The following is a 56,772-nucleotide window of genomic DNA, read 5'->3' as shown; positions in this document are numbered from 1 at the left end:
TCACCGGCCTCGGGCAGTTGGCCCGAGCCGCGCAGGCCGTCGGCCAGCTCCGCCGCCCGGCGCCAGTTCGCGGGCTGGCCGGCCAGTTCCGTCTGGACAAACGTCACGTCGGCTCTCCACTCTCGATCTCCGCAACAGAAATGCTTGTTCATGCATGCTAGGTGAGACTTTCAAGCACCTTCAAGCAAACTCTTCCCGGCATGAAGGTGCTTGAATGATCCGAAGCGTGACGAAGGAGGTGCGGTGCGGTGAACCGGTACGAACGGCACAACACCCTGCTCGAACTGCTCGCGGAGCGGGGCCGGCTGGATGTCGACGTCGTGGCCGCCGAGCTGTCCGTGTCGGCGGCGACCGTACGCAGGGATCTCGACCATCTCGCCGAGCAGCAGTTACTCACCCGGACCAGGGGCGGGGCGGTGGCGCACTCCGTCTCGTACGGGCTGCCGCCCCGCTACAAGTCGGTGGGACGGTCGGCGGAGAAACAGCGCATCGGCCGGGCCGCCGCCGCGCTGGTGTACCGGGGCATGGTCGTCGGGCTCAACGGCGGGACGACGACGGCCGAGGTCGCGCGGGCCATCGCCACGCGCGGCGATCTGGCCGACATGTCGAACCGCGGCGGCGAGCCGGCCGTCACCCTGGTGACCAACGCGCTGAACATCGCGCACGAGCTGGCCGTACGCCCGCACATCAAGATCGTGACCACGGGCGGGGTGGCGATGCCGCAGTCGTACGAGCTGGTGGGGCCGCTGGCCCGGCACATCCTCGGTGAGGTGAGTCTGGACATCGCCTTCATCGGCGCGGACGCGGTGGACGTGACGGCGGGGGCCGGCGCGCGCAGCGAGCACGAGGCGAGCATCAACGCACTCCTGGCCGAGCGGGCGCGCCGGCTCGTGGTGGTGGCGGACAGCTCGAAGCTGGGCACGCCGGCCTTCGCCCGGATCTGCCCGACGGGCGCCATCAGCACACTGATCACGGACGCGGGCGCCCCCGAACAGGCGAAGCTGTTCGAGGAGCGTGGCGTGAAGGTGGTCCAGGTCTGAGACTCCCTCACCGCGCGCCCGACGCGGGGGACTCGCGTGGGCGCGGGGGACTCGTCGGGCGCCGGGGACTCGTCGTTACGGCGCGTTCCGCGTGACGGAGCGCCACCACGGTGCGCCGGGGACGCTCTCCACCGGTGTCGGCTCGTACCACTCACCGGGATACGGCGGCGTGCTCCGCGCGCCCGGATCGGGTCCGGCGGTGACGAGGAGGCTGCCGCCCGGCAGCAGGGCGTGCAGATGGTCGAGCGAGGCGACCTGGGGCAGGAGCAGGGTCCAGAACCGGGTGAGCCACTGCCGCGGCGGACCCTGGACGCCGGACCGCTGACCCGACGGCGGCACCGGCCCGTTGCCCCGGACCAGCACCTGCATGCCGGTGGTCATGGCCAGCGCGAGCGCGGCGACAGCCGGGGTGTCCGCTCCGGGGGCGATGCTCCGGTCCGCCCGGTCGCGCTGGAGCGCCTGGCACATCGCGTCCAGCCAGATCCGGGAGCAGTCCAACGCGGGGTCGGTGTCGCCGCGTTCCCCGGACAGCCGCAGACCCGCCCGGACGGTCGCGCTGCTGCGCAGCTGCTCGGTGAGCGCGTGCGTGATGTCGATCAGGGTCTGAACGGCAGGCGTATCACGCCTGTTCAGGGCCTCGAAGGCGGTCCGCGAACGCGCGCAGGCCAACTCCTGCACCGCGCGGGCGAGTTCCTCCTTGTGCGCGAAATGGAACGACAGGGCTCCCTTGGTCACCCCCGCGGTCTCGCTGATCGTCGTGAGATTCGCGCGTTCGTAACCGGCCCGGTCGAAGACTTCGGCAGCTGCCCGCACCAGGGCGTTCCGGGTCCGCTCGCCCCTTGCCTGCTTCGCCACGAGTCACACCTCAACGTCTCTAGGGGAGATGGCGGCTCTCCGTATCCCCCGGCCGCTTCGATTCACCACAATAAACCGTCGTGCTGGTTTTGTGTACCCATCACGCATTCCACTTCCTGGCTTCAGCCATGCCTTCTCAGCCATTTTGTCTAGAAGTTGACTCCCCACCCCGACAGATCCAGGTCAATAACGACCGACAGGCGACTCCATCCATCTTGACAAACAGACGGTCAGGTTTGTTATGGTCATCTTCCAGGCTGAGGTTGACGAATACGGAGATCAAGTCGTGCGTGTACTCGTGATCGAAAACGACGCCGCCGCCGCGGAGACCCTCGTTCGCGGCCTGCGGCGGCACGGTAACGACGCGACGAGCGTCGGCACCGGGGCCTCCGCCCTGAAGACCCATCGGCAGGCCGAATTCGTGCTGCTCGACCTGGAGTTGCCGGACATCGACGGCCTACAGGTCTGCCGCACCATCCGCGACTCCACCGACACCCCGATCATCGCCGTCACCGCGCGGGGCACCGAGCTGGACCGTGTCCTCGGATTACAGGCCGGCGCGGACGACTACCTCGTCAAGCCCTACGGATTCCGGGAGCTGCTGGCGCGTATGGACGCCGTCATGCGACGGGCCTCCCCGCAGACGCCCGTCGCCCAGGAGGTCAGTTACGGTCCGCTGCACATCGACGCGGGCGCCCGCGAGGTCCGGCTGGAGAAGGAACTGGTGAAGGTGACCCGCAAGGAGTTCGACCTCCTGCACATGCTGGTCTCCCGGCCCGACCATGTGGTCTCCCGTCAGCAGCTCATGTCGCAGGTGTGGGAGGAGACGTGGACCAAGTCGGGCCGGACCATCGACACCCATGTGAGCAGTCTGCGCAGCAAGCTCGGGGCCAGTACGTGGATCACCACCGTGCGAGGGGTCGGATTCCGTATCGGACACGGCTGAGCCGGCCGGGCCGGTGCGGCCCCGGAGCCGTACCGAAGGACGTGAAGGAGCCCCGTACTCGACCGAGCACGGGGCTCCCACACGTCGCGTACCGAGAGTCCCCGAACGGCCTTGACCTTGAGTGGACTTGAGGTTCTACGTTGGTCACAACGGCAACAAACCGCAGGTGGACCCGGAGGTGACCACAGTGAGCGCTGACACCGCACTGGCCGCGCAGCCCATCGGCTACTGGAGTGGAGCCGCGAACAGAGCGATCATCACGCACATCCGTCAGGCGATGGCACGCCTCCATGTGTCCCAGCCTCAGTGGTGGGTGCTCAACCAGCTCGCGGGAGCGCCGACGGCCATGAGCCAGGTCGAACTGGCCCGCCGGCTGCGGGACTACCTGGACCCGGGAACCACACTCGGCCCCGACATCGAGACCCTGCTGGCGCGCGGCTGGATCACCACCGGCGCCGACGGCCGGCTGTCGCTCACCGGGGCCGGGGAGGCCGGCCGGGCACGGATCAAGGAGCTGGTGCTCGAACTGCGCGCGCAGATCCACGACGGCATCGACGACGCGGAGTACGTACGGGCGCTGGGAGTGCTGCGCCGCATGATCAGCAACGTCGGAGGCGACCCCGACTTTCCCTGATCCGGCGAGACGATGCCATGGCCCGTACCGAGTGTTCGGTACGGGCCATCGGCGTCGTCGCCGCGGTCGCGCCCGGTGATCGCGGGTCAGCGGGCGGTCGCGCCACGACCCGCGCGGTCGAGCGTCCGGCGTACATCCGAGTCGTGGTAGTAGGTGCGCCCGGCGCGGGTGCTGCGGCGCCAGCGGCGCTCGCTCGCGTGACGGTAGACGCTGCCCGGCGCGATGCCCCACAGCCGGGCTATGTCGGCCGCGCTGACCCAGCGGGTGTCCGACGGGGATTCGGCCGGCGGTTCCGGGCTCGCGTCCTGCCGTGCGTCCCCGGCTGACCGGCCGTTCACCGATCGGCCCGTCGTCGACGTCGATGCCTTCGCACGGCGGGAGTTGATGCGGTGGCTGAGCTGTAGCCACTCGTGGCCGAGCCAGCGGTGTGCCGGGTCGGCGTCGCAGATGATCTCGGCGGGGACCTGCGGCTTCCGCGGATCGACGCGGGCGGCCAGCGCGCCGGCGCAGGACTCCTCGACGCAGCCGCCGATCGGCACCCGGCGGGCCTCCGAGGGATCGATCACCCGGCGGGCACGGCGTACGACCCGCGCGAGCTCCTCGGAGAGATCACCGGCGGCGTCATGCGTGCCCAGCCAGTCGGCGTGCCGCGTGAGGAACTCCGCGAGCGCGTCGACCGAGCGGGGCGGGGCGCTGAGACGCCGCTCCTCGACGACCAGGCCGACCCATGTCCAGAGGGTCGAGGCGAACGCCGAACGGGCCTCGGCCGCCGCCATGTTGAACGGCATGCCCGGCAGCGGCCCGCCGCTCGTCTTCTCGCGCGGCTGGTCGGAGCCGCCGAGCAGCCGCCCGCACTCCTCGTACAGCCCCGCCACCGCCCTCAGCTCGGCGAGCAGCCGTCTCTCGCACCCCGGGCACAGCCGGCGCCCGGCCTCGGCACGTCGGCGGACCAGCCCCGATGCCTCCCGGGCCGCGCAGCCGGCTCCCCCGCACACTGTTGTCGCCGCGGCGGCGCGAATCGTGTGGTTACGCATAGCAGACTCCCCCTTTGTCGAATTGTCGCCACGCTAGTTCGGGAGTTCGATACGGGCAACCAAGCCACGTGGACTTGCAGGACACTTGACACCGATTTCGCAGGCACTTTCCATCTGCCACGGCTCTGACGTGATTTGACATTTCCCTGTAGGGCGGGATCTTGACCAGGACCGTACGAGCGAAGAGAGTCGTGGCTAACGTCCTTCGAACTGTGCCCGGTCGACGGAGAGTTCACGGCTCCCCCGACAGCACACTGTTCTGACGTTGAATTCACACAGCTCTGAAAGTGGACCGCTTGACGCGGGCTGCCGCCCCGAAGAGGCTATTGAATACCGTCCGCCGACCTGTGCGGAATCCCGGGTGAATGACGCTCGCCGCGCTCGCCGCACCACAGCGACTTGTCCGCGCCTCTTCCGGTCGGTGACCGACGACCGACCAACGAAACCATTCGGAGGAGCCGCTGATGGCTACGCAGGAAGCAACGATCCAGGTACCGCACGCGGGGCCGGCCCATGAGCGCCGGGCCATCGCGCGCAGCGCGCTCCGCGTCTTCGCCCGTGAGGGCTGGCAGCGCTCCGACGCCGAGGCCGTGGCGGCCGAGGCCGGAGTCGACGCGAGCACGGTACGCCGGTACTACAAGGACAAGGAGCAGCTCTTCCTCGGCGTCCTGCTGGAGAGCACCGCGTCGGTGTCGGCGGCGCTCACCGCGATCGCCGAGCAGCACCTCACCCGGATCACGGATCTCGAACCCGACCTGATCGCCTTCGGTCTCGCCTGGCAGTCGCCGATCGCCGACTATCCGGATCACTTCGCCCTGGTACGGCGGATCTCGGCGGAGGTTTCGGTCCTCCCGCAGATCGTCATGGAGATCTGGCAGAACGCCGGACCGCGGCCGGCCCGGCGCGAGCTGGCCCGGCATCTGCAGCGGCTGTCCGAGCAGGGAGTGCTCGCCATCGAGGACGGCGACGCGGACCTGGCGGCGGGCCGTTTCATCCTGCTGACCTCCACCGGGATCGTCCAACGGACGTTCCACGGGACCGTGCCGCTCAGCGACCGGCAGATCGAGGAGCACATCACCGACGGTGTGCGGGACTTCCTCAGCCTCTACCGGCCGGTCGCCCGGCGCTGACGGCTGTCCCGTAATCCCCGGTGGATCAGCGCGCGGCGTCAGATGCGGTGCATCGCGAGGCGGAGGGTCGTCCTCGTACCGGGCGTGTTCGGGCGATCCGACAACACGGCGAGGTGCCGTAGCTGTCGTCGTGCGCCCGCCGGGGATTACGGGACAGCCCTGAGACGCGGGCGTGTCAATCGGAACGGTCCCTATCCGAAGGAGAGATGAGTGATGCACAGCACGCTGATCGTGGCTCGGATGGATGTTGATTCGAGCGTGGACGTCGCCCGTCTGTTCGGGGATTTCGACGCCACAGAAATGCCGCACCGGATGGGTACACGGCGGCGCCAGCTCTTCGCGTACAGGGGGCTGTATTTCCACCTCCAGGATTTCGAAGAGGACAACGGCGGGCGGCTGATCGAGGAGGCGAAGTCGGATTCTCGCTTCATACGGATCAGTGACGAACTGAAGCCCTGTATCGAGGCTTACGACCCGGCTACCTGGCGGTCCCCGAAGGACGCCATGGCCAGGCGTTTCTACAACTGGGAGGCGAAGGCGTGACACATCGTCGAGTGGTGATCACGGGAATAGGTGTCACCGCCCCGGGTGGAATAGGCCGCAAGAACTTCTGGTCCCTGCTGAGCGAGGGCCGCACGGCCACCCGCGGAATCACGTTCTTCGACCCGTCGCAGTTCCGTTCGCAGGTGGCGGCGGAGATCGACTTCGATCCGGAGGCCCATGGGTTCTCGCCGCACGAGATCCGGCGGATGGACCGGGCCGCGCTGCTCGCGGTGCTCTCCGCGCGCGAGGCGGTCGCCGACAGCGGGCTGGACTTCGCGGGCGTCGACCCGCATCGGATGGGGGTGACCATCGGCAGCGCGGTCGGCGCGACGATGGGCCTGGACCAGGAGTACCGGGTGGTCAGCGACGGCGGCCGACTCGACCTGGTCGACCACCACTACGCCGTCCCGCACCTCTACAACCACTTCGTACCGAGCTCCTTCGCGGCCGAGGTCGCCTGGGAGGTGGGGGCCGAGGGCCCGGCCACCGTGGTCTCCACCGGCTGTACGTCGGGCATCGACTCGGTGGGCCACGCGGTCGACGTGATCCGCGAGGGCACGGCCGATGTGATGGTCACGGGTGCCTCGGACGCGCCGATCTCGCCGATCACCATGGCCTGCTTCGACGCGATCAAGGCCACCACGGCGCGCAACGACGACGCGGAGCACGCCTCCCGGCCGTTCGACGGCACGCGCAACGGCTTTGTGCTGGGCGAGGGTTCGGCCGTCTTCGTCCTGGAGGAGCTGGAGTCCGCGCGGCGGCGGGGGGCGCACATCTACGCGGAGATCGCGGGTTACGCCTCACGCTGCAACGCCTTCCACATGACCGGTCTGCGGCCCGACGGCAACGAGATGGCCGAGGCCATCCGGGTGGCGCTGGGTGAGGCCCGGCTGCCGGCCGATTCGGTCGACTACATCAACGCGCACGGCTCCGGTACGAAGCAGAACGACCGCCACGAGACGGCCGCGTTCAAGAAGAGCCTGGGCGATCACGCGTACCGGACCCCTGTGAGCTCCATCAAGTCCATGGTGGGCCACTCCCTGGGGGCGATCGGCTCGATCGAGATCGCCGCCTCCGCGCTGGCGATGGAGCACCACGTGGTGCCGCCCACCGCCAATCTGCACACGCCGGACCCCGAATGCGACCTGGACTACGTGCCGTTGACGGCGCGGGAGCACCGCACGGACGCGGTGCTCTCCGTCGGCAGCGGTTTCGGCGGATTCCAGAGCGCCATGGTGCTGGCTCGTCCCGACAGGAGCGTGGCATGACGAGGGTAGTCATCACCGGCCTCGGCGTCGCGGCCCCCAACGGGACCGGTGCCGAGGAGTACTGGGCCGCCACCCGCGGCGGCAAGACCGGCATCGGCCGGATCACCCGCTTCGACCCCTCGCGGTATCCCTCACAACTCGCGGGTCAGATCAAGGGGTTCGACGCGGAGAAGCATCTGCCGGGCAGGCTGCTGCCGCAGACCGACCGGATGACCCAGATCGCGCTCGCCGCCACCGACTGGGCCCTCGCCGACGCGGGGGTACGGCCGGGCGATATGAGCGACTACGACATGGGCGTCGTGACGGCGAGTTCGTCGGGTGGCTTCGAGTTCGGCCAGAACGAACTCCGCAAGCTGTGGAGCCTGGGCAGCAAGCACGTCAGCGCGTACCAGTCCTTCGCCTGGTTCTACGCGGTGAACAGCGGTCAGATCTCGATCCGGCACGGTATGAAGGGCCCCAGCGGTGTGGTCGTGAGCGACCAGGCCGGTGGTCTGGACGCGCTCGCGCACGCCCGGCGGCAGATCTGCAAGGGCACCCGGCTCATCGTCACGGGCTCCATCGACGCCTCGATCTGCCCGTGGGGCTGGGTGGCGCAGATCGCCGGTGGGCGGCTGAGCACGAACGACCACCCCGACCGGGCCTATCTGCCCTTCGACGCGGAAGCCGGCGGTCATGTGCCGGGCGAGGGCGGCGCGATCCTCATCATGGAGAACGCGGACAGCGCCCGCGACCGGGGCGCCCGGGTCTACGGCGAGTTCGCCGGTTACGGGACGACCTTCGACCCGAGGCCCGGCAGCGCCCGGCCGCCCGGTCTGCGCAAGGCCATCGAACTGGCCCTGGCGGACGCGGACGCCGAACCGGGCGACATCGACGTGGTGTTCGCCGACGCCGCCGCCGTACCGGAGCTGGACCGTACCGAGGCCGAGGCGATCACCGCGGTCTTCGGCCCGCGCGGCGTCCCGGTCACCGCGCCCAAGACGATGACCGGCCGGCTCTACTCCGGCGCGGCGCCGCTCGACGTGGCCGCCGCCCTGCTCGCCATCGAGGAGGGGCTGATCCCGCCGACCACCAACGTCGAGCAGTCGGCCGAGTACGACCTGGACCTGGTGACCGGCCGGCCGCGTACCGCCGCGGTGCGCGCCGTGCTCGTACTCGCCCGCGGTGAGGGCGGTTTCAACTCCGCCGCCGTGATCCGCGACGCGCGCTGAGGCCGCGTCGCACCGTATGCCACCGGCCGCCCCCTCGGCGGCCGGCCGGTGCGCCCCGCCGTGTCGCGGGCGCACCAGTTCCACCCATCACCCACGAACGACAGTCCGAAGGGACAGCCATGGCCACGAACACCTTCACCATCGAGGACCTCAAGCGCATTCTCCTGGAGGGCGCGGGCGAGGAAGAGGGTGTCGACCTGAACGGCGACATCCTCGACACCGACTTCGAGGAGCTCGGTTACGAGTCCCTGGCTCTGCTGGAGACCGGCGGCCGGATAGAGCGCGAGTACGGCATCACGCTCGACGACGAGGCGCTGACCGACAACCGGACGCCGCGGGCGCTGATCGCGGCCGTCAACACCCACCTTGAGATCCCCGCCGCGGCCTGACCGTGCCGAAGCGGCAGCCGTGGCCGCCCGGGGCTCCCTCCCCCAGGGCCCGGACGGTCACGGGCCGCTGCCCCGCCGCGCCTTTCCACCCGCGGCGACACGTCAACAACCCTCATCACGCATCAATGTCGTTTGGAGAAGTGAAGTCATGTCGCAGCAGGAGAAGCGTGTTGCTCTGGTTTCGGGTGCCACGAGCGGGATCGGGCTCGCCGTCGCCCGGCTGCTCGCCTCCCAGAACCACCAGGTGTTCATCGGCGCGCGCAACGCCGAGAACATCACCTCGACCGTCAAGGAACTGCGCGAGGAGGGCCTCGACGTCGACGGAACCGTCCTCGACGTGCGCGACAGCGCCTCCGTCAGCGCGTTCGTCCAGGCGGCCGTGGCCCGTTACGGACCCGTCGACGTCCTCGTCAACAACGCCGGACGCAGCGGCGGCGGCATCACCGCCGACCTCACCGACGAACTGTGGGACGACGTCATCGACACCAACCTCAACAGCGTCTTCCGCCTCACCCGCGAAGTCCTCAACACCGGCCGCATGCGCCACAACAACCGCGGCCGCATCATCAACATCGCCTCCACCGCCGGAAAGCAGGGCGTCGTCCTCGGCGCCCCCTACTCCGCCTCCAAGCACGGCGTCGTCGGCTTCACCAAAGCACTCGGCAACGAACTCGCCCCCACCGGCATCACCGTCAACGCCGTCTGCCCCGGCTATGTCGAAACCCCCATGGCCCAACGCGTCCGCCAGGGCTACGCCAGCGCCTACGACACCACCGAGGACGCCATCCTCACCAAGTTCCAGTCCAAGATCCCCCTCGGCCGCTACTCCACCCCCGAGGAAGTCGCCGGCCTCGTCGGCTACCTCGCCACCGACACCGCCGCCTCCATCACCGCACAAGCCCTCAACGTCTGCGGCGGCCTCGGCAACTTCTGACCCGCCCACACCGGCCCCACCACCACAAAGGGAGTACGCGCATGTCCCAGACCGGCCCCGGCCCGCGCGAAGTCGAACACGAGATCACCGTCTCCGCCCCCGCCGCCACCGTCTACCAGCTCATCGCCGACGTCGAGAACTGGCCCCGCATCTTCCCCCCGACCATCCACGTGGACCACGTCGAACAGGGCGCGGCGCACGAACGCATCCGCATCTGGGCCACCGCCAACGGCGAGCCCAAGAACTGGACTTCACGCCGCACCCTGGACCCCGACACCCTGCGCATCACCTTCCGCCAGGAGATCTCCACACCCCCCGTCGCGACAATGGGCGGCACCTGGATCATCGAGCCGGTCACCGCGACCGAGTCCAGGATCCGGCTTCTCCACGACTACACCGCCATCGACGACAACCCCACCGACCTGGCGTGGATCGACGAGGCGGTCGACCGGAACTCGCGCTCCGAACTCGCCGCTCTCAAGACCAACGTCGAGGCCGCGCACCAGGCGGACGAACTCACCTTCTCCTTCGAAGACACCGTCCACATCAACGGCTCCGCCAAGGACGTCTACGACTTCATCAACGAAGCCGGCCTCTGGAACGAACGCCTCCCCCACGTCGCGACCGTCCGCCTGGAAGAAGACACCCCCGGCCTCCAGACCCTGGAGATGGACACCCGCGCCAAGGACGGCTCCACCCACACCACCAAGTCCTACCGAGTCACCTTCCCCCACCACAAGATCGCGTACAAACAGGTCACCCTCCCGGCGCTCATGACCCTCCACACCGGCCACTGGACCTTCAACGAGAACCAGCACGAGATCGGCGGCCGGACCGTCGTCGCCGCGACCTCGCAGCACACCGTCGTCATCAACACCGACAACATCGCCCGCGTCCTCGGCCCGGACGCCACCGTCGGCGACGCCAAGGAGTACGTCCACACCGCACTCAGCACCAACAGCCGCGCCACCCTCGGCCACGCCAAGAACTACGCGGAACAGCGGGCCTGACCATGGAGGGGCAGCGGACGAAGCGGAGTGAGGTCCTTCAGACCCAGGTCATCGTGGTGGGCGCCGGACCCGTCGGGCTGATGCTCGCGGGTGAACTGCGTCTCGGCGGGGCCGAGGTGATCGTGCTGGAGAGCAGGACGGCCCCGACGACGGAGTCGCGCGCCTCCACCCTGCACGCCCGCACGATGGAGATCCTCGACAGTCGCGGGCTGCTCGAAGAGTTCGGCAGCCCGCCGACGGAGCCCCGTGGCCACTTCGGCGGACTGCCTCTCGATCTGACGTCGAGCAGCCGCTACCCGGGCCAGTGGAAGGTCCCGCAGACACGGACCGAGGAGGTCCTCCAGGAGTGGGCCCTCTCGCTCGGCGCGGAGGTGCGGCGCGGCCACGAAGTGGTGGCGCTGAGCGTCGCGGAGGACCACGTCGAGGCGGAGGCCGTCGGCCCCGGCGGGACCGTGCGGGTACGGGGGCGCTATGTGGTGGGGTGCGACGGTGAGGACAGCGCCGTACGCCGTCTGACCGGGACACCGGCGCCCGGACAGGCAGCCGGACGCGAGCTGATCCGGGCCGATGTGGCGGGCATCGAGATCCCCAACCGGCGCTTCGAACGGCTGGAGAAGGGGCTCGCCATCGCGGCGCGGCGCGACGACGGCGTCACCCGGGTGATGGTGCACGAGTTCGGCCGCAGGGCCGAACCCCGCACCGGGGAGCCGGAGTTCGAGGAGATCGTCGGGATCTGGAAGCGGGTCACGGGCGAGTCCATCGGGCACGGCACACCCCTGTGGGGCAACGCCTTCGGTGACGCCAACCGCCAGGTCGTGCGCTACCGCGAGGGCCGGGTGCTGTTCGCCGGCGACGCCGCGCACCAGCAGATGCCGATCGGCGGCCAGTCCCTCAACCTGGGACTCCAGGACGCCGTCAACCTCGGCTGGAAGCTGGCCCTGGAACTCGTTCGTCCCTCGTCCGGCGAGCTGCTCGACAGCTACCACAGCGAGCGGCACGAGGTCGGCCGCCGGGTGCTGTCCCACATCAAGGCGCAGGCGATGCTGCTGCTCGGCGGACCCGAGGTCGAGGCGATCCGTACGGTCTTCGGTGAGCTGATCGACCGGCCACGGGTCCGCGGGCATCTGGCCGGGACCATCACGGGCCTGGACATCCGTTACGACGTCGGACCGGGCGACCATCCGCTGCTCGGCGCGCGGCTTCCGGACGTCCCGCTGCGTACGGAGCGGGGGGAGAGCAGTACGACAGCTCAACTCCGCCCGGGGCGTGGTGTGTTGCTGGTCCTCGACGAGAGCGGACCGGCGGACGGCCCCTGGGATGCCGTGCCGAACGCGGGGCCGGGGACCTCGGACGGCCCGCGGGCCGACGGACCGCGCGCCGTCGCCGAGCCGTGGGCGGACCGCGTCGTGACCGTGGCGGCCGGTCTGCGGCGCGACGGCCCGCTGTCGGGCGCCGGTGCCGTCCTGGTGCGGCCGGACGGGCACATCGTGCACACCGGATCCGGTACGGACGGCCTGGTGACCGCCCTGGAGCGCTGGTTCGGCGCGCCGGGCGCCCCGGAGCCCCGGACCGCGAACACGGCGGCGGAGCGGGCCGTGGCCACGGTCACGGCCGCCGCCGACGCCGCCACCGAGACACGACCGGCCGGACCGTCGGCCGGATCTTTCACCGGTCCGTCATTCGCCGGGCCATCCATCGACACTGGGAGAAACGACATGGGCAGGCTCACGGGCAGGACAGCTCTGGTCACGGGTTCGAGCCGGGGCATGGGCCGGGCGACGGCCGTACGGCTGGCGCGGGAGGGCGCGCTGGTCGCCGTCCACTACACCAGTCGCGCGGAGGCGGCCGACGAGGTCGTCGCCTCGATCGAGAAGGACGGCGGGCGCGCCTTCGCGGTCCAGGCGGAGCTGGGTGTCCCCGGTGACGTCCACGAGTTGTTCGTGGGCCTGGAGCGGGGGCTGAAGGAGCGTACCGGTTCGACCGAGCTGAACATCCTGGTCAACAACGCGGGTGTGATGGGCGGAGTCGCTCCCGAGGAGACCACCCCGGAGCAGTTCGACCGGCTGTTCGCGGTCAACGCCAAGGCGCCGTTCTTCCTCATCCAGCGCGCGCTGAAGAACATCCCGAACGGCGGCCGGATCATCAACATCACGTCCGGACTGACCCGTTGCGCCAATCCGCAGGAGATCGCCTACGCGATGACCAAGGGCGCCGTCGATCAGCTGGCGCTGCACTTCGCCAAGCACCTGGGCCCGCGCAACATCACCATCAACAGCGTGGCGCCGGGCATCACCCGCAACGGCAATCCGGTCTTCGACATGCCCGAGGTCGTCGAGCAGATGGCGCAGCTGTCGGCTCTCGGCCGGGTCGGCGAGCCGGAGGACATCGCCGACGTGGTGGCCTTCCTCGCCTCCGACGAGGCCCGTTGGGTCACCGGTTCGTTCGTGGACGCCACCGGCGGCACGTTGCTGGGGTGAGACCGTCCGCGCGGCTCTCCGCCGCACCGACAGGGCCGACCGCGTTCTCGCGGCCGGCCCTGTCACGTTTGCGCGCTCCGACCGATCCGGGAGAGGACCTTGACGTCGTACAGAACATCCACCTCCGCCGCCGCGACCGCCCCGGCGGCGGCCCCCGCGGGGTTGAGTCCACGGCTGTGGGGGCTGCTCGCCGTACTGGCGGGAAACATGCTCATCGACGCGCTCGAAGTGTCCGTGATGGTCGTGGCGATGCCCTCGATCGGCGCGGGCCTCGGCCTCTCCCTGACCGTGTTGCAGTGGACGATGAGCGGTTTCGCGCTGGGCTTCGGCGGTCTGATGCTGTTCGGCGGCCGGGTGGTGGCGCTGCTGGGCCGACGGCGGGTGTATCTGGCCGCGCTGCTCGTCTTCGCCGCCGCGTCCCTGGTGGCGGGGGTGACGAGCGATCCGGCGCTGCTGATCGCCACCCGCTTCGTCAAGGGTTTCTGCGCGGCGCTGACCGCGCCGACGGGCCTGGCCATCATCAGCACCGCCTTCGCGGAGGGGCGTGAACGCGGCCGGGCGCTGTCCGTCTACACCCTCTTCGGCGCCGGGGGTTTCACCGCCGGGCTGCTGTTGTCCGGCATGCTCACCGAGATCAGCTGGCGCTGGACGCTGGTCTTCCCCGCCCCCGTGGTGCTGTTGCTGTTCGTCTTCGGGCTGCGGCTGATCCCGGCCGACGAACCGGACGCGGCAGGGCCACGACGCTGCGGTGTGACCGGAGCGGTCAGTTTCACGGGCTCCCTCGCGGCGCTCGTGTTCGCGATCGCGGCCGTGCCCGGGGCGGGCTGGGGCGGTGCGCGTGTGCTCGGCCTCGCCGCCCTGGCCGCGACGCTGTTCACCGTCTTCCTCGCCGTCGAACGCGGGGCGTCCCAGCCGCTGGTACGGGCCGGGGCGTGGGTGAACCGGGCCCTGGTCCGCTCGGCCCTCGGGGCGGCGGCCCTCAACGGCTCGTATCTCGGGCTGCTGTTCGTCATCACCTTCCACCTTCAGACGCGGCTCGGCTGGGGCCCGCTGCACACCGGGCTCGCGCTGCTGCCCGCGAGCGCCCCGCTGGCGGCGACCGCGCTGCTCTCCGGGCGCATGGTGAGCAGGTTCGGCGCCCCCAAGCTGATCGCTGTCGGCGCGCTGCCACCGCTGCTCGGCCATCTCTGGTTCCTGCGCCTGTCCGCGCCGACCGCTTACGCGTACGACGTCCTGCCGACGCTGCTGCTGGTCGCGGCGGGTTTCGTACTCGCCTTCGCGGCGCTGAACGCGCAGGCCACAGCGGGCGCGCCGGCGGCCGAGCGGGGCATGGCGGGCGGGGTCTACCAGACGGCGGTGCAGGCGGCCGCGGTCGTGATGATCGCGCTGGTCGCGACCCTGCTGGCCGGCGACGTGGCGCCTGCGGGCGCCTCCGAATCGGTGGTCCTGGGGAGCTACCGGCCGGCGGTCGTCCTGATCACGGGTGTCGGCGCGCTGGGGCTCCTCGTCGGTCTGACGGGGCTGCTCCCGCGTACGCGCGAGCGCCCGCCCACGTCCGCACCGGGCTCCGGGCCGGGCCCCGAACCCGCCCCACTCCAGCCCCGCACCTCCTCGAACACCGTGACCTGAAAGGAATCACATGAGCCTCCAACAGATTCTGCCCGCCACCGACCTCGACGACGACCACTCGGACGCCTACGCCTACGCGTACGCCTATGACGACGACTACGAGTACGACTTCGACGAGGACGAGGACGGCGACTGGGACGCGGACATCCTCGGCCCCGAGGTGGCCGTGCCCGACCGGGACGTGCTCGCCGCCCTCCCGGGAGCCGAACGCACCCGGATCATCGACGAGTTGGTCTGCCAGGAGCTCGGCCGGGTGCTGCGGATTCCGCCGTCGGACATCGAGACGACCGGCAGCACGATGAACGCGCTGGGCGTGGGTTCCATCGCCGGGCTACAGATCCAGAGCCGGCTGGAAGCCGCCCTTCAGGTCGAGGTGAACCTTCAGCAACTCCTGCTCGCCAACAGCGCCGCCGAGCTGATCGACTGCCTCGCCGGACAGCTCGGTCCGGGTGACTCGGTGCACGCGAGGAACGCCAAGGCACGGGAACGGCACGCCGCGAAGCCGTCCGGCGCCCCCACAGCTCCGGACGCGAGAGCCGGGACGACGGGCTCGCTGTGAACGCGCGTCGCACCGGCAGCGCCGTACCGGAGGGGTCCGGGCCGATCGCGGCGCCCATGGCGGAGGATGGGCGGCTGGACCTGTGGCTGCTGCGGCTGCCGAAACACGACCGTATCGCCGGTTCGCTCGACCGGTCCGAACTGAGCGCCGCCGAGCGCGGCCGGGGGGCCGCGTTCGTCCGGCCCGCCGACTCGGTGCTCTATCTCTCGGCGCACATCGCGCTGCGCCGGGTACTGGCGTCGTATCTCGGGATCCACCCCCGCGACGTGGTGTTCTTCCGCGAGCCCTGTCCGGGCTGCGGCGGACCGCACGGCCGGCCGGCGGTCCGGCCCGTGCTGTCGCCGGGCGTCCTGTCGGCGGAGCCCCCGCTGCATTTCTCCCTCTCGCACAGTTCAGGTGTGGCGCTGATGGGAGTGGCCGGGACCCCGGTGGGCGTGGACGTGGAGCGGCATCCGCGCGAGGAGACCGCCGAGGTGTGCGCCAGAGCGCTGCACACCGATGAACGGGCGGAGCTGGCCGCGCTGCCGCAGGAGGCACGCCCGGACGGGTTCGGCCGGATCTGGACCCGAAAGGAGGCCTATCTCAAGGGCCTTGGCACCGGTCTGGGCCGGGAGCCGTCCCTGGACTATCTCGGCTCGGACACCGGCAGGAGGCCGGAGGGCTGGACGATCCTCGACGTTCCCTGCGGTCCGCGCCACCACGGCGCCGCCGCTCTCCTGGGGACCGGGCCGGTTTCGGCGTCGGTCCGTCGGCTGCCCATGAACAGTCTCCTCCTCGGCGGTGCCGTGGAGTCCGACGACGGTCCGGACGCGCAGTCGTCCGCCGCGTAGATCGTGAAGGAGCAGGTTGTGCAGCGACAATTGAACGAGTTGAGCCAGCTCAAGGAGGCGGCGCGCGGCGGACCGAGCGAGCGCGCCACCGAAGTGCAGCACGAGAAGGGCAAGTTGACGGCGCGTGAGCGTATCGACCTGCTCCTGGACAAGGGTTCGTTCAACGAGGTCGAACCCCTGCGCAGGCACCGGGCGTCCGGCTTCGGTCTGGAGAGCAAGAAGCCCTACACCGATGGTGTGGTGACGGGCTGGGGCACCGTGCACGGCCGTACCGTCTTCGTCTACGCGCATGACTTCCGTATCTTCGGCGGGGCGCTGGGTGAGGCGCACGCGCAGAAGATCCACAAGGTGATGGACCTCGCCGAGGCGGCCGGCGCCCCGCTGGTCTCGCTCAACGACGGGGCGGGCGCGCGTATCCAGGAGGGGGTGCTGGCGCTCGCCGGTTACGGGGGGATCTTCCGGCGCAACACCCGTTCCTCGGGAGTGATCCCGCAGATCTCGGTGATGCTTGGCCCGTGCGCGGGCGGCGCCGCGTACTCCCCGGCGCTCACGGACTTCGTGTTCATGGTCCGGGACACCTCGCAGATGTTCATCACCGGGCCGGACGTGGTGCGCGCGGTGACCGGTGAGGAGATCACCCAGAACGAGCTGGGCGGCGCGGATGTGCACGCCTCGGTGTCCGGTGTGGCGCACTTCCCGTACGACGACGAGGAGACGTGCCTGGAGGACGTGCGCTTCCTGCTGTCCCTGCTGCCGTCGAACAACCGCGAACTGCCCCCGGTCGTCAGGACCGACGACCCGGCGGACCGCACCACGGAGGCGCTGCTCGACATCGTCCCCACGGAGTCGGGGCGTTCGTACGACGTGCGGGCCGTCATCGAGGAGATCGTCGACGACGGCGAGTACTTCGAGGTGCATCCGGCGTGGGCGACCAATCTGGTCTGCGCGCTGACCCGGCTGGACGGGCAGGTCGTCGGCATCGTCGCGAACAATCCGGGGTCGATGGCCGGGGTGCTGGACATCGAGGCGTCCGAGAAGGGGGCCCGGTTCGTCCAGTGGTGCGACGCGTTCAACGTGCCGCTGGTGACGCTGGTCGACGTGCCGGGCTTCCTGCCCGGTGTCGACCAGGAGCACAACGGCATCATCCGGCGCGGCGCGAAGCTGCTCTACGCGTACTGCAACGCGACGGTGCCGCGGATCTCACTGGTGCTGCGCAAGGCGTACGGCGGCGCGTACATCGTGATGGACTCCCGCTCGATCGGCGCGGACCTGGCGCTGGCCTGGCCCGGCAACGAGATAGCCGTGATGGGCGCGGAGGGCGCCGCGAACGTCATCTTCCGCCGGGAGATCGCCGCCGCGGACGACCCGGAGGCGGTCCGGCAGCAGAAGATCAAGGAGTACAAGGCGGAGCTCATGCATCCGTACTACGCCGCGGAGCGTGGCCTGGTCGACGACGTGATCGACCCGCGCGACACCCGCAAGATCCTGATCCGCTCGCTGGCGATGCTGCACGCCAAGCACGCCGACGTGCCCTGCCGCAAGCACGGCAACCCGCCGCAGTGACGGGCCTCGACCGCCCGGAGGCCGGGTTCGTGACGTTCGGTGTGCTGCGGGTGGACGGCCCCGGCACCGCCGCCGAGCTGGTCGGGATCCTCACCGAGGAGGTGACCCGCTGGGTGCGGCACACCGAGGGGTTCGTCTCCGCCCGGGTGCATGTGAGCCTCGACGGGAGCACCGTCGTCAACCGGGGCCAGTGGACGAGTGAGGAGGACTATCACTCGTCGTTCCGCGGCAGGCCGGCGGACGGCGTGCTGCCGACCATCGCCGGCCGTCCGGGGGTGCTGGCCGCCACTGTGTTCACCGGCGCCCCGGCGCCTGGCATCGAAGGCCCGCAGGCGGCGGAGGAACCGGGCGTGGTGGCCGTGGCCACCCGGCATCTGAGCGGCCACGAGTCGGCCGTCGAGGTGACGGGCCTGCTGGCCCGCAGCGGTGAGTGGAAGCGGCACCATCCCGGTTTCATCTCCGCGACGCCCTATCTCAGCCAGGACGGCACGACGTTCATCAACTACCCCATGTGGGTCAACGAGTTCGCGTACTGCTCCTGGATGCGCGACCCGCGGATCGCCGAGGGACAGGAGGAGTTGGCCCGCCTCGAAGTCGCCCCGCCGGAGTACCTGTTGTGCACGGTGGCGGCGCAGATACACGCCCCGCCGCCGGTGCCCCCGGTGCCCCCGGTGCCCCCGGCGCGGCCCGGCGCGGCTGCCGAGAACAGCCAGGAACCCGGCTCGCGGAAAGCGGGCCCCCAAGGAGGAGGAGAGAGTTGAGCACCGAAGCTCCGGAACGAGACCTTCCCGGCCTGACCGTCGACGAGCACCGCGCGGCGCCGCCGCCCGGACTCGCCGGGGAGGACGACGAGTACCCGACGGACACGCACATCATCCGCGGCATCGACTGACCGGCACGAGCGGTTCGCGAGAGCGGGCGCGGTCGGCTTCGAGGTTCTGAGACTCGTAGAGAAGCGAGGAAATCGGAGACGTGAGGGAATCCATGACCGCGAAGGGCCAGGCGGGAACCGGCACGACCGGTCGAGCGGCACTGGCCGTGCTCCTGTTCGCCTCCACCCTCACCGTCATGGCGGGGACGGTACTCGTCCCCGTCCTGGCGCTGATCCGCGACGACCTCGGTATCGGCGGCACAGCGGCCGGGCTGCTGCTCACCGCGCACGCGCTGTCGATCGCGGTGACCGGCCCGCTCGCGGGCTGGTCGATCGACCGCTGGGGGCTGCGCGCGCCACTGGTCACGGGGCTGCTGGTGTACGGACTCGCGGGCGGCGCGGGCCTGTTCGTCGAGTCGTACGCCGCGCTGATCGTCAGCAGACTCGTCTTCGGCGTCGGCGCCGCGGCGGTGTTCACCGGTTCCACGGTGGCTCTGCTGACGCTCTATCAGGGCGTGGAGCGGGACCGGGCGATCGGCCGGCGTTCGACGGCCATCAGCCTCGGCGGCATCGTGTGGCCGCTGCTCGGCGGCGCGCTCGGCGGGATCTCCTGGCACAGCCCGTTCGCGGTCTATCTGGTCGGTCTGCCGGTCGGCGTGGCGATGCTGTGGGTGCTGCCCGCGGTCCCGGCCGCCGAGCGCCGTGCCGGTCGCGGGAACACCGTGCGACTGCTGCGCCTGTTGCCCGTGCGGGTGTTGGGCCTCTACGGGGTCTCGTTCGTCAGCTCGCTGCTTCTCTACGTGCTCGCGGTCTTTCTGCCGCAGCGGCTGGCCCAGGTGGGTGTCGAGCAGCCGTTCCTCGTCGCCTGCTACACCATGGCCACCTCGCTGAGCGGCGCGGTGGCCGGTCTGGTCTACGTACGGTTGCGGCGGCGGTTCGGCTACGCCGGGCTGCTCCGGGTGGCCGCCGCCGCGTGGTTGGCGGGGCTGCTGGTGGCCGGTACGGCGGATCACCTGGTGCCGCTCGCCGCCGCTCCCGCGCTGTTCGGGGTCGGCATGGGGGTGGCGGTGCCCACGCTGACCGTACTGATCGGTGAGGCTGCTCCGCCCGGTATGCGCGCCCAGGCCACCGCGCTGTCGGGGACCGCCGCGTTCACCGGCCAGTTCGTCTCCCCCCTGCTGGTGGGGCCGCTGGTGGGGGCGACCTCGCTCCGGGCGGGGTTCCTGGTCGCGGCGCTGCTCGCCGGGGCCGTGCTGCTCGTGGTCGGGGCGGCCCGGCCGGCGCCGCCACTCGTACCGGCGGGCGGGTTCCACCCCGATCCCCACCGCCCCACCAGGCCGGTCGCCGGCCTTGAGAAGAACGGAGACGCGGCATGAACGACGACGCACCGGAAGTCCGTGAGATCACCCTGAACGCCGACGGCATCCCCCTGTCGGCGCTGCTCGCCGAACCGCGCCACACACCCTCGCGGGCCGTGGTGGTCGCCGTGCACGGCGGCGGCATGCGAGCGGGCTACTTCGACGGGCGGGCCGCCCCCGGCCAGTCGCTGCTGGAACTCGGCGCGCGGCTGGGCTGGACCGTGCTCGCCGTGGACCGCCCCGGCTACGGCCGGTCGGCCCAGCGGCTGCCGGAGGGGCAGACCCTCGGCGAACAGTCCCTCACCCTGCACGCGGGGCTGGCGGACTTCGCCACCCGGTACGACACGGGCGCCGGGTTCCTCATGATCGCCCACTCCTTCGGCGGCAAACTCGCCCTGACCGCCGCCGCCGATCAGCACGGCGTCGAACTGATCGGCCTGGACATCTCCGGCTGCGGACATCGTTACGCCGTGGAGACGGCCCAGTTGCCGACCACCGGCGCCCATGGCAACTGGCGGCTGAACTGGGGTGTGCTCAGGCTCTACCCGCCGAACGCCTTCAAGCTCAGCGGGCCGTTGGTCGCCCGGGTGCCCGCCCTGGAGGCGCGTGAGGCCCACACCTGGCCGCAGCGGTTCCCCGAGATCGCCGCGAGCATCCGGGCGCCGGTCCGCTTCACCTTCGCAGAACACGAACTGTGGTGGCGCCACAACGACGAGGAAATCGTCGCGCTGACGGGGCTGCTGAGTTCTTCACGCGTGGTCGTGGACCGGCTGCCGAACGCGGGCCACAACATAAGTCTCGGCTGGGCGGCCCGCTCGTACCATCTTCGCGCTCTGGCCTTTCTGGAGGAATGCCTTCTGGAGCGTCAAGTCGCGCTGTCGCGGCATTGAGTGTGCGGCTTGCCGCAGGCGCGGGGTCTGACACTCCTCTGACGTGCCTCTGACCTTCCTCGGACATACGCGTCACGTTCTTTCGGCCGGCTACGCGTATCTGATGAAACTTCACCGGGATCTGATCCGCGGTCCCTTGAACTCGACCTGAGAACCGAAGAGTCTGGGTGTCATATTTCGCCGCGCTGTCTTCCCCACCGACGTGCGATCCGGCGGTTGCCCAGGGACGTGCCGCCAATTCCATCTCCCTTGAAGGAAGTTCCGACGATGGCCAAGGAGAAATACATGGACGCCGCTGTTGTTGTCGTGGGTGCCGGACCGGCCGGTCTGATGCTCGCGGCCGAACTCAAACTCGCGGGTGCGGATGTCATCGCCCTGGAGAGCCGCCCGGAACGGAGCGGGGAGTCGCGCGGACTGGGCTTCACCACCCGCACGATGGAGGTCTTCGACCAGCGCGGGCTGCTGCCCCGCTTCGGGGACATCGAGATGAGCACCCAGGGCCACTTCGGCGGCCTGCCCGTCGACTTCAGCGTGCTGGACGGTGCCCACCAGGCCGCGAAGACGGTGCCTCAGTCCCAGACGGAGGCGAAGCTGGAGGAGTGGGTGGGCGAGCTCGGCGTGGACCTGCGGCGCGGCCACGAGGTGCTGTCCTTCACCGACGACGCGGACGGCGTCGAGATCGAGGTCCACGGCCCGGACGGCACCGAGACACTGCGCGCCGGGTATCTGGTGGGCTGCGACGGCGGACGCAGCATGGTACGCAAGGCCGCCGGCTTCGACTTCCCCGGGACCGCGTCGACCATGGAGATGTTCCTGGCCGATGTGAAGGGGCTCGACCTCGAACCGCGCATGATCGGCGAGACGCTGCCGGGCGGCATGGTCATGATCGGCAAGCTCCCCGGCGGCATCACCCGGCTCATCCTCTGCGAGCGCGGCAACCCGCCTCAGCGCCGTACCGAAGCGCCGGCCTACTCCGAGGTGGCCGACGGCTGGAAGCGCGTCACCGGAGACGACATCTCGCACGGCGAGCCGGTGTGGGTCAGCGCCTTCGGCAACGCCACCCGGCAGGTCACCGAGTACCGCCGGGGCCGGATCATCCTCGCCGGCGACTCGGCGCACATCCATCTGCCGGCCGGCGGCCAGGGCATGAACACCAGCATCCAGGACGCGGTGAACCTCGGCTGGAAGCTGGCCGCGGTGGTGCGCGGCAAGGCCCCGGAGAGCCTGCTCGACACGTATCACTCCGAACGACACCCGGTGGGCAAGCGGCTGCTGATGAACACTCAGGCCCAGGGCCTGCTGTTCCTCAGCGGCTCGGAGGTCCAGCCGCTGCGTGACGTGCTGCGGGAGCTGATCGGGTACGAGGAGGTCAGCCGGCACCTCGCGGGCATGGTCAGCGGTCTGGAGATCCGTTACGACGTGGGCGGCGGCTCGCATCCGCTGCTGGGCCGCAGGATGCCGCACCTGGAACTGATCGGGGAGAACGTCAAGACCAGCAGCACCGAGTTGCTGCACGCCGGGCGCGGTGTGCTGCTCGACCTCGCCGACAACGCGGTGCTGCGCGACCGCGCCCGGGGCTGGACGGACCGGATCGACGTGGTGACGGCGGCGCCGCACGGCGTGGCCGAGGGCAGCTCCCTGGCCGGGTCCGGCGCCCTGCTGATCCGCCCGGACGGCTACGTCGGGTGGGCCGCTCCCGGCAGCTACAGCGACCTCCCGATGGCGCTGGAGCGCTGGTTCGGGCCCGCCCGCTAGCGGGCGTAGGGCCCGTCCGACCGAGGGCCCTCGCGGAACGGGACCGGCAGCGCCACGCCGGTCCCGCTGTCGTGTGCGCCGCACGTCAGAGATTCAGGCCCGCGTGTGCGGACTGTCAATCCCCGGTGAAGTGCGTTGACCTGTGACGGTCGACCGAAGAAGGTGGTTATCAGGCTCCATTGCTGTGCCTCCTGATTACGGCCGCCTTTCCGAGGGTGGCCTTCTTCGATTTGTCGGGGCTCCAGCGATGAAAAGGAGTCAGTGATGGAAACGACCGGGACAGAACCTGTTGTCCGGGTGGAGAAAGGTGATCCCGACGACGAGGAGCTGGCCGCGGTGATCGCGGTGGTTCTCGCGTGTGCCGCCACCGCGGACGCGGCCCAGGACGAATCGGACGAGGGCCGCGGAGCCGCCTTCAACTGGCGCCCGACGGAACGGGAATCCGCTTATCGCGGCCCTCGGGCCTGGCGGCATATTCCACCCTCTACAAGTCTTCGTTAAGAAACTTGTCGGCCGCCCCCGCAGCCGAAGAAGCTGTTCATGGGGCCCCGTCATCGACTCGGTTTCCCCAGCAGGTCGATCCCGTCCTTGACAGGTCGATCCCGTCTTGAAAGGCACGGTAATGACTGAGAATCCCATCAAGCTGGCGGTGATCATCGGCAGTGTGCGGCGCGGGCGATTCGGCCCCACCGTGGCCAAGTGGTTCGCCCGTCAGGCACGCGCCAACGGTGGCGTGAGCGTGGATGTCATCGACCTGCTCGACTTCCCGCTGCCGCTCCAGATGCCTTCGCCCGGCCGGCCGTGCGAGACCGAAACGGCCGAGGTGCGCGACAGGCTCGGTGCCCGGCTGGCCGCCGCCGACGCGTTCGCCGTCGTGACGCCGGAGTACAACCACACCTTCCCGGCTGCCCTCAAGAACGCGATCGACTGGTACCAGGACGAGTGGAACGCCAAGCCGGTCGGGCTGGTCAGTTACGGCGGCATGAGCGGTGGCCTGCGCGCGTCGGAGCATCTGCGGCAGGTCTTCGCGGAGGTGCACGCCATGACCGTGCGCGACGCGCTCAGCTTCCACAACGCCTGGCGCCAGTTCGAGAAGGACGGTGCCCCGGCCTCCCCCGAGGGTTCCGAAGCCGCGGCCAAGGGCCTGCTCGGCCAACTCCTTTGGTGGGCCGAGACGTTGCGCGAGGCGCGGAGCACCCGCCCGTACAAGCACTGAACGACCGGCCGCGGCGAGTCCCCTGCGGCACCCCTCACGACCGATCCCCCACCGATGAATGTCCCTGAGAACCATCCCCATGTCGCCCATGCTGGAGGCTTTCCCGTGCGTATCCCCCGCTCCCGTCTCGTCCTGGCCGGTCTGGCCGGCACGCTGATACTCGGCGGCGCCGTCGCGCCGTCGGCCTCGGCCGCCCAGGCCCCGCCGGCCTCGGTGGAGGTCCGCGGCAGCCGTTTCCTCGACGTCTCGGTAAGCCCCGGCGGACTGACCGCCCCGGCCACCACCACCCCCGGCACGGTCATCTTCCGTGCCAGCACCACCGACCCCGGCGCCGGCCTGATCGGGCTGACGCGGCTCGCCTCCGGTGTGACGTGGGAGAGGTTCCGCGACATCCAGCGCCGGACGCTCTCCGACGACCCGGCCGTGGTCGTCCAGGCCCAGACGGAACTGGCCGCCTCCGCCGATCTGCTCGGCGGTGTGGTCACGCACCCGGGTCTGTCCGGCTCATTCAGCCAGGACCTGACACCCGGCACCTATCTGCTCTTCGAGTACTTCGACCTGGAGAACGCCCCCGCGCCCCGCTACCGCTGGCTGACCGTCAGCGGCGCGGCGAGCGGCACTCACCCGACGCCCACCGCGACCCTGGTCTCGGAGAGCGTCGCGGGCGCGCCCCGCTTCACGCTGTCGGGCACGGTGAGGGCCGGGCGCCCATGGAAGTTCGTGAACAAGCTGCCGCAGGAGAACGAGGCGGTCTTCTTCCCGCTGGCCGCGGACGTGAGCGAGTCCGACCTCACGTCGTACTTCGACAAGTTCGGTCCCAACGGTGAATGGCCCGCCGACCCGCCGCCGTTCGACCAGTCCAAGGGTGTCGGCTCGCTGCCGCTGAACCCGGGGCGTTCGTCGGTGATCCAGATTCCGCTGACCGTCGGCCGCTACGTGGCGCTCACCTGGCTGAAGGACGCCACCGACGGCAGGACGCGGCTGGTCAAGGAGGGTCAGTACAAGATCGTCGAGGTCCGCTGAGTGCGGCACTTGACCTCAACCGCAGTTCAGCTTTTAACGTCACTGACCAGCGGGTTCGTCGCCTACGGCCCACGAGACAGGGGAATTTCATGACTACGACCGCCGCGCCCCGCGCGGGCCGGAAAGAGTGGATCGGGCTGGCCGTACTGGCCATGCCGACGCTGCTCATCGCGATGGACATGACAGTCCTTCACCTGGCGGTTCCTTCACTGACCGCGGACTTGCAGCCCAGTACGTCGCAGCTGCTGTGGATCATGGACATCTACGGATTCCTGGTCGCCGGCCTGCTCATCACCATGGGAACCCTCGGTGACCGGATCGGGCGGCGCAAGCTGCTGATGACCGGCGCCGCCGCCTTCGGCATCGCCTCGGCACTCGCCGCGTTCTCCAACAGCGCCGAGATGCTGATCGTGACCCGGGCACTGCTCGGTGTCGCGGGTGCGACCCTGATGCCCTCCACGCTCTCCCTGATCCGCAACATGTTCCACGACGCCGCCCAGCGCACCGTCGCCATCAGTGTCTGGATGACCTGCTTCGCGGTGGGTGGCGCCCTCGGCCCGCTGCTCGGCGGATTCCTGCTCGACTACTTCTGGTGGGGCTCGGCGTTCCTGATCGGCGTCCCCGTCATGGTGATCCTGCTCGTGCTCGGCCCCGTGCTGCTGCCCGAACACCGTGACGAGCAGGCGGGCAAGCTGGACTTCGGCAGCGCCGTGATGTCCCTGGTCGCGGTCCTGTCCGTGGTCTACGGCCTCAAGCTGGTCGCCGAGGACGGCTTCGGTCTCCAGCCGGTCGCCTTCGTGCTGCTGGGTCTGGCCGTCGGGTACGCCTTCGTCCGCCGCCAGCGGTCGCTCGCCGACCCGCTGCTCGACCTGAAGCTCTTCCGTGAGCGGACCTTCAGCGCGTCGGCGGGTCTGCTCACCATCGGCATTCTGGTGATGGCGGGTTCGCAGCTCTTCACGCTCCAGTACCTCCAGCTCGTGCACGGACTCTCCCCGCTGTCGGCCGGCCTCTGGTCGCTGCCCAACGCGGCCGGTCTGATGGTCGGTGCCATGTCGGCCCCGGCTCTCGCTGCGAAGATCCGCCCCGGTTACGTCATCGCGGGCGGCCTGGTCGTCGCGGCGATCGGGCTGGGAATGCTCACGCTGGTCAGCGCGAGCGCCGGGCTGGGCATCCTGGTGACGGCCTCCGCGATCATGGGTGCGGGTCTGGGGCCGATGGCCTCTCTCAGCACGGACCTGGTGGTCGGCGCGGCTCCGCCGGAGCGCGCCGGTGCGGCCTCGGCCATCTCCGAGACGGGCACCGAGCTGGGCTCGGGTCTGGGCATCGCGGTCCTCGGCAGCATCGGCTTCGGTGTCTACCGCAGCGAGATCGAGAACACCATGCCGTCGGGCGTCGACTCCGAGGCCGCGCACGAGTCGCTCGGTGGAGCGGTGGCGGCGGCCGAGGAGCTCGGCGGCAGGACGGGCGACGAACTGCTCACCGTCGCCCGGGAGGCGTTCACGTACGGCATGCACGTGACGGCCATCGTCGGCGCCGCCGTGGCGCTCCTGCTGGCACTGCTGGCCTCGGTCCTGCTGCGCGACGTCAAGCCGGGCGCCGGCGGTCACGACGAGTCGGCGGACGGCGCCCCGCAGGGCGGCCCGGACGGCGCGGCCACGACCGAGACCGCGCCGGACTCCGAGGCGTCGAAGAGCGGGACCGCGCTCGGAAGCAGCATCTGAACCACCTGAAGAGCCGGGCCCGCTGACGGGCCGTCAGGCCGTACCGCACGGTCGGCGGGTCCGGAGTGCCGAAGGGCCGGGGAGTCCGCTCCCCGGCCCCTCGCCCGGACCACCCGGTGTCGTACGAACACCCCACCGGCACTGCCGAACCACGGCACCATCGAGGCGGGTGGGTGTGATCGCAGCCATACGAACGGCCGGCTCGGCCGGCCGCGAAGAGAACAGGAGGCTCGCCCTATGGAGCAGTCGGAAGACAGGACCGCCACGGTCGAATTCGTGCTGGACGTCATCTGCGCGGCGTCGTACATCGCGTACGTCCGCCTGGAGCGCGCGATCGAGCGGGTGCGGGCCGACGGAGGCAAGGTCGAGGTGGTCTTCCGTCCCTTCCAACTCGCCCCGGACGCGTCCTTCGACGGAGAGCCGCTGCTGGAGGTGCTCACCGGGATGTTCGGCAAGCACGTGGTGGCGGAGACCCAGCAGGCCGCGGCCGACGCGGTGAAGGACGGCGTGACGCTGGACTACGGCAGGGCGGTGGCCGCCGACACCTTCGAGGCACACCGTCTGATCCGGTCCGCGGCGTCGCGCGGGCTGGGCGAGGCCGCGGTCGAGCGGCTGTTCCGGGCGCACTTCACCGACGGTCTGAACATCGCCGACCCGGCGACGCTGGAGCGGCTGGCGGCCGAGATCGGGGTCGACGCGAACGATGCCCCGGCAGACCGGCTCCGCGCCGATCTGGCCCGTGTACGCGCCGGCGGCATCCGTTCGGTGCCGCAGATCTCCTTCGACGGCGGGCGGGCACTGGGCGGCACGCAGTCCGAGACGACCTACGCCAAGGCACTCCGGACGGCCGCCTAGGGCGTGTCCGCGGAGTCCGTCCAGGGACCGCCGACGACGCGTCACTCCCTCTGTCCCGACCTGCTTTCGACCTCTTACGAACCTGATCCCGATACCCACGGCTGAGCCCCTCACGGCCCGCTCAATCCCCCGCAGCGGGCCGTGAGCCGGCCCGGCCGTGTGCCGCCGGGGCGCCCACGCGCCCCGGCGGTTCTCTCGTCCAGGCCCTGTTTCGATCCGGGACACCCGGAGACCGGGCCCAGCCCCGCCCAATCGAATGGAGACACCGATGCGGGTCTTGTTCGCGGTCTTCCCGGCCACAGCACATCTGCATCCCGTGACGCCTCTGGCGTGGGCGCTGCAGAGTGCCGGCCACGAGGTGCGGATCGTCAGTCACCCGGAGATGGCCGACACCATCAGCGCCGTGGGCCTCACCCCGGTGCCGCTCGGCGAGACCGTGGATCTCACGGCTCCCGCCCCGGACATCGGGCCACGGCTCGACCAGGTCACCCGGGCGCTGTCCCTGACCACCGACACCCATCTGTGGGAGATCCTGCGCCGCCGGGTGCTGCCCGCCCTGGCCAAGTACTTCCCCGCCGAGCCGGCCGCCGCCGGGCACCGGGACATGCTGGACGACCTGGTGGAGTTCGCCCGCGGCTGGCAGCCGGACCTGGTGCTCTGGGACCCGGCGTTTCCCCCGGCACCGGTCGCCGCCCGGGTCAGCGGCGCCGCGCACGCGCGGCTGATGTGGGGCCTGGACTACTTCGCCTGGGCCCGGCAGAGGTTCCTGGAGCGCCCGGAGCGCGCGGGCGCCGAGCCGGTCGAGGACCCGCAGGTCGCGGTGGTGCGGCCGATGCTGGAGCGGTACGGCCTGGAGTTCGACGAGGAGACGCTGCTCGGGCAGTGGACCGTCGACCCGATGCCGGCCCGGCTGCGGCTGCCGCTGGGCGTACGGTCTCTACCGGTGCGCTGGGTTCCCTTCAACGGCTCGGTCGCGGTGCCCGACTGGCTGCACGAGCCGCCGAAGCGACCGCGGGTCTGCCTCTCGCTCGGGCTCACCGCCCGTGAGCGGGACAAGGACAGCGAGGTCGCCATATCGGACCTGCTCGACATGGTCTCCGATCTCGACGTCGAGCTGGTCGCCACCTTGAACAGCTCCCAACTGGCCTCGCTGAGCGGCGTTCCCGACAACGTGCGCACGGTCGACTACCTGCCTCTCAACCAGCTGCTGCCGAGTTGCTCGGCGATCATTCACCATGGCGGCTACGGCACCTACGCGGCGGCGGTCGCACACGGCGTACCGCAGCTCATCACCTGGGAGGAGGGCGGTGACGCGATGGTCACCGCCCGGTACGTCACGGAGCGCGGCGCCGGGCTGGCGATGGACCGTGAGCACTTCTCGGTCGACGGGCTCAAGCGGCAGCTCGTACGCATCCTGGAGGAGCCTTCGTTCCAGGAAGGCGCGGCAGGGCTGTACGCCGACTCGCTGACCGCGCCCAGTCCGCAGGAGATCGTCCCGCTGCTGGAGAGGCTGACCGCACAGCACCGCAGCTGACCGACACGTTGAACAAGGGCGGCGGCCCACCGGGGAGACCCGTGGGCCGCCGCCCTTCGCGTGCCCCGTTCGTGAGCCTTCCCCCCCCGATCCGTTCTTCCCGGAGGAAACAGTGATCAACGTATTCCAGCCCAGCCTGGGCGACGAGGAACTCCAGGCGATAGCCGAGGTGTTCGCCGACAACTGGCTGGGCCACGGGCCGCGCACCAAGAAGTTCGAGGCGGAGTTCGCCGAGCACCTGGGCGTCGAGCCGGAACAGGTGATGTTCATCAACTCCGCCACCGCGGGGCTCTTCCTCTCCACCGAGCTGCTCGGGCTCGGCCCCGGCGACGACGTGGTGCTGCCCTCCGTGAGCTTCGTCGCCGCCGGCAACGCGGTCGCCGCGACCGGTGCCCGTCCGGTCTTCTGCGATGTCGACGAGCGCACGCTCAACCCGACCGCCGCCGACATCGAGCGGGCGCTGACCCCGCGCACCAAGGCGGTCCTGGTGCTGCACTACGGGGGGTACCCCGGCGACATCGCCGCGATCGCCGCGCTGTGCCGGGAACGCGGCATCCCGCTCATCGAGGACGCCGCCTGCGCGGTCGCCTCCACGGCGGACGGCACAGCGTGCGGCGCCTTCGGCGACATCTCGATGTGGAGCTTCGACTCGATGAAGGTCCTGGTCACCGGCGACGGCGGGATGCTCTATGTGAAGGACCGTGAACTGGCCCTGAAGGCACGTCAGTTGGCGTACCACGGGCTGGAGCAGTCCAGCGGGTTCGCCAACGCCCGGGTCTCGCACCGCTGGTGGGAGCTGCACGTACGCGACTTCGGCCGCCGGGTCGTCGGCAACGACATCACCGCCGCGATCGGCAGCGTCCAGTTGCGCCGGCTGCCGGAGTTCGTGGCGCGCCGCCGTGAGATCGCCGGGACGTACGACCGGCTGCTCGCCGACGCCCCCGGTGTGCGGCTGCCCCCGGCGCTGCCCGCGGGCCACACCTCGTCGTACTACTTCTACTGGGTGCAGCTCGACCCGGCCGTCCGCGACAAGGTCGCCGCGGACCTGCTGGACCAGGGCGTCTACACCACCCTGCGCTACCCGCCGCTGCACAAGGTCCCCGCCTACCAGGGCGACTGCGGGCCGCTGCCCGGCACGGACGCCTGCGCCGAGAGCACCCTGCTGCTCCCCCTGCACCAGGCGCTCGACGACGCGGAGGTGCACAGCGTCGCCGCCGCGCTCCGCAAGTCCGTCGAGCTCCGGTCCGCCCCGGATCGGAGCTGAGCCTTGCGTATCACCGAGACCGGGGTGCCCGGCGCGTACGTCGTCACGCCGGAACCGATCACCGATGAACGAGGCAACTTCTACGAGGCGCTGCGCTCCGCGGAATTCGAGCGCGTGACAGGCCGGCCGTTCGTGCCCGTGCAGATCAACTACTCGGTGTCCAGGCGCAATACGCTGCGCGGGATCCACGGAGTGGCGATCCCGCCGGGGCAGGCGAAGTACGTCACCTGTGTACGCGGAGCGCTGCGCGACATCGTCGTCGATCTGCGGGTGGGCTCGCCCACCTTCGGACACTACGAGACCAATGTGCTGGACGCCGACTCGGGACGCTCCGTCTATGTCCCCGAAGGCGTCGGCCACGGATTCCTCACCCTCACCGACGACGCCTGCATCTGTTACGCGCTCTCCAGCGCGCATGTGCCGGGCACCCAGATCGACATCAATCCGCTGGATCGCGATCTCGCACTGCCCTGGGGATTCGCGGAACCGCCGCTGCTGTCCGAGAAGGACGGGGCGGCACCGACCGTAGCCGAGGCCATGTCCGCCGGAACTCTCGCCACCTGGTCGGAGGCGAACGGCGGGGCCCACCCCGTAATGCTGTGAGGAGAGAACTGTCATGAAGGCTCTGGTGCTGTCAGGCGGCTCAGGCACTCGCCTGCGCCCGTTCAGCTACTCCATGCCCAAACAGCTCATCCCGATCGCCAACAAGCCCGTCCTGGAGCACGTGCTGGAGAACATCCGCGCGCTCGGGGTCACCGAGATCGGCATCATCGTCGGCGGCTGGGCCGCCGAGATCGCGGACGTCCTCGGTGACGGCTCCCGGCTGGGTGTGCGGATCACCTACATCCCGCAGGAGAAGCCGCTGGGGCTGGCGCACTGCGTGACGCTGGCCCGCTCCTTCCTCGGCGACGACGACTTCGTCATGTATCTCGGGGACAACATGCTTCCCGACGGGATCGAGGACATCGCCGCCGACTTCCGGGCCGGCCGCCCGGCCGCCCAGGTCGTGGTGCACAAGGTGCTCGACCCCCGCGCCTTCGGCGTCGCCGAGCTGGACGTGGACGGCAACGTCGAGCGGCTGGTCGAGAAGCCCGAGCAGCCGCTCAGCGATCTCGCCCTGATCGGCGTCTACTTCTTCACGCCGGCCATCCACCGGGCGGTCGGCGCCATCGCTCCCAGCGCCCGCGGCGAGCTGGAGATCACCGACGCGATCCAGTGGCTGCTGACCGCCGGCTCGGAAGTGAGGGCCAGTGAGTACAGCGGCTACTGGAAGGACACCGGCCGCGCCGAGGACGTCCTCGACTGCAACCGTCAGCTCCTGGCCGATCTGCGCCCCGGCGTCTTCGGCGAAGCCGACGCGGCGAGCGAACTCGACGAGGGCGTACGCATCGAGCCCGGCGCCCGCGTGCTGCGCTCCCGGATCGAGGGCCCCGTCGTCGTCGGCTCGGGCACGGTGATCGAGGACAGCCACATCGGTCCCAACACGTCGATCGGCCGCGACTGCACGCTGCGCGGCACCCAGGTGAGCGAGTCCATCGTGATGGACGGCGCGACCATCTCCCAGGTCCCGGGCCTGCAAGGCTCACTCATCGGCCGTAACGCCACGGTCGGCACGACCCCCGAGCAGGACCCCCACCACCGTCTCGTGGTGGGCGACCACACCCGAATCGAGGTGGCGGCATGAGGACACTGGTCACCGGAGGTGCGGGCTTCATCGGCTCGCACTACGTCAGGACCCTGCTCGAAGGCGGCTATGCGGGCTCCGAAGGCACCGAGGTCACCGTCCTGGACAAGCTCACCTACGCCGGCAACCGGGACAACCTCCCCGACGCGCACCCCCGGCTGACCTTCGTCCAGGGCGACATCTGCGATCCGGAGCCGGTGCGCGCGCTGCTGCCCGGACACGACGCCGTGGTGCACTTCGCCGCGGAGTCGCACGTCGACCGGTCGCTGGAATCCGCCGCGGAGTTCATCCGCACGAACGTCGGTGGCACCCAGACGCTGCTCGACGGCTGTGTCGCGGCGGGCATCGAGCGGTTCGTGCACGTCTCCACGGACGAGGTGTACGGCTCCATCGACCACGGTTCCTGGACGGAGGAGTGGCCGCTCGCGCCCAACTCCCCGTACGCCGCGAGCAAGGCGTCCTCGGACCTGATCGCCCGCGCCTACTGGCGCACCCACGGGCTGAACCTGTCGATCACGCGCTGCTCCAACAACTACGGTCCGTACCAGCACCCGGAGAAGCTGATCCCGCGCTTCATCACCAACCTCCAGGAAGGTGTGCCGCTCCCGCTGTACGGCGACGGGCGGAACATCCGCGAGTGGCTGCACGTGGACGACCACTGCCGGGCCATCCAGCTGGTCCTCAACCAGGGCCGGGCGGGCGAGATCTACAACATCGGCGGCGGCAACGAGCAGACCAACCTCGGCATCACCGAACTGCTGCTGGACCTCTTCGGAGCCGACCGGTCGATGGTCCGGCGGGTCGCCGACCGCAAGGGCCACGACCTGCGCTACTCGCTGGACGAGAGCAAGATCCGCGACGAGCTCGGCTACGCCCCGCGCGTGCCGTTCGCGCGGGGGCTCGCCGACACCGTCGCCTGGTACAGCGACAACCCCGCCTGGTGGAAGGCCGTCAAGCAGCGCACCGACAACCTCCAAGGAGCCTGACATGAGCGAGCACAAAGCACTGATTCTGGACGAGACCCGCAAGTACCACCTCGACACCCAGAACGGCGGCGGTTTCGTCCCGGGCGTCAGCGAGATCTGGCCCTCGGGTGCGGTGCTCGACGAGGACGACCGGGTGGCCCTGGTCGAGGCGGCCCTCACCATGCGTATCGCGGCCGGCCACAGCTCACGCAAGTTCGAGTCCGCCTTCGCCCGAAAGCTCAAACGGCGGAAGGCGCATCTGACGAATTCCGGCTCGTCGGCCAACCTGCTCGCGATGGGCGCCTTCACCTCGCATCTGCTGGAGGACCGCCGGCTGGTGCCGGGCGACGAGGTCATCACCGTCGCGGCGGGCTTCCCGACCACCGTCAACCCGATCCTGCAGAACGGCCTGATCCCCGTCTTCGTCGATGTCGAGCTGGGGACGTACAACACCACCGCGAAGCGGGTGGAGGAGGCGATCGGACCGCGTACCAAGGCCATCATGATCGCGCACGCCCTCGGCAACCCCTTCGAGGCCACCGAGATCGCCCAACTCGCCGAGGACCACGGCCTGTTCTTCATCGAGGACAACTGTGACGGGGTCGGCTCCACCTACGACGGACAGCTCACCGGCACCTTCGGTGACATCACCACCGTCAGCTTCTACCCGGCCCACCATCTGACGATGGGCGAGGGCGGCTGCGTGCTGACGGCCAATCTCGCGCTGGCACGGATCGTCGAGTCACTGCGCGACTGGGGCCGGGACTGCTGGTGCGAGCCGGGCGAGAGCAACAAGTGCCTCAAGCGCTTCGACTACCAGATGGGCACGCTGCCCGAGGGCTACGACCACAAGTACATCTTCTCGCACGTCGGTTACAACCTGAAGGCCACCGACCTCCAGGCCGCCCTGGGCCTGTCGCAGCTCGCCAAGCTCGACAGCTTCGTCGACGCCCGCAAGCGCAACTGGCGCCGGCTGCGGGAGGGCCTGGACGGCCTTCCGCACCTGATGCTGCCCGAAGCCACCCCCCGCAGCGACCCGAGCTGGTTCGGCTTCGCGCTGACGGTGGACCCGGACGCCCCCTTCAGCCGCGCCGAGCTGGTGGAGTACCTGGAGGACCGCAAGATCGGTACGCGCCGGCTCTTCGCGGGCAATCTCACCCGGCACCCGGCCTACATCAACCAGCCGCACCGGGTCGTCGGCGACCTGGTCAACAGCGACATCATCACGATGCAGACGTTCTGGATCGGCGTCTACCCGGGGCTCACCGACGAGATGATCGACTACGTCGTCTCCACGATCCAGGAGTTCGTCGGAGCCCGCACATGACCATGACCACGGCCAACACAGCGACCGTCACGGCCACTTCGGGCACTTCGGCCCACTCGTCCACCGCGGCGCCCGTCCCCGCTGTGACGCTGCGTCCCCGCGAGGACGTGAACCTGCCCTTCAGACTGGCCCGTTCGGCCGCCGCCACCGGCTCCGGCGCCGGGCCCCGCACCGACGAGATCGCCGACTGGCTGGCCGGCCGCGAGAAGGCACACCACTTCAAGGTGACCCGGATCCGCTTCGACCAGGTCAACGGCTGGGACTTCGACGCGACAACCGGAAATCTCCGGCACCACAGCGGCGGCTTCTTCACCGTCGAGGGCCTGGACGTCAACGTCTCCGAAGGCCCGGTACGGAACTGGCGGCAGCCCATCATCAAGCAGCCGGAGGTCGGCATCCTGGGCCTGCTGGCCAAGGAGTTCGACGGGGTGCTGCACTTCCTGATGCAGGCGAAGATGGAGCCGGGCAACCCCAATCTGCTCCAGCTCTCGCCGACCGTGCAGGCCACCCGGAGCAACTACACCAAGGTGCACAAGGGCGCCGACGTGAAGTACATCGAGTACTTCGTCCGCCCGGAGCGCGGCCGGGTCCTCGCCGACGCGCTCCAGTCCGAACACGGGTCGTGGTTCTACCACAAGTCCAACCGCAACATGATCGTCGAGACGGACGAGGACGTCGTCGTAGACGACGACTTCTGCTGGCTGACACTCGGCCAGATCGGCGAACTGCTGCTGCGGGACAACGTGGTGAACATGGACGCCCGTACGGTACTGGCCTGCGCGCCGACCGCCCACGACGAGCACGGGGCGCTGCACACCGACACCGAGCTGCTTTCCTGGTTCACCTCCGAGCGCTCCCGGCACGCTGTGCACGCGCGGCTCGTCCCGCTGAACGAACTGCCCGACTGGCGGCGCGGAGACGCCACCATCGACCATGTGGAGGGCCGTTACTTCCGGGTGGTGGGCGTCCAGGTCGAGGCCGGCAACCGCGAGGTCACCGGGTGGACCCAGCCCCTGTTCGAGCCGTGCGGTCTCGGTGTCACCGCGTTCCTGTCCCGGCGCGTCGACGGGGTGCCGCACGTCCTGGCGCACGCCCGGGTCGAGGGCGGATTCCTCGACACGGTCGAACTGGGTCCCACGGTCCAGTACACCCCGGACAACTACGCCCATCTGGCGGGCGGCGACCGGCCGCCGTTCCTGGACCTGGTGCTGAACACCGATCCGTCCCGTATCCGCTACGAGGCACGGCACTCGGAGGAGGGCGGCCGGTTCCTGAACGCCGAGAGCCGCTACCTGGTCGTGGACGTGGACGGGCTGGACGGGATCGGCGACGGCCGTCTCGCGGACGTACCCGCCGGCTACCGGTGGGTGACCCCTGGCCAGCTCAACTCCCTGTCCAGGCACGGCCATTACGTCAACGTCCAGGCCCGCACACTGCTGGCCTGCCTCAACTCCGGGGCGGTCCCGTGGTAGCCCCCGCCTCGCCGCTGCGCGTCGGCGTGCTCGGCTGCGCCGACATCGCCCGCCGCCGGATACTGCCCGCGATGGCGGCCTGCGACGGCGTCGAGATCGCCGCCGTGGCCAGCCGCGACGCGGACAGGGCGGCCCGCACCGCCCGGGAGTTCGGCTGCCCAGCGGTCGACGGCTACGCCGAACTGCTGGCGCTCGACGAGGTCGACGCGGTCTATGCGCCGCTGCCCGCCGCGCTGCACGCCCGGTGGGTGGAGGCCGCCCTGCGCGCGGACAAGCACGTTCTGGCGGAGAAGCCGCTCACCACCGAGCGGGCCCGCACCGCGGACCTGCTGGCGCTGGCCGACGCACGCGGGCTGGCGCTGATGGAGAACGTCATGTTCGTCCATCATCCGCAGCACACCGCGGTACGTGAGCTGCTGGCGGACGGGGCGATCGGCGCTTTGCACGGCTTCCAGTCCGCCTTCACCGTCCCCCGCCGCCCGGCGGGGGACGTGCGCCACGACCCCGATCTGGGCGGCGGCGCGCTCTGGGACACGGGCGTCTATCCGCTGCGCGCGGCTCTCCATCTGCTGGGTCCGGAACTGGAGTTGGTCGCGGCGCTGCGCAGCTCCGGCCCGGAGGACCGGGTGGACACCGGCGGCGCCGCCCTGCTGAGCACGCCCGCCGGTGTCTTCGCCCAGCTCAGTTACGGGCTGGACCATGCCTACCGTTCGTCGTACGAACTGGTGGGCAGCGAGGGCCGGATCACCCTGGACCGTGCCTTCACCCCGCCCGCCGACCATCCGCCCGTGATCCGTGTCGAACGGGCGTCCGGCACCGAGGAGATCGTCCTCGAACCGCACGACCAGGTGGCCGCCACCCTCAACGCCTTCGCCTCGGCGGCACGGGCCGGCCGGGCGCCCCGGGACGCGGTGGCGGACTGCCTGCGCCAGGCCGCCCTTCTGGAGTCGGCGCTGCTGAAGGGCGGCCGGCCACTCACCCCGTGACCGCGTGACCTCTACTCCGTACTCCGTTACTCCCTTACTCCGTGACCTCCGGCCAGTGAAGTCCGGCCAGTGAACAGTTGAGAGCAGGAGCTCAGAATGGAATCGATCGAGAATGAGGTGGCTCGGCTGCGCGCGCAGCTTCGGGTGGTGACCGACCGCTCGGACGTCAGGGATCTCGTCGAGCGCTATGTGGTCGGTCTCGACACCCTGCACGAGCCGGAGTTCGACGAGAGCTGGTACCGGACCGTCTTCACCGAGGACGCCCGGCTGGACTTCCCCGTCGGCAGCCACCGGGGAGTGAAGGGCCTGGCCCGCTTCCAGCGCGAGGCCAAGGGGAAGTGGGCCCGCACCCACCACCTCGGCTCGAACTCCACCATCCGCTTCGACGGTGACCGGGCGGAGGTACGCGCGCACCTCATCGCCACCCATGTGCACCACGACGACGAGGGTCCGCACTTCAACGTCGGCACGTACTTCGACATCGGGGCGGTCCGCACCCCCGACGGCTGGCGGATCGACCGGCTCGCCTGCCGTGTGGTCTGGACGGCGGGCAAGGGGCTGGCGTCGGTGCCGGGCGCGGACCGCGGCTCGATGAGCTGCGCGTAGCGGGCCGGGGGCCGGGGTTTCCCGGCGGTGTCCCCGCTGCCGGCCCGCTCCGTGCGCGGCTCGTCGTTACGGCGCGCTCCGCGCGGAGGGCGCCGCCTCCGAGGAGCCGGCGCCGGTGGTGCCGCCGGCCGGCTTCTCGCCGCCCGCCGGGGTGGCCGCCGCGGCCTTGTCCGCCGCGGCCGATTCGGCGCCGGAGACCGAGGCGGTGGTCCCGGCCGTGGTCGGGACGGATTCCTTGTCCCCGGCCGGTACCGCCTCCGGCCAGCCGTCGGCCGGCGTGATCGCGACGGCGCGCCACCACGGCGTGCCGGGGATGGTCTCGCTCACCGTCGGCTCGTAGGACTCACCGGGGCGCGGCAGCGCGACGCGTACGCCCGTCTCCGCCGCCGCCGTGACCGTGCCCTCGCCGGGCTCGGCCCACGGGTGCGGCGCGAGGTTGAAGGTGCCCCAGTGGATCGGCAGCATCACGCCGGAGGGGCTGCCCTGCTGGAGGTCGACGTGCGCGCGCAGGCCCTCGGCGGGGGTCATGTGGATGTCCGGCCAGTATTCGCTGTAGGCGCCGATCTGGATCATCGTGGCGTCGAAGGGGCCGTGCGCGGCGCCGATGTCCCGGAATCCGGAGAAGTAACCGGTGTCACCGCTGTGGTAGATCCGGTGCTCGGGTCCGGCGACGGCCCAGGACGCCCAGAGGGTGTGCTGCTGGTTGCGCAGGCCACGGCCGCAGAAGTGCCGCGCGGGCGTCGCGGTGAACGAGATACCGGCCACCTCCGCCGTCTCGTTCCAGTCCAGCTCGCGCACGCGCGCCGCGGGCACTCCCCAGTGCTCCAGATGCGCGCCGACGCCCAGCGGCACGGCGAAGACGGTGTTCGTGGAGGCGAGCCCCTTGATCGTCGGCAGATCGAGGTGGTCGTAGTGGTCGTGCGAGATGACGACGACGTCGACCGGCCCGAGTGCGGCGAGCGAGACGGGCACGGGGTGCAGCCTCTTCGGTCCGGCGAAGGAGAAGGGGGAGCAGCGCTCGCCCCAGACCGGGTCGAAGAGCACGCGCCGGCCGTCGATCTCGGCGAGGACGCTGGAGTGCCCCATCCAGGTCAGCCGCAGTCCGGAGGCGGGCGGTACGGCGAGGTCGGCGAGGGTGTCCTGGTGGACCGGGATCGGGGTGGCGGGTGCGCGCCGGGCGCGCGCCTCCTTACGGAGGTAGACCTTCGACAGCTCCAGCATGGAGCCGGAAGGTCTGGTTCTGGCCGTGCCCTCGGGATTCTGGAACACACCGTCGGCGAAGTTCGGGGAATTGAGGATCCGCTCCAGGCGCTCGCCGGCCGGGTCGGCCCCGAAGGTCTCGGACCGCATCGCGCGCAGCCGGGAGCGGAGTGAGGGTGGGGAGCCGGCGCCGTTCACTGCATCTCCTGAAGGTTCGGGTTCATTTCATTATGGGCGTTTCTCGCTACCGGGGTGCCAGGGCCGGGTATGCCGTCCGGGGCACCTGACTGCAACGTCCGGACGATCTCCCGGATTCCCCCGTGCGGCCACGGACAGTCGAAATCCGGCCACTCGGCCAGGGCCCTCCGAGCCCCCGGCGACCGCCTCCGCGACCTCTTTGACAGCCGTGCCCCCGGCTCCGGATACTGACTTTCCATTCAGTTGCAGCACTTCCCCACGGTCTGCCGTCGCCCCCGGAGGCGCCCACCCATGTCCCCCCTGATATCGCTGACCTGGCGTGACCACGTCACCGGCCGCGAGGGGTATCTGGTCGTCGACCGGCTCGTGCGCGGAGTCTCCAGCGGCGGACTGCGGATGCGGAAGGGCTGTTCGCTGGAGGAGGTGACCGGGCTCGCGCGTGGCATGACCATGAAGGAGGCCCTGCACTTCAACGACGACCCCTCGGCGCGCTACATCCCGCTCGGCGGCGCCAAGGGGGGCATCGACTGCGATCCCCGGGACCCGGCGGCGTACGGCGTCCTCGTCCGCTACCTCCGCGCCGTACGGCCGTACATCGAGACCGTCTGGACCACGGGCGAGGACCTGGGGCTGACCCAGGATCTGATCGACAGGGCCGCCGCCGAAGCCGGGCTCGTCTCGACCGTTCAGGCGATCCATCCGCTCCTCGACGACGAGGAGGCAGCGCGGCGACGGCTCGCCGACGCCTTCGCCGTGGACGTCGACGGCATCGGCCTGGACGAGTTGGCCGGTGGCTGCGGAGTGGCCGAGGCCGCGCTCACCGCGCTGGACCGGGCGGGGGTGGCGTACGAGGGAACACGGGTCGCGGTGCAGGGTCTGGGGACCATGGGCGGGGCGACCGCGCGGTTCCTCCTCCGGGCCGGCCTCACGATCGTGGCCGTGGCGGACGTCAAGGGCACCATCTGCTGTCCGCAGGGCCTGGACGTCGAGTCGCTGCTCGCCGCTCGTGACGCGTTCGGGACGGTGGACCGCGCGGCGCTGCGGCCCGGCGACCGCGAACTGCCGGGTGACGCCTGGCTGTCGGCGGACGCCGAGATCCTGGTGCCCGCGGCCGTTTCATACGCGATCGACAGCGCCAACCAGGCCCGGATAAAGGCCCGTTGGATCGTGGAGGCGGCCAACATGCCTGTTCTGGCCGAGGCGGAGGAGCTGCTGGCCTCACGTGGGATCACCGTGCTCCCCGACATCGTTGTCAACTCCGCTACGAACGCCTGGTGGTGGTGGACGCTCTTCGGCGACATCGGCCCCGGCGCGGACGAGGCATTCGCCCACACGCGGCGCTCCATGCGCGCGCTGACCGAGCTGATGCTGGAACGCGCGGAGGCCGGGGCTACGACTCCGAGGGCCGCCGCGCACGCGATCGCCACGGCCCGACTGCCCCTGATCGCCGAGCGGTTCGGCCACTACCGCTGACCGGGCGGGAGGGCCCGTGGTTTACGGCCCCGGGGTTTGTGTCAACCGGCGGGAGTTAGGGTTCAGTGTGGCGAGAGTACGGCTGAGTGTGGAGGAGCGGCGCGAGGACCTCCTGCGCGCCGCCGTCGATCAGATCCAGACACGGGGGGTGGCGGCCGTGCGTGTGGCCGACGTCGCCGCCGTCCTCGGGGTGAGCAACGCGCTGGTGCTGTACCACTTCTCCACGAAGGAGAAGCTTCTCGCCGCCGCCTTCCGGCACGCCGCCGAGGAAGACCTGGCGCAATTGCGGGAGTTGCTCGGCCGCCGCACCAGCGCCCTGCGCCGGCTGCACGCCGCGATCCGCTGGTACGCGCCGACCGGCGAGGCCAAGGGCTGGCGGCTCTGGATCGAGGGATGGGCGGCGGCGCCGCGCGAGCCCGCGCTGCACCAGGTCGCCAGCGAACTCGACCAGCAGTGGAAGGCCGCGCTCGCCTCCGTCGTCAACGAAGGCGTCGGAGCGGGCGAGTTCCGCTGCCCCGACCCGGTCGCGGCGGCCTGGCGGCTGACCGCGCTCCTGGACGGACTCGCGGTGCAGATGACCTCGTACGCGGGATCGCTGAGCCGCGCCACCCTCCTGGACTGGACGGACGAGGCACTGGCACGCGAACTGGGCGTCGACAGAGCGGAGCTCACCGCCGCCGGCCGATGACCGGTCCCGCGGGGCTGACGAACCGCCACCGCAGGTCGCCGTGACCGGCCGACACCGGCACGGCCATACTGTGCGCGAGATCCGGAATCCGGAACGAAGGTGGAGACTGTGGCGCAGCGACAGACCGAACATCCGGACGTTGAGAACATGGCGGAGCCGGGGGACGGGCCCGGAGCCGAGCCGGGCCATGACGTGCTGGTCGTCGGCGGTTGCGGCGTGGACACGGTCGTCCGTGTCGACTCGCTCCCCGTGCCGCTCGCCGACTCGGTCGGTGTCGGGCCGATCCTCGAATGGCCTGGTCAGACCGGCGGCAATGTGGCCCTGGGCTGTCGTGCCCTCGGACTGGACGTCAAATTCCTCGACTTCGTCGGTGACGACCCGGCGGGCGGTCAGGTCCGCGAACATCTCACCAAGGGTGGTGTGGACTTCGAGGGGCTGATCTCGCCCGCGGGCACACGTCGTGCGGTCAATCTCGTCGAGACGACGGGCCGCCGGATGTCCTTCCACGACGCGCGCGATCCGGAAGATCTGCGGATGCCTCGCGACTTCTATCTCCCGCACCTCGCGCGGGCCCGCCATGTCCATGTGTCGATCACGAACTTCACCCGTTTCCTCTTCGACGACATCATCGAACAGGGTGTCCCCGTCTCGACCGATCTGCACGACTGGGACGGGGTGAACTCCTACCACCGGGAGTTCGCCTACCGCGCGGATCTGGTCTTCCTCAGCGCCGCGGGGGCGGGCGAGCGGATAGCTCCGGTGATGCGGGAGATCCTGCGTGAGGGCAGGGCGCAGGCGGTGGTGGCCACGGCAGGCGCCGGAGGGTCTTATCTGCTGACCCGGGGAGGCAGCCGTACTCCCCGTCCGGTCCCGGCGACGGTCCCGCCCGCACCGGTGGTGGACTCCAACGGCGCGGGCGACGCGTACGTCGCCGGGTTCCTCTACGGGCGGCTGGCCGGGCGGGACCTGGAAGCCTGCGCGCGCCTCGGCGCGATCGCGGGTGCCTACGCCTGCACGGTGGAGGGCAGTTCGTCGTTGATCGGCGCCGACGCGCTCCTCTCCCGCGAGGTCTGAAGCAGGTCTGAAGCAGGTCTGCCTCAGGTCTGCTTCACCGGGTCGTACTCCTTGGCTTCCAGGCCGAACGTCCAGGCGACCCCCGCCTTGGCGGTACGCGTCCCCGGCGGCACCCGCAGCCAGTAGGTGCGGCTCGTGCCGTCGGGCTCGGGGGTGGAGTTGACGACTTCGACCATCACGACGTCCTCGTCACCGGCGAGCGCTATCCGCCAGAGGATGCCGGTCTCGTCCTTGCTGATCGGCTCGGCGCCGGACTCGGTGAGATACCGGTCGTAGCCGTAGTGCTCCAGCATCACGCGGCGCAGCTCCGCGTTCTCCTCGTTGCGGATCCGGGCCGGGTCGAGCGAGGTGAGCTCGGCGAGGAAGTCGGCCGGGACCGGCATACCGCGCCACGCGTAGAGGGCGAAGCCGTCGGGGTAGGCGAGGGCCGGGCCGTCACCGCGGTCGAGGCGCCCCGCCTCGTCGCGGTGCAGCTCCACGGGGCGTTCACAGACCACCGTCACGTTCTCGTAGGGCCACCACCAGCCCGCGTGCGACGCCACCTCGGCGAGTCCCGCGAGCCGGTCGCCGCGCCCGTCGAACGCGGCCAGCCAGGCGGCGTCGTGCTGACCGAGGACCGCGTCAAGCAGCAGCTGACGTGTCTCGGGGAGATCCGCCGCGTCCGTGCCGAGCGAGTCGGTGATGCCGGAGCGGATCCGGTCGGCGAGGGCGCGGGTGGTGTCCCACAGCCGGGCGCCGGTGGCCCCCCACCACTCGGCCCAGCCCGCCGGGCCCAATTCGTCGTGGATACGCCGCCGTTCCTCCGCCCACGGCCTGGTGCGCACCGCGTCACGGACCGATCTGCCCTGATCCGTGAGAGACCTGACGGCGGCGAGTCCGGCGAGCGGGGAGTCCGCCCAGATGATCCGCCCCGGCTCGCTCAGCCCGGCCGTCCGGTAGGCGAGCCGTATCCCCGCCTCGGCCGCCGGCCGGTCGGCCGCGCCTGTCGCCGCAGCGACGCTCCGCCACTTGTCCACATTCGGCATGTCTGAAGCCCCGTCCCCTGTCGTCACTGTCCCGTGTACTTTCCTGCCGAGCCGTCTTCGAGCCGTCTTCGAGCCCTCTGTCCGGCCGTCTTCGAACCGTTCGCGCGTCCTCAGTCGGCGACGACGCGCACCGCTCCCGGCAGGTACTCGCGCTGGCGCACCACGCGGAACCACCCCTTCGGCAGCGCTATCGCCGCGTGCTCCTCGTGCACCACCCGGCCGCCCTCCGGCAGATGAAGCAGCATCGGCCCGAACTCGCCGCCCGTCTCGCGGACGAGCAGGCCGGGGCCCGTCACCGCGTGGGCGTGTCCCGTGACCTCACCGAGCGCCAGGACGAGGCGCCCCCGCGCGTCCCTCGGCTCGCTCCGCGCTTCGGCGACACCGGACGGCACGCTCTCCTGCGCCACGGGCACGATGAGCACGTCTCCCTGCCGGTACATGGCTCTCCCCTCGACCGGGCGGCGCCGAGTGCGCCGACCTGTGAACGACGCTAGACGGTGGGTCTGACAATCGGCTCCGCCCCCGAACCGGGCTTGTCAGTGGGGCCTGTTACAACTTCTCTCAGCATCAAGCCGATCAACGCCGACGCCCGGTGTCTGGAGCACTCGCCATGACCATTTCGAGCCACCTGCAGGAGTTGGACGGCCTGCCCGCGTTCGACTTCCCCACCCCCGAGGCCGAGCCGAAGACGACGCTTCCCGACGCGGGTTCGGTGGCCTGGCGCATCGCGGCGGACGTGTACGACAGCGAGGAGGAGTGGGAGTCGGCGTTCGCGCGTTTCCTCAAGGCCGTCGATACGACCGAGGTCCGCGCACTGATCATCGGCGCGTGGTCGGAGGCGTACGAGTCCTCTCCCGACGGCGTAATTGGGGCCCTGGTCGCCGCGAGCGGCCAACTCCCCTCCCTCGGGGCGCTGTTCCTCGGTGACATGACCTACGAGGAGTGCGAGATCTCGTGGATCAACCAGGGGGAGACGGGGCCGCTGCTCGCCGCCCTCCCGCAGCTCCACTCGTTCGGGGTGCGCGGCGGCCAGGATCTGAACATGTCCGGCATCAGGCACGAGCGGCTCCGTTCGCTGACCGTCGAGACGGGTGGGCTGGAAGCCGACGTGGTCCGGAGCATCGCCGCGGCCGAGCTGCCCGCGCTGGAGCATCTGGACATCTGGCTGGGCACGTCCTGGTACGGCGCGAACACGATCGTGGCGGACCTGGAGCCGTTCCTGACCGGAGCGCGCCTCCCGGCCCTGAAGTCACTGGCGCTGCGCAACAGCGAGATCCAGGACGACATAGCGGCGGCGATGGCGGGAGCGCCGGTGGTGGCGCGGCTGGAGACACTCGATCTGTCGATGGGCACCCTCGGGGACGAGGGCGCCGAGGCGCTGCTCTCCGGTCAGCCGCTCACACACCTCAAGAAGCTCGATCTGCACCACCACTACATGAGCGAGCCCATGGAGGACCGGATCCGCGAGACGCTGGAGCCCGCCGGTGTGGTCGTGGACCTGTCCGAGCGTGAGTCCGCGAGGGACGACGAGTCGCGTTACACGGCGGTGGCCGAATGAGCGGCGCGGACGGGATCGACCACTTCGAGGAGTTCCACGGGCTTCCCGTCCTCACCCTCCCCCGCGACGAGGTCCCGGCGCCGGGTCCGCTGCCCGAGCCCGACGCCGTCGCGTGGCGTCTCGACTGCGGATGGGAAGAGGAGTGGACATTCCCCAAGCTGTGGGCGCACTTCACGCATGTGGTGGACACCGAGCGCGTGCGCGCGCTGGTCATCGGCCCGTGGTGGTGCGGCGAGTACTCGGAGCTGGCGCCCGCCCTGGAGCTGATCGTCGCCGACGCGGCGCGGTTCTCCGCCCTGCGCGCGCTGTTCCTGGCGGACGTGGTCGGCGAGGAGTGCGAGGTGTCCTGGCTGCGGATGAACGACATCACCCCGGCCGTCGAGGCGTTCCCGCTGCTGGAGGAGTTCGGCGTGCGGGGCTGCGGCGACACGTATCGGGACGGTGACCTGCGGCTGCGGCCGGTGAAGCACGACCGGCTGCGGGTCCTGCGTTTCGAGTCGGGCGGGCTGCCGGGGGCCGTCGTCCGCGCCGTCGGTGCGAGCGAACTGCCCGCGCTGGAACATCTGGAGCTGTGGCTGGGCGTCGACGAGTACGGGGGCAACGCGACCGTCGCCGATCTGGCGCCCCTCCTCGACGGCGGCCGATTCCCGCGCCTGCGCCATCTGGGGCTCCAGAACAGCGAGATCCAGGACGAGATCGCCGGGGCCGTGGCCGCGGCGCCGGTCGTCGCCGGGCTCGAATCGCTGGCGCTGTCGATGGGCACGCTCACCGACGCGGGGGCCGAGGCGCTGCTCGCCGGCCAGCCGCTCACCCACCTCGCCGAGCTGGACCTGCGCCACCACTACATGTCACCGCCGTGGCGCACACGGATCGAGGAGGCTCTGGAGCCGCACGGTGTGCGGGTGGAGCTGGCGCCGTCCGACGGCATCGACGAAGACGACGAGTGGCGTTATGTCGCCGTCTCCGAGTAGCGGCGAGCCGCGCCTCGCGGTCGTCGGCAATCCCGCGAACCGCCGCGTCCGGCTGTTCCAGGACGCGGTGGGCGCGGCCGGCCTGCCGCCGGCCCGTGAGGTGGCCTGGCTCGATGTCCTGGGCGGGCGTGCCGAGTTCCGGCCCGGTGAGGTCGTACGGGTGGAGTCGCCGGGCGAGGACGCGGCGGTGGAGCGGCTGTTGCGCGGCACGGACGATCCGACGCGGGTCGAGGGCACAGCACTCTGGTACGAGCGGTTCACCTCCGCCGTACGGGAGTTGGGCCGCACCGTGCGGAACGCGGGGGCACATGTCCTGGACGACCCGGACGAGTTGGCCGTGCTGTTCGACAAGCGGCTGTGCCACGAGGTGCTGGACCTGGCCTCCGTACCGGTGCCGCCGTCGCCGACGTCGGGGGCCGGCTCCCCGCCCGTGCGCGGCTGGGACGACGTGCGTGCGCTGATGGGCGGTCCTGGCATGCGCCGGGCGTTCGTCAAGATCGCCCACGGCTCGTCGGCCTCCGGGGTGCTGGCCGTCGAGACCGCCGGCCCCGGCCGCGTGCGCGCGACGACCTCTGTCGAACGCGACGCGGCCGGGCGGCTGTTCAACTCGCTGCGGGTACGGCGTCTGACCACCGAGCCGGAGGTGGCGGCGATCGTCGACGCACTGGCCCCGGACGGGTTGCATGTCGAGCGGTGGCTGCCGAAGGCCACGCAGAACGGCAGGGCGACGGACCTGCGGGTGGTGGTCGTGGCGGGCCGGGCGACGCACGCCGTCGTACGGACCAGCTCGTCGCCGATGACCAACCTGCATCTCGGCGGGTCGCGCGGCGATCTGAACGCGGTGCGGGCGGCGACCGAGACGACGAGCGGCGGCGGGGGCTGGCGGGCCGCCCTGGAGATCTGCGAGCGCGCCGCCGCCTGCTTCCCCGGCACGCACTGTGTGGGGGTGGACCTGCTGCCCGCGACCGGCTGGCGCCGCTTCGCCGTCGGCGAGGTCAACGCCTTCGGTGATCTGCTGCCCGGTCTCACCGGACTGCCCGGCAGCGGCGCGGAGGGCCAGGACACCTACGGGGCGCAGCTCGCGGCTCTGCGGGCGGGCCCGCCGCGTACGGCGGGCGCGGGAGGGGGGCGGCGTGCACACCTCTGAGACGACGGGGCCCGGGACCACGGGCGCGGAGCTGCCCGACATGCGCGGGGTCGTCGGCCACGACGACCTTCTGCTGATCACGCTCGACACACTGCGTTACGACGTGGCCGCCGAGCTGGCCGAGGCGGGCCGGCTGCCGAATCTCGCCCGGCATCTCCCGGGCGGGCGCTGGGAGAAGCGGCACGCCCCCGGCAGTTTCACCTACGCCTCGCACCAGGCGATGTTCGCCGGGTTCCTGCCGACGCCCGCCTCGGCGGGGCCGCATCCGCGGCTGTTCGCGGCGCGGTTCGAGGGGAGTGAGTCCACGGCCGCGAGGACGTTCGTCTTCGACACGCCCGACCTGGTGTCGGGTCTCGCGGACGCCGGGTACCGGACGGTGTGCATCGGGGGTGTCGGTTTCTTCAACAAGCGGGGCGCGCTCGGTTCCGTACTGCCGGGGATGTTCCAGGAGAGCCACTGGGAGCCGGAGTTCGGCGTCGCCTCGCCGACGTCGTTCGAGTCGCAGGTGGCCCGAGCGGAGCGGGTTGTGGCCGAACTGCCCACGGGTCAGCGGTTGTTCCTCTTCGTGAACGTGCCGTCGCTGCACCAGCCGAACTGGTTCCATCTGCCCGGCGCCACCCGTGCGGCGGGCGACTCGCGCCGGACGCACGCAGCCGCCCTCGAATATGTGGACCGGCACATCGGCCGGCTCTTCGCCGCGGCGAGCAGCCGGCGCCGCTGCTTCACGATCGTCTGTTCCGACCACGGCACGGCCTACGGTGACGACGGCTGGACGGGCCACCGTCTCGGCCACGAGTCCGTCTGGACCGTGCCGTACGCCCATTTCTTCCTTGAGCCAGGGGCACCTTGATGACCAACACGACCAGTACCAACGGCACCGCGCCCCCGCCGCGCCCGTACGAGAGTTACGTCTACGCGTATCCGCACAAGACCGCGTACCGCCCGCTGGCCGACCGTCCGGCGCTGAGCGGCCTGTGGGCCGGCGAGCGGAAGGACGCGCTCTCGCTCTATCTGCACATACCGTTCTGCGAGGTCCGCTGCGGCTTCTGCAACCTCTTCACACGGATCGGCGCGCCGGACGAACTGACGACCCGTTACCTGGACGCGCTGGACCGGCAGGCGACCGCCGTGGCCGACGCGCTCCACGCGGACGGCACGGCCGGCGCGGACGGGGTGCGCTTCGCCGCGGCCGCATTCGGCGGCGGCACGCCCACTTTCCTCAACGCCGGCGAGCTGGAGCGGCTGTGCGACATCGCGGAGAAGCGGATGGGCGCCGATCTGCGGGCCGTCCCGCTCTCCGTGGAGACGTCGCCGTCGACCGCCACGGCCGACCGGCTGTCGGTGCTGGCCGAACGCGGGGCGACGCGGCTGAGCATCGGCGTGCAGAGCTTCGTCGAGGAGGAGGCGAGGGCGGCCGTGCGCCCGCAGCGCCGCTCCGACGTCGAGGCCGCGCTCGGCCGGATCCGGGACGCGCGTATCCCGGTCCTCAACATCGACCTCATCTACGGCATCGACGGGCAGACCCCGGAGTCCTGGCGGCTCTCGCTCGACGCGGCGCTCGCCTGGCGGCCCGAGGAGCTGTATCTCTACCCGCTGTACGCACGGCCGTTGACGCCGCTCGGCAGGCGCGCGCACCCCAGTGAGACCGACTGGGACACCCAGCGCCTGGACCTCTACCGGCGGGGCCGGGACCATCTCCTCGCCGAGGGCTACGAGCAGGTGTCGATGCGGATGTTCCGCCGCATCGGTGCGCCGCACGAGGGCGCGGACGACTACGCGTGCCAGACCGACGGCATGATCGGCCTTGGCTGCGGCGCGCGTTCGTACACCTCGGAGCTCCACTACTCCTTCGACTACGCGGTCGGGGTGCGCGAGATCCGGAACATCATCGACGACTACACAACCACCGGGGACTTCTCCCGCGCCGAGGTGGGCCGCGCCGTCGACACGGACGAGGCACGCCGCCGCCATCTCCTCCAGTCGCTGCTCCAGGCGGAGGGCATGGAGCTGGAGGAGTACCGCGCGCGGTTCGGCAGCCGTCCCGGCGACGACTTCCCCACCGAGCTGGACCGCTTCGCCGACCTCGGCTGGCTCGACACGGACGCCGGGCCCGGCCTCCTCCGGCTCACGCCCGAAGGGCTCGCCCACTCGGACGCCCTGGGCCCGGCCCTGTTCTCCCCCGCCGTCCGGGCCGCGATGGCCGCCTACGAACCGAAGTGAGGCACCCGTGGACCTGACGATCCTCTACCGGGGCCCGCTCGCCTCCTGCGACTACGACTGTCCCTACTGCCCGTTCGCCAAGCGCCGCGACAGCCCCGACCAGTTGCGCGCGGACCGGGCGGCGCTGACACGCTTCACGACGTGGGTGGCCGAACAGACCGATGACCGCTTGTCGGTCCTCTTCACCCCGTGGGGCGAGGGCCTCACCCGCTCCTGGTACCGGCGGGCCCTCACCGACCTCTCGCACCTCCCGCACGTGGCCCGGGTCGCGATCCAGACGAACCTCAGCTGCCGCACGGACTGGCTGAAGGCCGCCGACCCGGCCAAGCTGGCGCTCTGGTGCACGTACCACCCCGGCCAGACGCCGTACGACCGTTTCCTCACCAAGTGCGGCGAGCTGGGCGCCGCGGGCATCCGCTTCAGCGTCGGCATCGTCGGCTTCCCCGACCACCTCGACCAGGCCCGCCGCCTCCGCGCCGACCTCCCCGGCCAGGTCTACCTGTGGGTCAACGCGGCGGAGGGCCGCACCTACTCGGACCCGGAGGCCACCGACTGGACCTCGATCGACCCCCTGTTCCCGTTCAGCCGCCACCCCCACCACTCGGCCGGCCTCCCGTGCCGCACGGGCGAATCAGTGATCTCGGTCGACGGCGAAGGCACGGTTCGCCGCTGCCACTTCGTCCCGGCGGAACTGGGCAACCTCTACGACGGCTCCTACCGTCGGGCCCTCAAACCCCGCGCGTGCCCACTCGCCACCTGCGACTGCCACATCGGGTACGTCCACCTGGAGACACTGCCGCTGTACGACGTCTTCGCGGGCGGCGTCCTGGAACGCGTACCGGTGAGCCCGGTGGCGCGCTGAACTCCGCGTCCCGGTCGGCTCAGTGACGTACCAGCGGCAGCAGGTCCGGGCGTTTGGCGACCGTGTGGTCGCCGGAGGATTCACCGCGGAGGCGGCGGCCGATCCAGGGGACCAGGTATTCGCGTGCCCACTGGATGTCGTCGCGGCGCACCTCCAGTGCGCCGCGTGGCGGCAGGGGCGGCCACGGCTGGTCGGGGTCGGCGGGGGTGTCGAGGCCGAGGACCTGGGCCGCGCGCAGGGCCACGCGGGTGTGGCCCTCCGGTGACAGGTGCAGCCGGTCGCCGTCCCAAGCGCGCCTGTCCTGGACCGACTTGAGGGACCACAGGTCCAGGACCGGGCAGTCGTAGCGGTCGGCGATGGAGCGGACGTGGGCGGTGAACGTGGCTATCTTGCCGCGCAGATGGCGCAGCACCGGGACGCCCCGGGTGTCGAACCCGGTGGGGACCATGACCGTGCCGACCGCGCTCGTCAGGTCGGCCAGCGCCCGTTCGAAACGTTCGGCGACGTCGTCCGGGTCGGTGCCGGGCCGGATGATGTCGTTGCCGCCGGCGCAGAACGTGATCAGATCCGGGGCGAGTTCCTTGGCGCGCGGGATCTGCTCGGCCACGATCTGGTCCAGCAGCCGTCCCCGTACGGCGAGGTTGGCGTACCGGAGCGATCGGTCCGGTGTCCGGTCGGCGAGCAGTACCGCGAGCCGGTCCGCCCAGCCGACATGAATTCCGCCCGGTCCGGGGTCGCCGACGCCCTCGGTGAAACTGTCACCGATGGCCGCGTAAGACCCGAAGGCACCTCTGGTTTTTGATCCCGAATCGTCAGCCACAGCGAAACATCATTCACCCGGGTATCCGACCTACGCGACCGTAAGAAGGTGGTGACCCCGGTGAGAAACGCCACCGGTCAAAATTCGTTCAACCGGGAATAGCGGAAAGGCCGTCGGCCGGCACCCTCGGGTGCCGGCCGACGGCCGGTTGCGCGTGGGACCGAACGGCTCAGATGGAAACGCCGTGCTCGCGCAGGTACGCCAGCGGGTCGACGTCGGAGCCGTAGCTCGGACCGGTGCGGATCTCGAAGTGCAGGTGCGGACCGGTGGAATTGCCGGTGGAACCGGAGAGGCCGATCTGGTCGCCGCCGGCGACCCGCTGACCCGCCGAGACGGACAGCGAGGAGAGGTGGCCGTACTGCGAGTACTGGCCGTCGTCGTGCTTGATGACGACCTCGTTGCCGTACGACCCGGCCCAGCCGGCCGAGACGACGGTGCCGGGGCCGACCGACTTGACGGTGGTGCCCGACGCGGCCGCGAAGTCCACGCCGGTGTGGTAGCCGCTGGCCCAGCTGCCGCCGGCCGCGCGGTACGGGGTCGTGACGGCCGCACCGTCGACGGGCGCGGTGTAGCCGGAGTCCGCGCTCTGCGCCGCGGGCTCGTTCGCCGTGGTGTCGGCCTGCGGGGCGGGCTCGGCCGGTGCGGGCTTCGCGGGGGCGGTCTTCTTCGGGGCAGCCTTCTTCGGGGTGGCCTCCGCCTTGCCCTCGGAGGACGCCTTGGCCTTGGCGCCGATGGTGAGCTTCAGGCCCGGGTGGATCAGCGACGGGTTGTCACCGACGGCCTCGCGGTTGTCCGCGTAGAGCTTCTGCCAGCCACCGCTGACCTTCTGCGTCTCGGCGATCTTGGCGAGGTAGTCCCCCGCGGTGACCGAGTACGTCTTCACGGTCTTGGCGGTCGCGGCCTGCTGGGCCGTCTGCGCGACAGCGGCGGTGTGCGCGGCGGACACGGCGCGCTCGGGAGCCACCGACGGTGCGGCGGTCTGCTCGGCGGCGTGGGCGCCCGTGGCACCGATGAGCGGAATTGCGATGGCGGCGCCACCCGTTCCGGCGGCGACGAATCCGCGGGTGATCGGGTTGGTCCTCGGACGACGGTGCTTACCCTTTCCGGGCATGGCGAATTCCTCTCCGGCGCCTACGAGGTGAGCTGTCGGGTTCGGGCTGGAGATGCCCGGTCGCGCCGTGACGCGACTTCACCCCAAGCCGTCCGGATCTCCGGACCGGCGTACTACCTGGGTCCCCCGCTCCTGCCACACGTTGATGAGTGCTGGGTGGATGCGGATTCCGAACGGCGGCAGGATTCGGCGATCCGCTCGGATTGCGGTGACGGTAAGCCGCGCGGGCCGACGGGTACAAGCCGCTGTTTCTCCTCCGTAATCCACGCTCGAATATCGACATCCGCGGGCGGTCACCCTGCGTGGATTACGGATCTTCGAATTCCGTGCGACGTCCCAATTCCCTTCGCGGGCGCGGCCACACACCGTCACGGATATGATCCTGCTCACCAGCCGCAGCCCATCCACCACCATCTCACCCGCGACCGGGGCACCTTATGCCCAATCACTCAATCCAGACAGAAGCCCTATTCGCAAGGCGCTTTCAGGGGGAACCGATGTCGTAAAGTCGGAGCGCGACAGCGTCGGCGGCGAGCGCCGACCGCACACGCGGAGGAGCGCACGTGACGCACGAGGTGCCGCAGCAGGTCCCGCCGGGCGAGCCCGATCTCGCCGGGGTACGCAACTTCCGCGACGTGGGAGGCCTGCCGACCGCCGACGGGCGGCGCGTACGGTACGGACGGCTCTACCGCAGCGGCCACCTCGCGCACGCCACCGCCGAGGACGCGGCGTTCCTGACGTCGCTGGGGCTGCACACCATCTTCGACTTCCGCAACGCGGCCGACCAGAAGCTCGACGGTCTGGACGTCGAGCTCGTCGGCGTACGCAATGTGAACATCCCGCTCACCGACCCGGCCGACGGCACCGAGTTCTGGAAGATGGTCCGCGACGGCGACCTCGACCAGCTGCGCTCGATCCTCGCCGACGGCAAGGGCGTGGCCCGGATGTCCGCTTCGTACCGTTCGATCATTCTGGACCGCACCTCCGAGCACCGGCGCGTGCTGCACGCCCTGGCCGAGGAGAGCCTGCCCGCCCTGATGCACTGCGCGGCGGGCAAGGACAGGGCCGGTCTCTCGATCGCGGTGTCGCTGCTCGCCGTGGGCGTGGAGCGGGAGGCGATCGAGGCGGACTATCTGAAGTCGAACGATCCGCACCGCAGATACCGCGTACGCCGCAGCGATCCGACGCCCGGCGGGACCTCGCCGGAGGTGCTGGAGCTGCTGGCCCCGCTCTTCGACGCGCGCGCCGTCTACCTCGAAACGGCGTTCACGACGATGGAGGAGACGTGGGGCACCGTCGACCGCTATCTCACGGACGGCCTCGGGCTGACGGACGAGACGCGCGAGCGGCTGCGGACGCGCCTCGTCGAGGACTAGGGGACTGGAGGACTACAGGACCTAGCGACCCCCGGCGCCCGCCTCGAAGAGCAGGTAGAGGAAGCCGGCCAGGACATGGCCGGCGATGAGGTAGACGAAGAGCCGGATGGCGAGACCGCGCGGGAAGCTGCGTTCCTCGTCCATGACGGACTTGGCGGGCTCCTCGCGTGATGGCTCCTGAACGGCGTCCACTCGGTTGTCGGACACGGTGATGGCCTCTCTGGTCGGGGGCGGAGCTGACGGCATGTCAGTGCCGCTCGTTCAGCGGCGGTGGGCCCCGCCGGGCAGGCACAGCTCGCCGACGGGACTGGTCAGCAGGGTGTGCACGAACAGCAGCTCGACGCCGGCGGGACCGGCCGCCGCGAGGCGGTGCGGGGTCATCGAGTCGAAGTGGGCACTGTCGCCCGGGTCGAGCACATGGACGGTGTCGCCGAGGCTCAGCCGCAGCCGCCCCTCCAGGACATGGATCCACTCCTCCCCCGGGTGGACCCGGACGAGCTCGCCCTGCGCGCCGTGGGGCACCGTCACCCGCAGCGGCTGCATCGCCCGGCCGGACGAGCTGCCCGCCTGGCGATAGGTCCAGCCGTCCGCCTCCACGGGCTCCGCCCGCGCCGCGCGGATGACGGGGTCCCGCTCGGGCGGCTCCTCGCCGAGCAGCTCGGAGACCGTCGTACCGTAGACGCGCGCCAGACCGAGCAGCATCGGCAGCGAGGGCTGGCGCCGCCCGGTCTCCAGACGGGAGAGGTGGGCCGGGGAGAGCCCGGCCCGTGCGGCGGCGGCCTCAAGGGTGAGGCCCCGGCCGCGTCGGAGCTCGCGCAGTCGGGGTGCGACATCAGGCAGAATCTCTGTCGTGGCGTCGGTCGGGCCGGTCGCCTGTTCAGGAGCGGTGGCGGGGTCGTTCATACACCCATTGCGCCAGGAATTATCCTCTGAGGCAAATTTCTTACCTCAGAGGCAAACCGCATGGACCACGCCACGTGCTCACCGGTTGGCGATCGCCTGCTTCACCAGCGTCCTGCCGAAGTCCCACATCAGCCCGCCGCCCGTGTGCGCGTCGTCCATCACGGCCGTGAAGGCCGTCACGAAGCGATCGACCTCCCGCTCCCCGATGGTCAGCGGCGGAATCAGCTTGATCACTTCCAGATGGTCCCCGGAGACCTGGGTGAGAATGCGGTGCTTCCGCAGGAGCGGCACCACGACCATCTGCGCGAAGAGACCCTTGCGGGCCGTCTGGAGCATCGTCCAGCGGCTCCGCAGCCCGATCGACGTCGGCCGGCCGAATTCGATACCGATCATCAGCCCCCGGCCGCGCACCTCGCTCAGCAGCTCGTACCGGTCGACCAGCGCCGCGAGCCGCGACCGCAGCAGATCGCCGGTCGTCCTGGCGTTGGCGACGATCCCCTCGTCCTCGATCACCGACAGAACGGCCAGGCCCGCCGCCATCGCCTGCGCGTTGGATCCGAAGCTGGCCGAGTGGACCAGCACCCGGTCCATCGAGGAGTAGACCTTCTTGAAGATCCAGTCCTTGCCGAGGGTCGCGCCGACCGGCACATAGCCGCCGGAGAGCGCCTTCGCGACACACACCAGGTCCGGCTCGACGCCTTCCTCGTGCTGGTACGCGTAGAAGTCGCCGGTCCTGCCGAGCCCGGTCTGCACCTCGTCGACGATGAGCAGTGCCTTGTGCCGGCGCAGCAGCTCCTGCGCGTCCCCCAGGAAGCCGGGCGGCGTCGTCTTCACGCCCTTGCCCTGGATCGGTTCGACGACGAAGCCCGCGACGTCGCCGCGCTTCAACTCCCGCTCCAGCGCTTCGAGATCACCGATCTCGATCGGCGTGTCGGGGAGCAGCGGCGCGAAGCCCGCGCGGAAACCGTCCTCGCCGTTGACCGAGAGCGAGCCGATGGTCAGGCCGTGGAAGGCGTGGGAGCAGTAGAGGATCCTGGGCTTCCCGGTGGCGTACCGGGCGAACTTCAGCGCCGTCTCGACGGCTTCCGTACCGCTGTTGCCGAAGAAGACCCGGTCCAGGTGGGGGCTGTACTTGAGCAGCTCTTCGGCGAGCAGGCCCGGCAGCGGCTGGCAGTCGAAGCGGGTGAGGTCGGCGAGCGAGGCGTCGAGGACGTCGTGGAGGGCCTTGCGTACGACGGGGTGGTGCCGGCCGAGCCCCATCACTCCGAAGCCGGCGAGCATGTCGAGGTAGTCGTTGCCCTCGGAGTCCCAGAAGTAGGCGCCCTCGGCGCGCTCGTAGACCTTGTCGAAGCCGATGGTGCGCAGCATGCGCGGGAGTTGGTGGTTCAGGTGGGCGGTGTGCAGCTCGTAGCGTTCGCCGCCGCGTTCGGCCAGCAGCGTCGCGAGGTCGAAGGCCTTGCCCGGCGTCCCCGCCGGTCCGGCCCCCTGCGCGTGAGCCGCCGGCTCGTGCCCTGTCGACTCGGTCATCGCGTGTTCTCCGTCATCGGGTGTTCTCCTCGCGCTCTTCCTGGCGCGCCAGTGCGGCGCTGATCTGTCCCGCGATCTCGACGGGTGTGAGCCCGATGTCGGCGAGCACCTCACCGCGCTTGGCGTGGGCCAGGAACTGTTCGGGGATGCCGAAGGTACGCAGGGGTACGTCCACGTCGGCGTCGCGCAGCGCCTGCCCCACGGCCCACCCGACGCCGCCGCTACGGCTGTTGTCCTCCACGACGGCCACGATCCGGTGCCGCGCCGCCAGCGGCGGCAGCTCCGCGTCGACGGGCTTGACCCACCGGGGGTCGACCACGGTGCAGCCGACGCCGCGAGCGGCCAGCAGCTCCGCCGTACCGAGACAGACCCCGGCGAGCGCCCCGACGGACACCAGCAGCACATCGGTTTCTCCGGCCTCCGGCTTGTGCAGGATGTCGAGCCCGCCCGTACGGCCGACGGCGGGAATCGTCTCGCCCACCGACTCCTTGGGAAAGCGCACGACGGTCGGCGCGTCGTCCACGTCGACGGCCTCCCGCAGCAGCGACCTCAGCTGGTCCGCGTCGCGCGGGGCCGCGATCCGCAGGCCCGGTACGCACTGGAGCAGCGACATGTCCCACACGCCGTTGTGGGAGGGTCCGTCGGCGCCGGTGACACCGGCCCGGTCGAGTACGAACGTGACGGCGCACCCGTGCAGCGCGACGTCCATGAGCAGTTGGTCGAAGGCGCGGTTGAGGAAGGTGGCGTAGACGGCGACGACGGGATGCAGTCCGCCGGTGGCGAGCCCGGCTGCGGAGACCGCGGCGTGCTGCTCGGCGATGCCGACGTCCCAGACGCGGCCGGGGAAGCGCGCGGCGAATCCGGTCAGTCCGACCGGGTGCAGCATGGCGGCGGTGACGGCGACGACATCGGGGCGCTCCTCGCCGATGGCGACGATCTCGTCGCCGAAGACCGAGGTCCAGGAGGGCTTGCCGGGGGGCGCCAGCGGCTCGCAGGTCAGCGGGTCCATCACGCCGACGGTGTGGAAGTGGTCGGCCTCGTCG

The 56,772-nt window shown here is 70.6% G+C and carries 56 protein-coding genes and 1 riboswitch (2 of these 57 cut by a window edge); of the genes, 44 read left to right on the top strand and 12 right to left on the bottom strand.

Annotated elements, in window-relative coordinates; all coding sequences use genetic code 11:
- A protein-coding gene (locus tag ACIBBB_RS03130; RefSeq protein WP_398978109.1) for an SIS domain-containing protein crosses the window boundary here: on the bottom strand, positions 1-107 show its 5' end (the start). 784 nt of this gene lie to the left of the window's left edge; the window shows 107 of its 891 coding nt (coding positions 1-107); its start codon is at positions 105-107; its stop codon lies beyond the left edge, outside the window.
- A gap of 141 nt (positions 108-248) precedes the next feature.
- Between ACIBBB_RS03130 and ACIBBB_RS03125 the strand changes: the two genes are divergently transcribed.
- The gene (locus ACIBBB_RS03125; protein ID WP_398978107.1) at positions 249-1,040 is read left to right on the top strand and encodes a DeoR/GlpR family DNA-binding transcription regulator; all 792 of its coding nucleotides are present in this window, start codon (positions 249-251) and stop codon (positions 1,038-1,040) included.
- Positions 1,041-1,115: 75 nt separating this feature from the next.
- Here ACIBBB_RS03125 and ACIBBB_RS03120 read toward each other — a convergent pair whose 3' ends face one another.
- Positions 1,116-1,895 carry a ScbR family autoregulator-binding transcription factor gene (locus tag ACIBBB_RS03120; RefSeq protein WP_398978105.1) on the bottom strand — a complete coding sequence of 260 codons (780 nt, stop codon included), beginning with the start codon at positions 1,893-1,895 and terminating at the stop codon, positions 1,116-1,118.
- A 286-nt stretch (positions 1,896-2,181) separates the two neighbouring features.
- Here ACIBBB_RS03120 and ACIBBB_RS03115 point away from each other — a divergent pair, with 286 nt between their 5' ends.
- On the top strand, positions 2,182-2,841 hold the full coding sequence (locus ACIBBB_RS03115) for a response regulator transcription factor (RefSeq protein ID WP_398978103.1): 660 nt from the start codon (positions 2,182-2,184) through the stop codon (positions 2,839-2,841).
- A 187-nt stretch (positions 2,842-3,028) separates the two neighbouring features.
- Complete coding sequence (locus ACIBBB_RS03110; RefSeq protein WP_398978101.1) at positions 3,029-3,475, top strand: MarR family winged helix-turn-helix transcriptional regulator; 447 nt, start codon at positions 3,029-3,031, stop codon at positions 3,473-3,475.
- Positions 3,476-3,561: 86 nt separating this feature from the next.
- Here the strand turns inward: ACIBBB_RS03110 and ACIBBB_RS03105 are convergent, their stop codons facing one another.
- On the bottom strand, positions 3,562-4,509 hold the full coding sequence (locus tag ACIBBB_RS03105; protein ID WP_398978098.1) for a hypothetical protein: 948 nt from the start codon (positions 4,507-4,509) through the stop codon (positions 3,562-3,564).
- Between the two features lie 464 nt (positions 4,510-4,973).
- On the opposite strand from ACIBBB_RS03105, the gene ACIBBB_RS03100 reads away from it, so the two are divergent.
- From ACIBBB_RS03100 to ACIBBB_RS02950, 31 genes are all read left to right on the top strand, one after another.
- Positions 4,974-5,639, top strand: a complete 666-nt coding sequence (locus ACIBBB_RS03100; RefSeq protein WP_398978096.1) for a TetR/AcrR family transcriptional regulator C-terminal domain-containing protein — start codon at positions 4,974-4,976, stop codon at positions 5,637-5,639.
- Positions 5,640-5,852: 213 nt separating this feature from the next.
- Entirely contained in the window at positions 5,853-6,182 is a 330-nt protein-coding gene (locus ACIBBB_RS03095) for a TcmI family type II polyketide cyclase (protein WP_398978095.1), read from the top strand.
- A complete protein-coding gene (locus ACIBBB_RS03090; RefSeq protein ID WP_398978093.1) occupies positions 6,179-7,450 on the top strand; it encodes a beta-ketoacyl-[acyl-carrier-protein] synthase family protein in 1,272 nt (423 codons plus the stop codon). The genes ACIBBB_RS03095 and ACIBBB_RS03090 overlap by 4 nt, the downstream gene beginning before the upstream one ends.
- Positions 7,447-8,658, top strand: coding sequence for a ketosynthase chain-length factor (locus tag ACIBBB_RS03085; protein ID WP_398978091.1), 1,212 nt, complete (start codon positions 7,447-7,449; stop codon positions 8,656-8,658). Before ACIBBB_RS03090 ends, ACIBBB_RS03085 begins: the two co-directional genes overlap by 4 nt.
- Before the next feature lie 119 nt (positions 8,659-8,777).
- Positions 8,778-9,047 (top strand): acyl carrier protein, encoded by a 270-nt coding sequence (locus tag ACIBBB_RS03080; protein WP_398978089.1) that lies wholly within the window; start codon positions 8,778-8,780, stop codon positions 9,045-9,047.
- A 148-nt stretch (positions 9,048-9,195) separates the two neighbouring features.
- The gene (gene fabG / locus ACIBBB_RS03075; RefSeq protein WP_398978087.1) at positions 9,196-9,981 is read left to right on the top strand and encodes a 3-oxoacyl-ACP reductase FabG; all 786 of its coding nucleotides are present in this window, start codon (positions 9,196-9,198) and stop codon (positions 9,979-9,981) included.
- Positions 9,982-10,022: 41 nt separating this feature from the next.
- Positions 10,023-10,991 (top strand): aromatase/cyclase, encoded by a 969-nt coding sequence (locus ACIBBB_RS03070; protein ID WP_398978085.1) that lies wholly within the window; start codon positions 10,023-10,025, stop codon positions 10,989-10,991.
- 2 nt (positions 10,992-10,993) lie between these two features.
- The gene (locus ACIBBB_RS03065) at positions 10,994-13,468 is read left to right on the top strand and encodes an SDR family oxidoreductase (RefSeq protein ID WP_398978083.1); all 2,475 of its coding nucleotides are present in this window, start codon (positions 10,994-10,996) and stop codon (positions 13,466-13,468) included.
- A gap of 99 nt (positions 13,469-13,567) precedes the next feature.
- Positions 13,568-15,097 (top strand): MFS transporter, encoded by a 1,530-nt coding sequence (locus ACIBBB_RS03060; RefSeq protein ID WP_398978081.1) that lies wholly within the window; start codon positions 13,568-13,570, stop codon positions 15,095-15,097.
- A 10-nt stretch (positions 15,098-15,107) separates the two neighbouring features.
- Positions 15,108-15,656, top strand: coding sequence for an acyl carrier protein (locus tag ACIBBB_RS03055; RefSeq protein WP_398978079.1), 549 nt, complete (start codon positions 15,108-15,110; stop codon positions 15,654-15,656).
- On the top strand, positions 15,653-16,486 hold the full coding sequence (locus ACIBBB_RS03050) for a 4'-phosphopantetheinyl transferase family protein (RefSeq protein ID WP_398978077.1): 834 nt from the start codon (positions 15,653-15,655) through the stop codon (positions 16,484-16,486). The genes ACIBBB_RS03055 and ACIBBB_RS03050 overlap by 4 nt, the downstream gene beginning before the upstream one ends.
- An 18-nt stretch (positions 16,487-16,504) precedes the next feature.
- Positions 16,505-18,049: an acyl-CoA carboxylase subunit beta gene (locus ACIBBB_RS03045; protein WP_398978075.1), complete on the top strand. Its 1,545-nt coding sequence runs from the start codon at positions 16,505-16,507 to the stop codon at positions 18,047-18,049.
- Positions 18,046-18,810: a hypothetical protein gene (locus ACIBBB_RS03040; RefSeq protein WP_398978073.1), complete on the top strand. Its 765-nt coding sequence runs from the start codon at positions 18,046-18,048 to the stop codon at positions 18,808-18,810. Before ACIBBB_RS03045 ends, ACIBBB_RS03040 begins: the two co-directional genes overlap by 4 nt.
- Complete coding sequence (locus ACIBBB_RS03035) at positions 18,807-18,941, top strand: hypothetical protein (RefSeq protein ID WP_398978072.1); 135 nt, start codon at positions 18,807-18,809, stop codon at positions 18,939-18,941. The genes ACIBBB_RS03040 and ACIBBB_RS03035 overlap by 4 nt, the downstream gene beginning before the upstream one ends.
- Positions 18,942-19,021: 80 nt before the next feature.
- Positions 19,022-20,296, top strand: coding sequence for an MFS transporter (locus ACIBBB_RS03030; RefSeq protein WP_398978070.1), 1,275 nt, complete (start codon positions 19,022-19,024; stop codon positions 20,294-20,296).
- Entirely contained in the window at positions 20,293-21,168 is an 876-nt protein-coding gene (locus ACIBBB_RS03025) for an alpha/beta hydrolase (protein ID WP_398978068.1), read from the top strand. Before ACIBBB_RS03030 ends, ACIBBB_RS03025 begins: the two co-directional genes overlap by 4 nt.
- 285 nt (positions 21,169-21,453) lie before the next feature.
- Entirely contained in the window at positions 21,454-22,923 is a 1,470-nt protein-coding gene (locus ACIBBB_RS03020) for an FAD-dependent monooxygenase (RefSeq protein ID WP_398978807.1), read from the top strand.
- 264 nt (positions 22,924-23,187) lie between these two features.
- The gene (locus ACIBBB_RS03015; protein ID WP_398978066.1) at positions 23,188-23,424 is read left to right on the top strand and encodes an acyl-CoA carboxylase subunit epsilon; all 237 of its coding nucleotides are present in this window, start codon (positions 23,188-23,190) and stop codon (positions 23,422-23,424) included.
- A 121-nt stretch (positions 23,425-23,545) separates the two neighbouring features.
- Positions 23,546-24,139: an NADPH-dependent FMN reductase gene (locus tag ACIBBB_RS03010; protein ID WP_398978064.1), complete on the top strand. Its 594-nt coding sequence runs from the start codon at positions 23,546-23,548 to the stop codon at positions 24,137-24,139.
- Positions 24,140-24,244: 105 nt separating this feature from the next.
- On the top strand, positions 24,245-25,162 hold the full coding sequence (locus tag ACIBBB_RS03005) for a hypothetical protein (RefSeq protein ID WP_398978062.1): 918 nt from the start codon (positions 24,245-24,247) through the stop codon (positions 25,160-25,162).
- A gap of 89 nt (positions 25,163-25,251) precedes the next feature.
- Positions 25,252-26,883, top strand: a complete 1,632-nt coding sequence (locus ACIBBB_RS03000; protein ID WP_398978060.1) for an MFS transporter — start codon at positions 25,252-25,254, stop codon at positions 26,881-26,883.
- A 237-nt stretch (positions 26,884-27,120) separates the two neighbouring features.
- Entirely contained in the window at positions 27,121-27,738 is a 618-nt protein-coding gene (locus ACIBBB_RS02995) for a DsbA family oxidoreductase (RefSeq protein WP_398978058.1), read from the top strand.
- A gap of 268 nt (positions 27,739-28,006) precedes the next feature.
- Positions 28,007-29,272: an activator-dependent family glycosyltransferase gene (locus tag ACIBBB_RS02990; RefSeq protein WP_398978056.1), complete on the top strand. Its 1,266-nt coding sequence runs from the start codon at positions 28,007-28,009 to the stop codon at positions 29,270-29,272.
- Positions 29,273-29,384: 112 nt separating this feature from the next.
- Entirely contained in the window at positions 29,385-30,536 is a 1,152-nt protein-coding gene (locus tag ACIBBB_RS02985; protein ID WP_398978054.1) for a DegT/DnrJ/EryC1/StrS family aminotransferase, read from the top strand.
- A gap of 3 nt (positions 30,537-30,539) precedes the next feature.
- Entirely contained in the window at positions 30,540-31,139 is a 600-nt protein-coding gene (locus ACIBBB_RS02980; RefSeq protein WP_398978051.1) for a dTDP-4-dehydrorhamnose 3,5-epimerase family protein, read from the top strand.
- Between the two features lie 13 nt (positions 31,140-31,152).
- Complete coding sequence (locus tag ACIBBB_RS02975; protein WP_398978049.1) at positions 31,153-32,220, top strand: glucose-1-phosphate thymidylyltransferase; 1,068 nt, start codon at positions 31,153-31,155, stop codon at positions 32,218-32,220.
- Positions 32,217-33,206: a dTDP-glucose 4,6-dehydratase gene (rfbB, locus tag ACIBBB_RS02970; protein WP_398978047.1), complete on the top strand. Its 990-nt coding sequence runs from the start codon at positions 32,217-32,219 to the stop codon at positions 33,204-33,206. Before ACIBBB_RS02975 ends, rfbB begins: the two co-directional genes overlap by 4 nt.
- 1 nt (position 33,207) lies before the next feature.
- Positions 33,208-34,512 carry a lipopolysaccharide biosynthesis protein RfbH gene (rfbH, locus tag ACIBBB_RS02965; RefSeq protein ID WP_398978045.1) on the top strand — a complete coding sequence of 435 codons (1,305 nt, stop codon included), beginning with the start codon at positions 33,208-33,210 and terminating at the stop codon, positions 34,510-34,512.
- 2 nt (positions 34,513-34,514) lie between these two features.
- Entirely contained in the window at positions 34,515-35,984 is a 1,470-nt protein-coding gene (locus ACIBBB_RS02960; protein WP_398978805.1) for an NDP-hexose 2,3-dehydratase family protein, read from the top strand.
- Positions 35,978-36,970 carry a Gfo/Idh/MocA family protein gene (locus ACIBBB_RS02955; protein ID WP_398978043.1) on the top strand — a complete coding sequence of 331 codons (993 nt, stop codon included), beginning with the start codon at positions 35,978-35,980 and terminating at the stop codon, positions 36,968-36,970. The genes ACIBBB_RS02960 and ACIBBB_RS02955 overlap by 7 nt, the downstream gene beginning before the upstream one ends.
- A gap of 96 nt (positions 36,971-37,066) precedes the next feature.
- Positions 37,067-37,576, top strand: coding sequence for a nuclear transport factor 2 family protein (locus tag ACIBBB_RS02950; RefSeq protein ID WP_398978041.1), 510 nt, complete (start codon positions 37,067-37,069; stop codon positions 37,574-37,576).
- Positions 37,577-37,642: 66 nt separating this feature from the next.
- On the opposite strand, the gene ACIBBB_RS02945 is transcribed toward ACIBBB_RS02950, so the two are convergent.
- Positions 37,643-38,926: an MBL fold metallo-hydrolase gene (locus tag ACIBBB_RS02945; RefSeq protein ID WP_398978804.1), complete on the bottom strand. Its 1,284-nt coding sequence runs from the start codon at positions 38,924-38,926 to the stop codon at positions 37,643-37,645.
- A 339-nt stretch (positions 38,927-39,265) separates the two neighbouring features.
- Here ACIBBB_RS02945 and ACIBBB_RS02940 point away from each other — a divergent pair, with 339 nt between their 5' ends.
- From ACIBBB_RS02940 to ACIBBB_RS02930, 3 genes are all read left to right on the top strand, one after another.
- Positions 39,266-40,447: a Glu/Leu/Phe/Val dehydrogenase dimerization domain-containing protein gene (locus ACIBBB_RS02940; protein ID WP_398978039.1), complete on the top strand. Its 1,182-nt coding sequence runs from the start codon at positions 39,266-39,268 to the stop codon at positions 40,445-40,447.
- Between the two features lie 67 nt (positions 40,448-40,514).
- Positions 40,515-41,135, top strand: a complete 621-nt coding sequence (locus ACIBBB_RS02935; protein WP_398978037.1) for a TetR/AcrR family transcriptional regulator — start codon at positions 40,515-40,517, stop codon at positions 41,133-41,135.
- Positions 41,136-41,282: 147 nt separating this feature from the next.
- Positions 41,283-42,209, top strand: a complete 927-nt coding sequence (locus ACIBBB_RS02930) for a carbohydrate kinase family protein (protein WP_398978802.1) — start codon at positions 41,283-41,285, stop codon at positions 42,207-42,209.
- A gap of 23 nt (positions 42,210-42,232) precedes the next feature.
- Here the strand turns inward: ACIBBB_RS02930 and ACIBBB_RS02925 are convergent, their stop codons facing one another.
- Positions 42,233-43,234 carry a DUF6745 domain-containing protein gene (locus ACIBBB_RS02925; RefSeq protein WP_398978035.1) on the bottom strand — a complete coding sequence of 334 codons (1,002 nt, stop codon included), beginning with the start codon at positions 43,232-43,234 and terminating at the stop codon, positions 42,233-42,235.
- Positions 43,235-43,344: 110 nt separating this feature from the next.
- Positions 43,345-43,674: a hypothetical protein gene (locus ACIBBB_RS02920; RefSeq protein ID WP_398978033.1), complete on the bottom strand. Its 330-nt coding sequence runs from the start codon at positions 43,672-43,674 to the stop codon at positions 43,345-43,347.
- 170 nt (positions 43,675-43,844) lie between these two features.
- Between ACIBBB_RS02920 and ACIBBB_RS02915 the strand changes: the two genes are divergently transcribed.
- From ACIBBB_RS02915 to ACIBBB_RS02890, 6 genes are read left to right on the top strand one after another with little or no spacing between them, the layout of a single operon-like run.
- Positions 43,845-44,792 carry an STM4015 family protein gene (locus tag ACIBBB_RS02915; RefSeq protein WP_398978031.1) on the top strand — a complete coding sequence of 316 codons (948 nt, stop codon included), beginning with the start codon at positions 43,845-43,847 and terminating at the stop codon, positions 44,790-44,792.
- Positions 44,789-45,763 carry an STM4015 family protein gene (locus tag ACIBBB_RS02910; protein ID WP_398978029.1) on the top strand — a complete coding sequence of 325 codons (975 nt, stop codon included), beginning with the start codon at positions 44,789-44,791 and terminating at the stop codon, positions 45,761-45,763. The genes ACIBBB_RS02915 and ACIBBB_RS02910 overlap by 4 nt, the downstream gene beginning before the upstream one ends.
- Positions 45,744-46,910 carry an STM4014 family protein gene (locus ACIBBB_RS02905; RefSeq protein ID WP_398978027.1) on the top strand — a complete coding sequence of 389 codons (1,167 nt, stop codon included), beginning with the start codon at positions 45,744-45,746 and terminating at the stop codon, positions 46,908-46,910. The genes ACIBBB_RS02910 and ACIBBB_RS02905 overlap by 20 nt, the downstream gene beginning before the upstream one ends.
- 40 nt (positions 46,911-46,950) lie before the next feature.
- The gene (locus ACIBBB_RS02900) at positions 46,951-47,760 is read left to right on the top strand and encodes an STM4013/SEN3800 family hydrolase (RefSeq protein ID WP_398978800.1); all 810 of its coding nucleotides are present in this window, start codon (positions 46,951-46,953) and stop codon (positions 47,758-47,760) included.
- Positions 47,760-49,130 carry an STM4012 family radical SAM protein gene (locus ACIBBB_RS02895; protein ID WP_398978025.1) on the top strand — a complete coding sequence of 457 codons (1,371 nt, stop codon included), beginning with the start codon at positions 47,760-47,762 and terminating at the stop codon, positions 49,128-49,130. The genes ACIBBB_RS02900 and ACIBBB_RS02895 overlap by 1 nt, the downstream gene beginning before the upstream one ends.
- Positions 49,131-49,137: 7 nt before the next feature.
- A complete protein-coding gene (locus ACIBBB_RS02890) occupies positions 49,138-49,992 on the top strand; it encodes an STM4011 family radical SAM protein (protein WP_398978022.1) in 855 nt (284 codons plus the stop codon).
- Between the two features lie 19 nt (positions 49,993-50,011).
- On the opposite strand, the gene ACIBBB_RS02885 is transcribed toward ACIBBB_RS02890, so the two are convergent.
- Together ACIBBB_RS02885 and ACIBBB_RS02880 are read right to left on the bottom strand one after the other, a co-directional pair.
- Complete coding sequence (locus tag ACIBBB_RS02885; protein WP_398978020.1) at positions 50,012-50,812, bottom strand: SGNH/GDSL hydrolase family protein; 801 nt, start codon at positions 50,810-50,812, stop codon at positions 50,012-50,014.
- A 169-nt stretch (positions 50,813-50,981) separates the two neighbouring features.
- A complete protein-coding gene (locus ACIBBB_RS02880; protein ID WP_398978018.1) occupies positions 50,982-51,923 on the bottom strand; it encodes a LysM peptidoglycan-binding domain-containing M23 family metallopeptidase in 942 nt (313 codons plus the stop codon).
- Between the two features lie 4 nt (positions 51,924-51,927).
- Positions 51,928-52,092, bottom strand: a riboswitch (cyclic di-AMP (ydaO/yuaA leader).
- 406 nt (positions 52,093-52,498) lie between these two features.
- Here ACIBBB_RS02880 and ACIBBB_RS02875 point away from each other — a divergent pair.
- Entirely contained in the window at positions 52,499-53,299 is an 801-nt protein-coding gene (locus ACIBBB_RS02875) for a tyrosine-protein phosphatase (RefSeq protein ID WP_398978798.1), read from the top strand.
- A gap of 21 nt (positions 53,300-53,320) precedes the next feature.
- Here ACIBBB_RS02875 and ACIBBB_RS02870 read toward each other — a convergent pair whose 3' ends face one another.
- The 4 genes from ACIBBB_RS02870 to dxs all read right to left on the bottom strand — a co-directional run.
- On the bottom strand, positions 53,321-53,491 hold the full coding sequence (locus tag ACIBBB_RS02870; protein WP_398978796.1) for a DUF6126 family protein: 171 nt from the start codon (positions 53,489-53,491) through the stop codon (positions 53,321-53,323).
- A gap of 69 nt (positions 53,492-53,560) precedes the next feature.
- On the bottom strand, positions 53,561-54,202 hold the full coding sequence (locus ACIBBB_RS02865) for a helix-turn-helix domain-containing protein (RefSeq protein ID WP_398978016.1): 642 nt from the start codon (positions 54,200-54,202) through the stop codon (positions 53,561-53,563).
- Positions 54,203-54,280: 78 nt separating this feature from the next.
- Positions 54,281-55,729: an aspartate aminotransferase family protein gene (locus ACIBBB_RS02860; protein WP_398978014.1), complete on the bottom strand. Its 1,449-nt coding sequence runs from the start codon at positions 55,727-55,729 to the stop codon at positions 54,281-54,283.
- 13 nt (positions 55,730-55,742) lie between these two features.
- A protein-coding gene (gene dxs / locus ACIBBB_RS02855) for a 1-deoxy-D-xylulose-5-phosphate synthase (protein ID WP_398978011.1) crosses the window boundary here: on the bottom strand, positions 55,743-56,772 show its 3' portion. Its footprint extends 869 nt past the window's final position; 1,030 of the gene's 1,899 nt are visible here — the last part of the coding sequence; the start codon falls outside the window, past its right edge; its stop codon occupies positions 55,743-55,745.

It is taken from the genome of Streptomyces sp. NPDC051217, assembly GCF_044455465.1.
Taxonomy (GTDB): domain Bacteria; phylum Actinomycetota; class Actinomycetes; order Streptomycetales; family Streptomycetaceae; genus Streptomyces.
This window is presented reverse-complemented; position numbering and strand designations above follow the sequence as displayed.

Excerpts from the sequence above, each read along its gene's own strand:
- ACIBBB_RS03025 (WP_398978068.1), top strand. The coding sequence starts at position 20,293 with ATGAACGACGACGCACCGGAAGTCCGTGAGATCACCCTGAACGCCGAC.
- ACIBBB_RS03000 (WP_398978060.1), top strand. The coding sequence starts at position 25,252 with ATGACTACGACCGCCGCGCCCCGCGCGGGCCGGAAAGAGTGGATCGGG.
- ACIBBB_RS02920 (WP_398978033.1), bottom strand. The coding sequence starts at position 43,674 with ATGTACCGGCAGGGAGACGTGCTCATCGTGCCCGTGGCGCAGGAGAGC.
- ACIBBB_RS02995 (WP_398978058.1), top strand. The coding sequence starts at position 27,121 with ATGGAGCAGTCGGAAGACAGGACCGCCACGGTCGAATTCGTGCTGGAC.
- ACIBBB_RS02905 (WP_398978027.1), top strand. The coding sequence starts at position 45,744 with ATGTCGCCGTCTCCGAGTAGCGGCGAGCCGCGCCTCGCGGTCGTCGGC.
- ACIBBB_RS03055 (WP_398978079.1), top strand. The coding sequence starts at position 15,108 with ATGAGCCTCCAACAGATTCTGCCCGCCACCGACCTCGACGACGACCAC.
- ACIBBB_RS02915 (WP_398978031.1), top strand. The coding sequence starts at position 43,845 with ATGACCATTTCGAGCCACCTGCAGGAGTTGGACGGCCTGCCCGCGTTC.
- ACIBBB_RS02865 (WP_398978016.1), bottom strand. The coding sequence starts at position 54,202 with ATGAACGACCCCGCCACCGCTCCTGAACAGGCGACCGGCCCGACCGAC.
- ACIBBB_RS03070 (WP_398978085.1), top strand. The coding sequence starts at position 10,023 with ATGTCCCAGACCGGCCCCGGCCCGCGCGAAGTCGAACACGAGATCACC.
- ACIBBB_RS02895 (WP_398978025.1), top strand. The coding sequence starts at position 47,760 with ATGACCAACACGACCAGTACCAACGGCACCGCGCCCCCGCCGCGCCCG.
- ACIBBB_RS03105 (WP_398978098.1), bottom strand. The coding sequence starts at position 4,509 with ATGCGTAACCACACGATTCGCGCCGCCGCGGCGACAACAGTGTGCGGG.
- ACIBBB_RS02880 (WP_398978018.1), bottom strand. The coding sequence starts at position 51,923 with ATGCCCGGAAAGGGTAAGCACCGTCGTCCGAGGACCAACCCGATCACC.
- ACIBBB_RS02940 (WP_398978039.1), top strand. The coding sequence starts at position 39,266 with ATGTCCCCCCTGATATCGCTGACCTGGCGTGACCACGTCACCGGCCGC.
- rfbB (WP_398978047.1), top strand. The coding sequence starts at position 32,217 with ATGAGGACACTGGTCACCGGAGGTGCGGGCTTCATCGGCTCGCACTAC.
- ACIBBB_RS03100 (WP_398978096.1), top strand. The coding sequence starts at position 4,974 with ATGGCTACGCAGGAAGCAACGATCCAGGTACCGCACGCGGGGCCGGCC.
- ACIBBB_RS02950 (WP_398978041.1), top strand. The coding sequence starts at position 37,067 with ATGGAATCGATCGAGAATGAGGTGGCTCGGCTGCGCGCGCAGCTTCGG.
- ACIBBB_RS02900 (WP_398978800.1), top strand. The coding sequence starts at position 46,951 with ATGCGCGGGGTCGTCGGCCACGACGACCTTCTGCTGATCACGCTCGAC.
- ACIBBB_RS02930 (WP_398978802.1), top strand. The coding sequence starts at position 41,283 with ATGGCGGAGCCGGGGGACGGGCCCGGAGCCGAGCCGGGCCATGACGTG.
- ACIBBB_RS03015 (WP_398978066.1), top strand. The coding sequence starts at position 23,188 with ATGGAAACGACCGGGACAGAACCTGTTGTCCGGGTGGAGAAAGGTGAT.
- ACIBBB_RS02860 (WP_398978014.1), bottom strand. The coding sequence starts at position 55,729 with ATGACCGAGTCGACAGGGCACGAGCCGGCGGCTCACGCGCAGGGGGCC.
- fabG (WP_398978087.1), top strand. The coding sequence starts at position 9,196 with ATGTCGCAGCAGGAGAAGCGTGTTGCTCTGGTTTCGGGTGCCACGAGC.
- ACIBBB_RS03020 (WP_398978807.1), top strand. The coding sequence starts at position 21,454 with ATGGACGCCGCTGTTGTTGTCGTGGGTGCCGGACCGGCCGGTCTGATG.
- ACIBBB_RS02945 (WP_398978804.1), bottom strand. The coding sequence starts at position 38,926 with ATGCGGTCCGAGACCTTCGGGGCCGACCCGGCCGGCGAGCGCCTGGAG.
- ACIBBB_RS02975 (WP_398978049.1), top strand. The coding sequence starts at position 31,153 with ATGAAGGCTCTGGTGCTGTCAGGCGGCTCAGGCACTCGCCTGCGCCCG.
- ACIBBB_RS03065 (WP_398978083.1), top strand. The coding sequence starts at position 10,994 with ATGGAGGGGCAGCGGACGAAGCGGAGTGAGGTCCTTCAGACCCAGGTC.
- ACIBBB_RS03085 (WP_398978091.1), top strand. The coding sequence starts at position 7,447 with ATGACGAGGGTAGTCATCACCGGCCTCGGCGTCGCGGCCCCCAACGGG.
- ACIBBB_RS03080 (WP_398978089.1), top strand. The coding sequence starts at position 8,778 with ATGGCCACGAACACCTTCACCATCGAGGACCTCAAGCGCATTCTCCTG.
- ACIBBB_RS03095 (WP_398978095.1), top strand. The coding sequence starts at position 5,853 with ATGCACAGCACGCTGATCGTGGCTCGGATGGATGTTGATTCGAGCGTG.
- ACIBBB_RS03010 (WP_398978064.1), top strand. The coding sequence starts at position 23,546 with ATGACTGAGAATCCCATCAAGCTGGCGGTGATCATCGGCAGTGTGCGG.
- rfbH (WP_398978045.1), top strand. The coding sequence starts at position 33,208 with ATGAGCGAGCACAAAGCACTGATTCTGGACGAGACCCGCAAGTACCAC.
- ACIBBB_RS02910 (WP_398978029.1), top strand. The coding sequence starts at position 44,789 with ATGAGCGGCGCGGACGGGATCGACCACTTCGAGGAGTTCCACGGGCTT.
- ACIBBB_RS02990 (WP_398978056.1), top strand. The coding sequence starts at position 28,007 with ATGCGGGTCTTGTTCGCGGTCTTCCCGGCCACAGCACATCTGCATCCC.
- ACIBBB_RS02960 (WP_398978805.1), top strand. The coding sequence starts at position 34,515 with ATGACCACGGCCAACACAGCGACCGTCACGGCCACTTCGGGCACTTCG.
- ACIBBB_RS02925 (WP_398978035.1), bottom strand. The coding sequence starts at position 43,234 with ATGCCGAATGTGGACAAGTGGCGGAGCGTCGCTGCGGCGACAGGCGCG.